This is a genomic window from Desulfofustis glycolicus DSM 9705, assembly GCF_900130015.1.
In the GTDB taxonomy this organism is placed as follows: Bacteria; Desulfobacterota; Desulfobulbia; order Desulfobulbales; family Desulfocapsaceae; genus Desulfofustis; species Desulfofustis glycolicus.
Window position 1 is genome coordinate 57672 of the sequence record NZ_FQXS01000015.1, and the last position, 57671, is coordinate 115342.

54 protein-coding genes and 1 tRNA gene (1 of these 55 only partly in view) are annotated in these 57671 nt (G+C 56.7%); 41 read left to right on the forward strand and 14 right to left on the reverse strand.

Going from position 1 to position 57671, the window contains the following annotated elements:
- The 4 genes from BUC26_RS12775 to ung all read left to right on the forward strand — a co-directional run.
- Positions 1-686: the 3' portion of a glutamate-5-semialdehyde dehydrogenase gene (locus tag BUC26_RS12775; protein ID WP_073376607.1), read on the forward strand. It extends 580 nt beyond the left edge of the window; 686 of the gene's 1266 nt are visible here — the last part of the coding sequence; its start codon lies beyond the left edge, outside the window; the stop codon is at positions 684-686.
- Positions 686-1336, forward strand: a complete 651-nt coding sequence (gene nadD / locus BUC26_RS12780) for a nicotinate-nucleotide adenylyltransferase (protein ID WP_073376609.1) — start codon at positions 686-688, stop codon at positions 1334-1336. Before BUC26_RS12775 ends, nadD begins: the two co-directional genes overlap by 1 nt.
- A 175-nt stretch (positions 1337-1511) precedes the next feature.
- Positions 1512-2729, forward strand: coding sequence for a chemotaxis protein CheB (locus BUC26_RS12785; RefSeq protein WP_073376610.1), 1218 nt, complete (start codon positions 1512-1514; stop codon positions 2727-2729).
- 42 nt (positions 2730-2771) lie between these two features.
- Positions 2772-3464: a uracil-DNA glycosylase gene (gene ung / locus BUC26_RS12790; RefSeq protein ID WP_244155851.1), complete on the forward strand. Its 693-nt coding sequence runs from the start codon at positions 2772-2774 to the stop codon at positions 3462-3464.
- Between the two features lie 16 nt (positions 3465-3480).
- Here ung and BUC26_RS12795 read toward each other — a convergent pair whose 3' ends face one another.
- The 5 genes from BUC26_RS12795 to BUC26_RS12815 all read right to left on the reverse strand — a co-directional run bounded on the left by BUC26_RS12795 (position 3481) and on the right by BUC26_RS12815 (position 10039).
- Positions 3481-3930 carry a CBS domain-containing protein gene (locus BUC26_RS12795; protein ID WP_073376613.1) on the reverse strand — a complete coding sequence of 150 codons (450 nt, stop codon included), beginning with the start codon at positions 3928-3930 and terminating at the stop codon, positions 3481-3483.
- Positions 3927-5534 carry an NAD(P)H-hydrate dehydratase gene (locus BUC26_RS12800; protein ID WP_073376615.1) on the reverse strand — a complete coding sequence of 536 codons (1608 nt, stop codon included), beginning with the start codon at positions 5532-5534 and terminating at the stop codon, positions 3927-3929. The genes BUC26_RS12795 and BUC26_RS12800 overlap by 4 nt, the downstream gene beginning before the upstream one ends.
- Positions 5535-5566: 32 nt before the next feature.
- Positions 5567-7033, reverse strand: a complete 1467-nt coding sequence (locus tag BUC26_RS12805; RefSeq protein ID WP_073376617.1) for an LptF/LptG family permease — start codon at positions 7031-7033, stop codon at positions 5567-5569.
- Between the two features lie 78 nt (positions 7034-7111).
- The gene (locus BUC26_RS12810) at positions 7112-8488 is read right to left on the reverse strand and encodes a M23 family metallopeptidase (RefSeq protein WP_073376618.1); all 1377 of its coding nucleotides are present in this window, start codon (positions 8486-8488) and stop codon (positions 7112-7114) included.
- 24 nt (positions 8489-8512) lie between these two features.
- Positions 8513-10039 (reverse strand): Rne/Rng family ribonuclease, encoded by a 1527-nt coding sequence (locus tag BUC26_RS12815; RefSeq protein WP_073376620.1) that lies wholly within the window; start codon positions 10037-10039, stop codon positions 8513-8515.
- A gap of 245 nt (positions 10040-10284) precedes the next feature.
- On the opposite strand from BUC26_RS12815, the gene BUC26_RS12820 reads away from it, so the two are divergent.
- From BUC26_RS12820 to BUC26_RS12835, 4 genes are all read left to right on the forward strand, one after another.
- A complete protein-coding gene (locus BUC26_RS12820) occupies positions 10285-11169 on the forward strand; it encodes a glycosyltransferase family 2 protein (protein ID WP_073376622.1) in 885 nt (294 codons plus the stop codon).
- On the forward strand, positions 11166-12287 hold the full coding sequence (locus tag BUC26_RS12825) for an SPL family radical SAM protein (protein ID WP_073376624.1): 1122 nt from the start codon (positions 11166-11168) through the stop codon (positions 12285-12287). Before BUC26_RS12820 ends, BUC26_RS12825 begins: the two co-directional genes overlap by 4 nt.
- Positions 12288-12417: 130 nt before the next feature.
- Positions 12418-12846, forward strand: a complete 429-nt coding sequence (locus tag BUC26_RS12830; RefSeq protein WP_073376626.1) for a single-stranded DNA-binding protein — start codon at positions 12418-12420, stop codon at positions 12844-12846.
- A 228-nt stretch (positions 12847-13074) separates the two neighbouring features.
- Complete coding sequence (locus tag BUC26_RS12835; protein WP_073376628.1) at positions 13075-14013, forward strand: DnaJ C-terminal domain-containing protein; 939 nt, start codon at positions 13075-13077, stop codon at positions 14011-14013.
- Between the two features lie 450 nt (positions 14014-14463).
- Here the strand turns inward: BUC26_RS12835 and BUC26_RS12845 are convergent, their stop codons facing one another.
- Positions 14464-15009, reverse strand: a complete 546-nt coding sequence (locus BUC26_RS12845) for a 3-isopropylmalate dehydratase small subunit (RefSeq protein WP_073376631.1) — start codon at positions 15007-15009, stop codon at positions 14464-14466.
- Complete coding sequence (locus BUC26_RS12850; protein WP_073376633.1) at positions 15006-16307, reverse strand: 3-isopropylmalate dehydratase large subunit; 1302 nt, start codon at positions 16305-16307, stop codon at positions 15006-15008. Before BUC26_RS12850 ends, BUC26_RS12845 begins: the two co-directional genes overlap by 4 nt.
- A gap of 321 nt (positions 16308-16628) precedes the next feature.
- Between BUC26_RS12850 and BUC26_RS12855 the strand changes: the two genes are divergently transcribed.
- The 18 genes from BUC26_RS12855 (at position 16629) to ndk (ending at position 35114) form a co-directional block, all read left to right on the forward strand.
- Positions 16629-18443, forward strand: coding sequence for an extracellular solute-binding protein (locus tag BUC26_RS12855; protein WP_073376635.1), 1815 nt, complete (start codon positions 16629-16631; stop codon positions 18441-18443).
- A 229-nt stretch (positions 18444-18672) separates the two neighbouring features.
- Complete coding sequence (locus BUC26_RS12860) at positions 18673-18888, forward strand: cold-shock protein (RefSeq protein ID WP_073376637.1); 216 nt, start codon at positions 18673-18675, stop codon at positions 18886-18888.
- A 143-nt stretch (positions 18889-19031) separates the two neighbouring features.
- Positions 19032-19529, forward strand: coding sequence for a tRNA (adenosine(37)-N6)-threonylcarbamoyltransferase complex ATPase subunit type 1 TsaE (gene tsaE, locus BUC26_RS12865; protein WP_143166003.1), 498 nt, complete (start codon positions 19032-19034; stop codon positions 19527-19529).
- 22 nt (positions 19530-19551) lie between these two features.
- Entirely contained in the window at positions 19552-20754 is a 1203-nt protein-coding gene (locus BUC26_RS12870; RefSeq protein ID WP_073376641.1) for an EAL and HDOD domain-containing protein, read from the forward strand.
- Between the two features lie 225 nt (positions 20755-20979).
- On the forward strand, positions 20980-22731 hold the full coding sequence (locus BUC26_RS12875; protein ID WP_073376642.1) for a YcaO-like family protein: 1752 nt from the start codon (positions 20980-20982) through the stop codon (positions 22729-22731).
- Positions 22728-23528 (forward strand): tetratricopeptide repeat protein, encoded by an 801-nt coding sequence (locus BUC26_RS12880; RefSeq protein WP_073376644.1) that lies wholly within the window; start codon positions 22728-22730, stop codon positions 23526-23528. The genes BUC26_RS12875 and BUC26_RS12880 overlap by 4 nt, the downstream gene beginning before the upstream one ends.
- A gap of 58 nt (positions 23529-23586) precedes the next feature.
- Positions 23587-24573, forward strand: a complete 987-nt coding sequence (locus BUC26_RS12885) for a cobalt-precorrin 5A hydrolase (protein WP_084540643.1) — start codon at positions 23587-23589, stop codon at positions 24571-24573.
- Positions 24531-25307, forward strand: coding sequence for a precorrin-3B C(17)-methyltransferase (gene cobJ / locus BUC26_RS12890; protein ID WP_073376646.1), 777 nt, complete (start codon positions 24531-24533; stop codon positions 25305-25307). The genes BUC26_RS12885 and cobJ overlap by 43 nt, the downstream gene beginning before the upstream one ends.
- A 5-nt stretch (positions 25308-25312) precedes the next feature.
- Positions 25313-25903, forward strand: a complete 591-nt coding sequence (locus tag BUC26_RS12895; RefSeq protein ID WP_073376648.1) for a histidine phosphatase family protein — start codon at positions 25313-25315, stop codon at positions 25901-25903.
- Positions 25896-26450, forward strand: a complete 555-nt coding sequence (cobU, locus tag BUC26_RS12900; protein WP_073376649.1) for a bifunctional adenosylcobinamide kinase/adenosylcobinamide-phosphate guanylyltransferase — start codon at positions 25896-25898, stop codon at positions 26448-26450. Before BUC26_RS12895 ends, cobU begins: the two co-directional genes overlap by 8 nt.
- Positions 26447-27511 carry a nicotinate-nucleotide--dimethylbenzimidazole phosphoribosyltransferase gene (cobT, locus tag BUC26_RS12905; protein ID WP_073376651.1) on the forward strand — a complete coding sequence of 355 codons (1065 nt, stop codon included), beginning with the start codon at positions 26447-26449 and terminating at the stop codon, positions 27509-27511. Before cobU ends, cobT begins: the two co-directional genes overlap by 4 nt.
- 2 nt (positions 27512-27513) lie before the next feature.
- A complete protein-coding gene (cobS, locus tag BUC26_RS12910) occupies positions 27514-28302 on the forward strand; it encodes an adenosylcobinamide-GDP ribazoletransferase (protein WP_161949851.1) in 789 nt (262 codons plus the stop codon).
- A gap of 13 nt (positions 28303-28315) precedes the next feature.
- Complete coding sequence (locus BUC26_RS12915; RefSeq protein ID WP_073376653.1) at positions 28316-30925, forward strand: cobyric acid synthase; 2610 nt, start codon at positions 28316-28318, stop codon at positions 30923-30925.
- 6 nt (positions 30926-30931) lie between these two features.
- Positions 30932-31939 (forward strand): adenosylcobinamide-phosphate synthase CbiB, encoded by a 1008-nt coding sequence (cbiB, locus tag BUC26_RS12920; protein WP_073376655.1) that lies wholly within the window; start codon positions 30932-30934, stop codon positions 31937-31939.
- A 1-nt stretch (position 31940) separates the two neighbouring features.
- On the forward strand, positions 31941-33323 hold the full coding sequence (locus BUC26_RS12925) for a cobyrinic acid a,c-diamide synthase CobB (RefSeq protein ID WP_073376657.1): 1383 nt from the start codon (positions 31941-31943) through the stop codon (positions 33321-33323).
- The gene (locus tag BUC26_RS12930) at positions 33320-33970 is read left to right on the forward strand and encodes a precorrin-8X methylmutase (RefSeq protein ID WP_073376730.1); all 651 of its coding nucleotides are present in this window, start codon (positions 33320-33322) and stop codon (positions 33968-33970) included. The genes BUC26_RS12925 and BUC26_RS12930 overlap by 4 nt, the downstream gene beginning before the upstream one ends.
- On the forward strand, positions 33970-34485 hold the full coding sequence (locus BUC26_RS12935; protein WP_073376659.1) for a hypothetical protein: 516 nt from the start codon (positions 33970-33972) through the stop codon (positions 34483-34485). The genes BUC26_RS12930 and BUC26_RS12935 overlap by 1 nt, the downstream gene beginning before the upstream one ends.
- 206 nt (positions 34486-34691) lie before the next feature.
- On the forward strand, positions 34692-35114 hold the full coding sequence (gene ndk, locus BUC26_RS12940) for a nucleoside-diphosphate kinase (RefSeq protein ID WP_073376661.1): 423 nt from the start codon (positions 34692-34694) through the stop codon (positions 35112-35114).
- A gap of 74 nt (positions 35115-35188) precedes the next feature.
- On the opposite strand, the gene xseA is transcribed toward ndk, so the two are convergent.
- The gene (xseA, locus tag BUC26_RS12945; RefSeq protein ID WP_073376662.1) at positions 35189-36568 is read right to left on the reverse strand and encodes an exodeoxyribonuclease VII large subunit; all 1380 of its coding nucleotides are present in this window, start codon (positions 36566-36568) and stop codon (positions 35189-35191) included.
- A gap of 142 nt (positions 36569-36710) precedes the next feature.
- On the opposite strand from xseA, the gene BUC26_RS12950 reads away from it, so the two are divergent.
- The 4 genes from BUC26_RS12950 to BUC26_RS12965 are packed head-to-tail and all read left to right on the forward strand — an operon-like array spanning position 36711 to position 39895.
- Complete coding sequence (locus BUC26_RS12950; protein ID WP_073376664.1) at positions 36711-37403, forward strand: tetratricopeptide repeat protein; 693 nt, start codon at positions 36711-36713, stop codon at positions 37401-37403.
- Entirely contained in the window at positions 37400-38260 is an 861-nt protein-coding gene (panC, locus tag BUC26_RS12955) for a pantoate--beta-alanine ligase (RefSeq protein WP_073376665.1), read from the forward strand. The genes BUC26_RS12950 and panC overlap by 4 nt, the downstream gene beginning before the upstream one ends.
- A gap of 39 nt (positions 38261-38299) precedes the next feature.
- Complete coding sequence (gene panD / locus BUC26_RS12960) at positions 38300-38662, forward strand: aspartate 1-decarboxylase (protein ID WP_073376667.1); 363 nt, start codon at positions 38300-38302, stop codon at positions 38660-38662.
- Between the two features lie 30 nt (positions 38663-38692).
- The gene (locus BUC26_RS12965) at positions 38693-39895 is read left to right on the forward strand and encodes a DegT/DnrJ/EryC1/StrS family aminotransferase (RefSeq protein ID WP_073376669.1); all 1203 of its coding nucleotides are present in this window, start codon (positions 38693-38695) and stop codon (positions 39893-39895) included.
- 58 nt (positions 39896-39953) lie between these two features.
- Here BUC26_RS12965 and BUC26_RS12970 read toward each other — a convergent pair whose 3' ends face one another.
- Positions 39954-40316, reverse strand: coding sequence for a cell wall hydrolase (locus BUC26_RS12970; RefSeq protein ID WP_073376671.1), 363 nt, complete (start codon positions 40314-40316; stop codon positions 39954-39956).
- A 430-nt stretch (positions 40317-40746) separates the two neighbouring features.
- Here BUC26_RS12970 and BUC26_RS12975 point away from each other — a divergent pair, with 430 nt between their 5' ends.
- From BUC26_RS12975 to BUC26_RS13000, 6 genes are all read left to right on the forward strand, one after another.
- Positions 40747-41403: a lactate utilization protein gene (locus tag BUC26_RS12975; protein ID WP_073376673.1), complete on the forward strand. Its 657-nt coding sequence runs from the start codon at positions 40747-40749 to the stop codon at positions 41401-41403.
- A 206-nt stretch (positions 41404-41609) separates the two neighbouring features.
- Positions 41610-42389, forward strand: a complete 780-nt coding sequence (locus BUC26_RS12980; protein ID WP_161949852.1) for a GntR family transcriptional regulator — start codon at positions 41610-41612, stop codon at positions 42387-42389.
- Between the two features lie 22 nt (positions 42390-42411).
- Positions 42412-43212: a succinate dehydrogenase, hydrophobic membrane anchor protein gene (gene sdhD, locus BUC26_RS12985; RefSeq protein WP_073376677.1), complete on the forward strand. Its 801-nt coding sequence runs from the start codon at positions 42412-42414 to the stop codon at positions 43210-43212.
- Positions 43213-43225: 13 nt separating this feature from the next.
- Positions 43226-45022 (forward strand): FAD-binding protein, encoded by a 1797-nt coding sequence (locus BUC26_RS12990; protein WP_073376679.1) that lies wholly within the window; start codon positions 43226-43228, stop codon positions 45020-45022.
- Between the two features lie 50 nt (positions 45023-45072).
- On the forward strand, positions 45073-45792 hold the full coding sequence (locus tag BUC26_RS12995) for a succinate dehydrogenase/fumarate reductase iron-sulfur subunit (protein WP_073376681.1): 720 nt from the start codon (positions 45073-45075) through the stop codon (positions 45790-45792).
- A gap of 58 nt (positions 45793-45850) precedes the next feature.
- Positions 45851-47248, forward strand: a complete 1398-nt coding sequence (locus BUC26_RS13000) for an MmgE/PrpD family protein (RefSeq protein WP_073376682.1) — start codon at positions 45851-45853, stop codon at positions 47246-47248.
- An 11-nt stretch (positions 47249-47259) separates the two neighbouring features.
- On the opposite strand, the gene BUC26_RS13005 is transcribed toward BUC26_RS13000, so the two are convergent.
- From BUC26_RS13005 to pheA, 5 genes are all read right to left on the reverse strand, one after another.
- Positions 47260-48441 (reverse strand): iron-containing alcohol dehydrogenase, encoded by a 1182-nt coding sequence (locus tag BUC26_RS13005; RefSeq protein ID WP_073376684.1) that lies wholly within the window; start codon positions 48439-48441, stop codon positions 47260-47262.
- Entirely contained in the window at positions 48441-49328 is an 888-nt protein-coding gene (gene rsmA, locus BUC26_RS13010) for a 16S rRNA (adenine(1518)-N(6)/adenine(1519)-N(6))-dimethyltransferase RsmA (protein ID WP_073376685.1), read from the reverse strand. Before rsmA ends, BUC26_RS13005 begins: the two co-directional genes overlap by 1 nt.
- A 153-nt stretch (positions 49329-49481) precedes the next feature.
- The gene (locus BUC26_RS13015) at positions 49482-49982 is read right to left on the reverse strand and encodes a DUF2062 domain-containing protein (RefSeq protein WP_073376687.1); all 501 of its coding nucleotides are present in this window, start codon (positions 49980-49982) and stop codon (positions 49482-49484) included.
- Positions 49979-51004: a tRNA (adenosine(37)-N6)-threonylcarbamoyltransferase complex transferase subunit TsaD gene (gene tsaD, locus BUC26_RS13020; RefSeq protein WP_073376689.1), complete on the reverse strand. Its 1026-nt coding sequence runs from the start codon at positions 51002-51004 to the stop codon at positions 49979-49981. Before tsaD ends, BUC26_RS13015 begins: the two co-directional genes overlap by 4 nt.
- A gap of 75 nt (positions 51005-51079) precedes the next feature.
- Positions 51080-52177, reverse strand: coding sequence for a prephenate dehydratase (gene pheA / locus BUC26_RS13025; protein ID WP_073376691.1), 1098 nt, complete (start codon positions 52175-52177; stop codon positions 51080-51082).
- A gap of 217 nt (positions 52178-52394) precedes the next feature.
- On the opposite strand from pheA, the gene BUC26_RS13030 reads away from it, so the two are divergent.
- From BUC26_RS13030 to BUC26_RS13050, 5 genes are all read left to right on the forward strand, one after another.
- A complete protein-coding gene (locus BUC26_RS13030; protein WP_073376692.1) occupies positions 52395-53567 on the forward strand; it encodes a homocysteine biosynthesis protein in 1173 nt (390 codons plus the stop codon).
- Between the two features lie 5 nt (positions 53568-53572).
- On the forward strand, positions 53573-54367 hold the full coding sequence (gene larE, locus BUC26_RS13035; protein WP_073376694.1) for an ATP-dependent sacrificial sulfur transferase LarE: 795 nt from the start codon (positions 53573-53575) through the stop codon (positions 54365-54367).
- Positions 54368-54625: 258 nt separating this feature from the next.
- On the forward strand, positions 54626-54916 hold the full coding sequence (locus BUC26_RS13040; protein ID WP_279626298.1) for an HU family DNA-binding protein: 291 nt from the start codon (positions 54626-54628) through the stop codon (positions 54914-54916).
- A gap of 70 nt (positions 54917-54986) precedes the next feature.
- Positions 54987-55063: transfer RNA gene (locus BUC26_RS13045), tRNA-Pro, on the forward strand.
- Positions 55064-55847: 784 nt separating this feature from the next.
- Positions 55848-57470 carry an amidohydrolase gene (locus tag BUC26_RS13050; protein ID WP_084540646.1) on the forward strand — a complete coding sequence of 541 codons (1623 nt, stop codon included), beginning with the start codon at positions 55848-55850 and terminating at the stop codon, positions 57468-57470.
- The last annotated feature ends 201 nt before the right edge of the window (positions 57471-57671 follow it).

The following is a 57671-nucleotide window of genomic DNA, read 5'->3' on the forward strand; positions in this document are numbered from 1 at the left end:
CGCTGCTGGGGCAGGAAGACACGGTCGACCTGATTATACCGCGAGGCGGTGAAACGCTCATCCGCTTCGTTACGCAACATTCACGAATTCCAGTGTTGAAGCACTACAAAGGGGTATGTCATATCTTTGTCGATCGGGACGCCGATCTCGACAAAGCGACACCGATCATCGTCAACAGTAAAGTACAGCGTCCCGGTGTCTGTAATGCTCTCGAAGGACTGTTGGTGCATCGCTCCGTTGCCGAGCGTTATCTGCCGGTAATCTGCGCGGAACTAGCGGCGGCCGGTGTACGCTTACTGGGGTGCGCGAAAACGGTCGCGCTTTGTCCTCAGGCCATGTTGACGCAAGACGATCAGTGGGGCAGCGAATTTCTTGATCTGCAACTGTGCATCAAGGTTGTTGAATCGGCGGCTGAGGCGATGGATTATATTGCCCGGTACGGCTCAAAGCATACCGAATCAATCATCACCGAAAATTACAGCACTGCCCAATTGTTTGTCAGCAGCGTTGACGCCTCAGCCGTGATGGTCAATGCCTCGACTCGGTTCAATGACGGCGGTCAGCTCGGACTCGGTGCCGAAATCGGTATCAGTACCACGAAATTGCATGCTTACGGACCGATGGGACTGGAGGAGCTGACAACACGCAAATTCGTCGTCTACGGCTCCGGGCAGGTTCGCTCCTGATGCACACCACCGGGCTGCTCGGGGGAACGTTCGACCCTGTTCATAACGGGCATCTGCAGCTTGCTCAAGCGGTACTGGCCCGCTCTGCTGTGGATCAGGTCCTGTTTATCCCCGCGGCGTCTCCGCCGCACAAGACGGACAGCGCGCTCTGCCCCATCGAGCACCGGCTGGAAATGGTTCGTCGGGCAATCAGCCCGCTGCCGCGGTGTGCCATTTCAAAGCAGGAGGCGTTTCCCGGACGACCCTCCTATACCATCGATACACTGCTGAGTCTCCGCGCCGACAGCCATGGGGAGACGACGTATGTGTTTATTATCGGCGGCGATGCCTTCCTCGAGATAGAGACCTGGCATCGCTGGTCGGAACTGCTCGCTTCAACCGATTTCATTGTTGCTGTCCGTCGCGGTTCGTCGCTCGAAGAGCTCATAGATGTGCTCGATTACCACGGTTTTTGTCCGCAGCCGGAGACGGAGCCGGGGCACTATCGCGGCCGGGAGGGCAACAGCGTGCGGGTGCTGACCGCGCCGATCGATGATATCTCGTCCACCGACATCAGGTGCCGGATAGCCGAAAACAAGCCTTGGCAGCACCTGGTGCCGCTGCCTGTCGCCGAATATATAGACGAACAACGGCTTTATCGGCAGGACTGAACCAGGAATCGAGCAATGAATCACTGCCGGGCGGTGACCGAGATGATGAGGTTTGACAGGCTATCCGAATTCGTCTTTGCATTCGGTCTTTGCATTATCGACGAATGGGTTTATGATGACCTGTCCAAACGTATATTTTTCGAAAAGAACAGGCATTATTGACAAAAATTGGGTCATGGCAGGCAAGACGAAGATCATCTCAGCCCACAAACCGATCAGGTTGCTGATCGTCGATGATTCGCTGGTATTCAGGAGGATACTGCGCGACGTGTTTGACAAGACCAACAGCGTAAAAATCATTGGTGAGGCAACCAACGGTATTGAAGCGCTGGATATGGTGCTCAAACTGGACCCGGATGTTATCATCATGGATATGGAAATGCCGCTGATGGACGGTATGACGTCTCTGCAGCACCTGATGATCCACAAGCCGACACCGACCATCATGTTTTCCAGCCTGACCCAGGAGGGAACGGCGCGCAGTTTCGATGCGATCAAAAACGGCGCGGTTGACTTCGTCTGCAAAGACTCCTTTTTCCATAACCAGGATCTGGTCGGCTTTCAAAAGCATATCGTGCACCGCATCATTTACGCATCCCGGGTACAGGTGCGCTCGGTTGAACCGGTATTTGCCTCCAAGGACGATATCCCCCCCACCGTTGCTAAAGCGAGTGACATTATCTTCTGCGAGGAATGTGGAACACGAAACACCATCGATGAAGAACAGCGGCGAGAGCAGGTCGAATTGCGTTGCCGACAATGCGGGGATGTACTCGAGGTCAACCTGATCAATAAATACCGGCGCATCACCTGTCTTTCAGTGATTGGCGCAGGCCAGGGCGGCTACAGCAACCTGCTGCGGATCATCCCGAACATCTCCGAGGATATCGGCGGTGCCATTATTGTCGTACTCTACGCAGAAGGCAGTCATATCGACGCCTTTACCGATTATCTCGATGCGGTCAGCAACATCAGAGTCGTCCGCATGGTTGATGGCCTGAACGTGGAAGGAGGAACGTGTTATGTCGCCGCCGCGGTCGATCATTTCTATCTGAAACCATACAGCGCTCACTATACGATTCGGCAAACCAAGGCCAAACCCGGTTACGGGCCGATCGATCTGGTAATGCATTCGGCTGCTCCGATTTTTAAAAACCGGGTGGCTGGGGTGATTCTGTCCGGCAGTGAGCTCGACGGGGAGAAAGGAATCAACGCCATCAAGAAAAACAGCGGCTTGTCCGTTGTCTTGAATTCGGCCAGTTGCCTGTGCAAGGAAATGGGCGAAAATATCCTGCGGAAATGTATGGTGGATAGAATTTATGACGAGAAGGACGTCACCGGCTGCCTCGCGCAGCTGCATGAGGCGGCCAACGGAGAGGCCACTACCGCCTGAGACGATTCGGCGATAGGGGACACGGGCACACGGAAGTGATTGTTGCCAGGAACCATCGAGGGAGAACAGAGCGTGCTCTGGGAAGAACAGGTGCCGCTCCTGCGGCAGGGACTTCATCGAGAACTGATTCATAAAGCCTACGGGGCGTCACCGCGGCAAACGGTCTACCCGCCGCGTGAACTGGTGTTCAACGCGATGCGGATCACTCCGTTCGAACAGGTTCGCGTCGTCATCATCGGACAGGATCCCTATATCAACGAGCATCGGGAACTCGGGCCGGAGGCGCATGGGCTCTGCTTTTCCGTTCGCGAAGGAATTCCGGCGCCGCCATCATTGAAAAACATCTTCAAAGAAATAGATGACAGCCTGCACGGCGGCAGGCAGCGACGGGTCAGTACCGACTTGACCAGGTGGGCCCGGCAGGGGGTGTTGTTACTCAATGCCAGCCTGACAGTTGCGGCCGGCAAATCGAATTCTCATGCTTCCCTTGGTTGGCAGGTTGTCACCGATGACATCATAAAGACAGTTTCCAACAAGCGCGAACACGTAGTGTTCATGCTCTGGGGGGCCTTTGCACAGAAAAAGGCGGAGTTGATCGATCTCACTAGACATCTGGTACTCAAGACCAGCCATCCCTCGCCGCTATCCGCCCACAAGGGTTTTCTCGGTTCCGGCGTCTTCCTCAAATGCAACCGTTATCTGAAGAAGAACAGCTATCCGGAAATCGACTGGTAGCAGCGGAGCGGTGTCTTCAGAGCACTGTTCTGATAATGTCTCTCTTGCCGACGATGCCTACCATGCGTCCGGATTCGCTGAGAACCGGCAAGGTGTGAATCTTCTTTTCGGTCATCAGCGTGGCAATTTCATCGAGTGGTGTATCCGGTGAAATGGAAATTACCGGTGAACTGAAGATATCCCCGACAGTGGCTCCGGCGATCTTTTTCAATTCCCGCTCCATTTTTTCAGGAGAGTCGAGGAAAAAGAATGAATCGAGAATGGTAATGACCGGCGGTACGCTGAGTCGCTTGTTCTGGAAAATCAAGTCACTTTCGGTAACTATGCCGATAACTTTGTCCTGGTCGTCGACTACTGGAACACCGCTGATATTGTTTTCGGTGAAGATTTGCGCGATCTCCCTGACCGGGGTGTCCGTTCGAACGGTAATGACCGTGGAGGTCATGATATCCTGGGCTTGTTTCATGATAGATGATCGAGTAGTTGTTTGAGGCATCTTGGCAGGTTGCAGGCAAGGTCCGAAGCAGTGAAGCCGTGCCCGTTTTCTGAGTATAGTCCGTCGCCGGCCATCCCATGCAGGTAGACACCGGCAGCTGCGGCAATGGTCGGAGACAATCCCTGACAGAGTAATGACCCGATAATACCGCTCAGTACATCGCCCATGCCGCCGGCGGCCATGCCGGGATTGCCCGAGGTGTTGATCAGCACCTGTTCGTTATCGGTGACGATCAGGGTGCCCGCTCCTTTTAAAATAACGACGAGTTCCCGGCCCTTTTTCTTGAATCGATGATAGCAGAGCTTGCCGGCATCCAGCCGGTTTTCCTGCACCTCGGTGGCATTTCTGCCGATGAGACGGGCCATCTCGCCCGGATGGGGAGTCAAGATCCGGGGACCGGCCGGTGTCCTCAACTGATCGACATGACGTGCCAGGATATTGAGGGCGTCGGCATCGACGACCATTGGTTGCTTGACACTATGGTAGAGGTAGAGAACGAGTTCGGCGGTACGCGTGTCGGTACCGAGCCCCGGACCGATTACCACGGCTGTTTTGTCGTCGAGGTGTTTGAGAATGGTGGCCAGGTCGGAGACATTGAGGACTGAAGACGAGGTCGGGAGCGGTACCGTCATCGCTTCGATCAAGCTGGTCTCTAAAATCGTGTTGAGGTCGTAAGGGACGCACAGACTGACCAGGCCGCAGCCGCTCCGTTGTGCGCCTCGGGCGGCAAGGATGGCGGCGCCGGTCTTGCCCGCCGATCCGGCCAGGATCAGCAGATGACCGTAGCTGCCCTTGTGGGTATTGGCCTGCCTTTTCAGGCCGCGCAGCCAGTCAGCTGCAGTCTCGGCGGTAATCAGGGAGGTGGCAATGGTGTTCTTGGCGATCACCTCCGGCGGGATACCGATATCGATGACATGGAGGCTGCCGGTAACGGCGGAACTGCCTTGCATCACCTGGCCGGGTTTGGCGCAACCGAAGGTAGCGGTCATAGTTGCGGTGACGCACCTGCCGAAGATCTTACCGGTATCGGAATCGAGGCCGGACGGCGTGTCGACGGCCACCACCGGGGTGTGCTTGGCAAAGCTGCGACCGTTTATCAGGTCGATGGTGTCGGCAAAGTGGCCGGAGATGTCCCTGGTCAGCCCGGTGCCGAAGATGGCGTCGATGATTGCACAGCACGGCTTGCCGCGGGATTCGATCTGTTTGAATAAAACCGGAATGGTCTTGACCCGGGTTGCCGAGTCGATGACGTGAAAGGGCAGCTTGAGTTTTTGTACGACGGCCAGGTTGACGGCGGCATCGCCGGTCAACGAGTCAGGGCTGACCAGAAAGAAAAAAACCGGTTCGCAGCCTCGCTGGTGCAGATGCCTGCCGATGACCAGGCCGTCGCCGCCATTGTTGCCGGGGCCGATAAAGATCAGCGCGAAGGTGCCGGACAGAGTACCGAAATGCTCTTCAATCAGACGAACGGTTCCGGTTCCGGCATTTTCCATGAGGACAACTCCGGGAATACCGAATTCTTCGATTGCGCACCGATCGATCGCTCTCATTTCCTCGGAGCCGGGAAGTTTCATGGTCAGATTCCTCCTTTGCACAGAAATAGCGATCAGCTTTGTTGCTGATCGTCGGTATCGGGGGCGGGCATCAATGTTTGGCAGAAACGACAGGGTTCAAAGCCCGCTTGTTGGGCCACCTTAACATCTTTAAATTCAATTGAACAATTTTTGCAATAATAATAGTCACATTCCGGAAAATGAAAGACCCTGCTTTTAACATTGCCACGGAGTTTGGTCTTTTTTGGTACAGACGTACTGTCGTGTCCGACCTGTGCAGCTTCGCCGGAGCCGTGCGCGCGCGACGACGGACGTACCAGCTCAAAGAACTGATGCGCAAGGTATGTTGAGGCGTTGCCGATGGATTCGAAGAAACGTCGGACGGGGCCGGGAATGAGCGGCTGTTCATGGGCAACCCGGTAGATGGAGAACAGGGCGAGCAGACTAAAGACGACGTTGGGAATCCACATGACCAGCGGGATGGATGCCGTGCTATCGACGGAAATAGTGCGGGACATGGAAAACATCAGATAGTAGACGATATATAACGCCAAGCCGAAGGGTATGCCGATAGCCCGTCGGCCCGGCCCGGCTTGCAGGCCAAGCGGCATGCCAAGCAGGCACAGGAAAAAGCAGCCCACCGGCAGGACGAGGCGTTTGTGAAGTTCGGTCAGATAAGATCGTCCCCGCTCGGAATCCAGGCCGACGACGTCGGCCTGCTCGCGTAATTGCGTCATGTTCATGGTGCCGCGTGTCTGGGTGCCGGGTGGCCGGGCGTGCGGTTGAACCGGAATATTGATCACATAGGTAGTAAAAGAGACTGTCTGAGCGTTGGTTTCTTCCGGAATATGCATACTTCCCTCACGGAGAACGAGGGTCACCAGCATGCGATCCATGTTTGATACCATGGAACCGGATCGGGCCATGGTAATGGCGGGAATGGTCCGGTCACGCATGTCTGAAACCCAGACATTGTGCCATTGGCCGGTCTGCTGATCGATTGAGTCGATATAGACGACCAGATCACCGAGGGCTTCCGTAAAGGCACGTTCTTTGATGCCTTTGTCAATTTTCTCCTTGGCCAGTTGATACATCATCTGTTGCATTGCCGAGTCACCGGCCGGAATCAGCTTGATGGAGAAATATGAGGTGATCAGGGCAACGCTGAGCGAGACCATGATGAGCGGCGGCAGGACGTGATAAAGGCCGATGCCGCTCGCCTTGAAAGCAAGGATCTCCGAGTCGTTGGCCAGCCTTGAGAAACCGATGGTTACGCCGAGCATGGCTGCCATCGGAATCGAGTAGAGGAACATGTTCGGGAAGAGATAGGAAAACAACCTGACGAAATCGGCAAAACCGATTTCGAGTTCGAGGACCACGTCGAGAAACGGAATCAGTTTGACGAGAAAGAAAACGCCGTTCATGATTACGAAGCTGGCGAAAAACGGGGCCAGCATCTCGGTTGCCAGATAGCTGTAGTAGAGAAGCGGCAGCCGGTGTTTTCGCGATGATTCCGACATTGCAGGTTATCGATCGCTTCGGGAGATGGTCATGGCGGGAGAAGCTGTCTGTCGCGGTTTAGGCGGATTGGTGGCGATCTATTGGAACCGTGCGTCCTGCAATGGGCCTTCGATGTTGACATCTATCCAGTGTTGGTCCCACCATTCGACGGGGGTCACGAAGATGCCGTTGACCAGCATTGAAAAGTGCAGGTGGTCGCCGCCGGCCATGCCGCTGGTGCCGGTTCGGCCGATGGGCGTCTCCGCCTCGACGGTGTCGCCTTCGGAGACGTTGATTTGGCTGAGGTGCGAGTAGAGGCTGAACAGTCCCTGGCCGTGGTCAAGCAGCACCATATTGCCGTAAATGCCGAGATAATCGGCGTGAACGACGATGCCGGTGGCCGCCGCTCGGACCTCCGCCTGCCTGGTAGACGCAATGTCGATGCCGAGGTGGACCTGCTTATCGATGGCCTCCCCGTTATAAAAGTAGGTGCGATGGTCGGCATAGCCGGCGCGCGGGCTGCCCGGCATCCTGGCAAAATGACCCTGCCACAGTCGCTTACCCTGGGGGTTCTTGCAAAAACTTGAAATCATTTGATTGTTTTGTTTTCGAACGGTGGTATTGATGAAGAGATATTGCTCAAGCAGGCTGCCCGTCATTTCCGGATAGTAGCGTTGAAATTCCGGAATCTTGGTTTCCAGGAACCGATCATCGACGGTGATTCGGTCCTGCTTGAAGGAGACGGCTTTAAAGGTGGTGGAAAACGGCAGACTTGCTTGATTGCCGGCCGGATCCTTCGCAACGATTTGGGCTCCGGAAATAGTCTCGGCATCGTAGGGCAAGGCGAAGAGCGCGACGTAGATATCGTCGCGGCCGTCGTTGGAGAGGAAGCCGGGATGGAAGCTATCGTTGATCAGAACGCCACTTGCGGCACTGCTATCGTCGACGCGATAGATGATGAGACCGGAACCGCCTGGACTGACATAGCGGTCGCTGTAGAGGATGCCCATCTTCGGTGCGGTTGTATCGATGATCAGCTCGCGGGTGATGGTCACTGTGTTGCCACGGAAAAAACCGCGACAGGAGTAGTCGACGGCAGTCACGGTCAGCGTGGCGGGGCCGTCTGCAAATCCCTGCTGTGCCGGTTGGACGTCGATATCCACCTGCTTTTCGGCAACTCCGATCATTCCGGTGTAACCGAGGCGGGGATAGGAATCGCTGAGCAATTCTTTTTCCACCGCTCCCTGGCTGAGTGTTGCCCGGAGCCGGCGCAAACCGCTTTCATCGTCTTGAGCCCCGATACCGATCGTGCCTGAGGTACCGAGATATGAAGCGGGTGCCTTGATAGTGACTGTCGGCGAGCCGCCTTCAAAAAAAAGCAGGAAACCGGCAACCAGCGCTCCGCCGAAGATGAGCAGCAGGATGAGCAGCAGTGTTGCCGATGTCGATTTTCGTCTTGAGCTGAGCGTCGTCATATGATGTCCCCAGAAAGACAGCGACTAGCGCTGCCAGATAATCTCGTATTTTTCGATATGCAGCTCTTTGGCCGGAGCAATTATCAGCCGCTTGCCGGTATCCGCCTCCAATTGGTTAACGGTCGGCTCCTCTTCTTTGAGCAGCATGTCGGCAATGCGCGGATGAACCCGCACGGTAACGGTGGAGCCGCCGGTATGGCCGGAAGTCCTGCTGATTTTACGAAAGATTTCGTAACAGATGGTACGGCGCGACTTCAGGACGCCCTCGCCGCCGCAATAGTGACAGGGCTCGCACATCATCTGGTTGAGGTTTTCGCTGTGCCGTTTCCTGGTCATTTGCACCAGGCCGAATTCCGACAATTTAAGGATGTTGATGCGGCTCTTGTCTTTTTTTACCGCTTCGCGGAAAAAATTGAACAATTCATCGCGATGGTGTTCGCCCTCCATGTCGATGAAATCGATGATGATGATGCCGCCGATATTGCGCAGGCGCAACTGGTAGGCGATTTCCTTGGCCGCTTCCATATTGGTCTTGAAGATCGTTTCATGCAGGTCGTCCTTACCGACGAAGCGGCCGGTATTGACATCAATGACAGCGAGCGCCTCGGTATTTTCGATGATGATGTAACCGCCGGAACGGAGCCACACCTTCTTCTCCAGGGCCTTGCTGATCTCCGCATCGATGCCGTAGGCTTCAAACAGCGGCAGGTCGCCGCGGTACAGGGAAATCTTACTTTTCAGCTGGGGCGTGAAGGTGTTGACAAACTGCATCAATTTTTCATAGGACTTCTCGTTGTCGATAATCAGGTAATCGACATCGCTGGTAAACAGATCGCGGACCGAGCGCAGGGTGATGTCGAGGTCTTCGTAGAGCAGACCGGGAACGGTGGCCTTGGGCCGCTGGTCCTGAATCTCCTCCCAGAGCAGCATCAGGAATTCCATGTCCGCCTCGAGATCCTCGCGGGAGGCACGTTCGGCCACGGTTCGGGCGATAAAACCGACACTTTTCGGTCGCAGATCTTCGATCAACTCGCGCATGGCGGTGCGTGTCGGTTCGTCTTCGATTTTGCGGGAAATACCGATATGATCGGTCTGCGGAATAAAGACCAGATTGCGGCCGGGCAGGGTGATCTGACAGGTGAGCCGGGCGCCTTTGGTGCCGATTGGATCCTTGCTCACCTGGACTATGACTTCCTGTCCTTCCTTGAGCAGATCTTCGATGTTGTGGGTCGGGCTGTCGCGACGTTCGGAGCGGACCGGTTCGGCGACGTCGGGAAGTCCCGACGGTTCGAGTTCCGCGGTACGTTGTTCGAGCTCCGATTGCGGTATGAAGACATCGTCAACATAAAGGAATCCGGTTCGTTCAAGGCCGATATCGACGAAGGCTGCCTGCATGCCGGGCAATACGCGAACAACCCGGCCGAGGTAGATATTGCCCATCAGGCCTTTTTCGGTCGGCCGCTGGAGGTGGAATTCGGTCAGATTGCCGTTTTCCACGAGCGCGATTCTAACTTCGTATCTTCTTGAATTTATGAGGATTTCTGTCGTCATTGATAGAGGCTGTCAACATCAGGTGAACCTGGAGGAGGAGACCACTTCCAGCCGGGAGAGTGGGCTAACAGATTGCGTTCGGCAACGGTACGCTTCAACGGGTAGATCGTTGTTATGGGAACCTTATGGGTTTCCTTATGTCTACCATGAGCAGTGGTTACCTGTTATATTCTGTAACAAAACGGTTACTATACAATATTTTGCAGAAGATGTGCACCTTCTCTTGCGCCTTGATTAAAAAAAGAATGAAACAAAGCGACAGTGACAAGATTTCGGTCATCATCCCGACCTATAACCGCGCCGAGCTGCTCGTCGGAGCCGTTCGTTCGGTGTTGACACAGACCCTGGAGCCGGCGGAGATCCTGGTGATTGACGACGGTTCGACGGACGACTCCGAGGATCGGGTCGCCGCACTGGTGCGAGAAGGGGCGCGCTGCCTTCGTTATCTGTGCCAACCCCATCGAGGACCGGCAGCGGCGCGTAATTTCGGTCTCGCCAATTGCTCTTTTGACATGCTGGCCTTTCTCGATTCCGATGATCGCTGGGAGCCGCGCAAGCTTGAGCTGCAGGCGCGGGCCATGCGGTCGTCCCCGAACACGTTGGTATCGCATACCCGGGAATCGTGGTATCGCCGTGGGCAGTTCCTCAACCAGAAGAAACGACATCGGCCGCCGCACGGCGCCATCTTCGAGCAGTGTTTGCCGCTCTGCTGTGTCGGCATGTCCACGGTGATGGCCCGCAGGGCGCTGTTCGAGCAGTTCGGTGTGTTCGACGAAACGCTCATTTGTTGCGAGGACTATGATTTCTGGTTGCGGGTGGCGGTCAGTCAGTCTTTTTTGCTGGTCGAACAGCCACTGACCATCAAACACGGTGGTCGGCCCGACCAGGTCTCGGTCAGATATCGGCAAGGTATGGACCGTTTTCGCATCCAGGCTCTGGCCAAACAACTTGTAAATCCGCAGATGAGCACGTCTCAGCGGCTGCACCTCGGCCACGAATTAGTCAAAAAATGCAGAATTTACGGTCGGGGGTGCGGCAAACACGATAAACCTGAAGAAGAACGCCATTACCTGAGACTTGCCGACTGGGGGGCAGCGTTGGCCGGATTGAGCGGACAGGAGGGAGTATGAAGAGCAGTGCAAGCGGCGGCGACCCGAGCGTCTTTCTCCAACAGCTGGCCATCGAGCGCAGCGTTGCCGACCACCCGTATACCCGGGAAATTGCCGAACGAGCCGCACTGCCGGTGCGCATCGTCGGTGAGAAAGAATTGGCAACGCTTATCGCCGGCGACTATCCTGATAATCTGCAGGCCGGCAAGCGAACCCTGTTGCTCTGTCGAAATCCCACCACTTTTCTTAAACCCTGCCCGTCGACCAGAGAGTATCGCTGCTGCAGCTACCAGGTGATCAACATCGGTACCGGCTGCCCGATGGATTGCGTCTATTGCATCCTGCAGGCCTATCTCAACACACCGTATCTGACGTTCTTCGTCAATACCGAAGACCTGCTGGCAGAACTTGCCGCGACCTGCGCTCTGGTCGATCGATCCGTGCTGCGCATCGGCACCGGTGAGTTTACCGATTCGATGGCCTTGGACCGGATTACCGGCTTGAGCCGGCGGCTCGTTTCTTTTTTTGCCGGCCAGAACCGTGTTGTTCTTGAATTGAAGAGTAAAGCGGCGTATGTCGATTACCTGGCAGATTGTGATCATAATGGCAGGACCATTATGGCCTGGTCGTTGAACGCCCCGGCCATCGCCGTCCGTGAAGAGCTGCGAACCGCCTCCCTTGATGAACGATTACGGGCTGCCGCGCGCTGCGCCTCCTGGGGCTATCCGCTGGCCTTTCATTTCGATCCGATTATCGATCATCCCGGCTGGCGACAGGGGTACCGGCAGGTTATCGATGATCTGTTTGCGGCGGTGCCGGCCGCGGCGATCAAGTGGATTTCTCTCGGCGCCTTCCGGTTTATCCCGAAACTGAAACAGATCGGCATCAGCCGTTTTCCCAGGTCAGAGATTTATCACCACGAGTTCGTTCCGGGACTCGACGGCAAGCAACGTTACTTCCGGACGCTCAGAGTGGAGATGTACCAGGAAATATACGCCCACCTTCAGCGTTATTGTGACCCGCGAACTTGCATCTATTTCTGTATGGAAAGCGATGAAATCTGGCGTGCCGTGATGGGCTTTTGCCCGGCCGAACGGGGCGGTTTGCCGGCCATGCTCGACCGAACGATTGACCGGTAGCCGAGAACAGCAAGGCGCTGCCCGACGTCCGCGGTCGTTTGCTGCCCGACAAGAATGATCTTGTTCTTTCCGTCAACTATCGTATAGTTTGCAGGCACAAACGACCACGACCACCAAAGGAGGAGGATTAATGATTAACAAGGCGATAATTATAGGTAATCTTGGCGCTGACCCGGAAATGAGATTTACTCAGAGCGGTGCCCCGGTCGCCACCTTCAACGTTGCCACAACCGAGCGCTGGAAAGATCAAAGTGGTGCCCAGCAGGAATCGACGGAATGGCACCGAATTGTTGCCTGGCGGAAACTTGCTGAAATATGTGGCGAGTATCTGCACAAAGGCTCCAAGGTGTACATCGAAGGGAAAATCCAGACCAGAAAATGGCAGGACCAGAACGGCAATGACCGCTGGACCACCGAAATCGTCGCCCGTGAGATGAAGATGCTCGACCGACGCGAAGGCGGCGGGGACAGCTACGGCGGTGGCGGTGGCAGCCAGGAGCAGAACTATCCGGAGCCATCACCCGGTTACGGCGGCATGGGAGAGGACGTTCCCTTTTAAGGCGCTGTGGTGATACCGCTTTGCGGGATCCGGAGGTCGGCGGATTGATGGCGGCATCCACGTTGGCATCGGTTACCGTTAAAAAAACGGGTGAAAGGAAGGCGCGGAAGCCGGGGAAAATGTCGAGGACGCTTGACTGGCGGGTCGTCCGTCCCTATTGTGGTGCCATCAAGAGAGTCGGACATATCGTCCGATTGAGCCAATGTTGCCATGTGATCAACCTGCCGTATGGACTATTATGAAACCCTCGGTGTGCCGAAATCGGCAACCGCCGAACAAATCAAAAAAACGTATCGAAAACTTGCTCTGAAGTACCATCCCGACAAGAACAACGGGAACAAGGACTCGGAAAATAAATTCAAGCAAATCAGCGAAGCGTACGCGGTCCTTTCCGACACCGAGAAGCGCCGGCAATACGATACATACGGGTCCGCCGGCTTCCATCAGCGTTACACGCAAGAGGATATTTTTCGAAACTTCGACATCAACGATATCCTCCGGCAATTCGGTTTCGGCTCCCAGAGTTTTAATCAAAGCAGCTTTCGTGCAGGCAACGGTGGCCCGTCTTCTGGTTTCAATTCCTTTTTCGCTGGCGGCTTCTCCGGTCAAGGCGGCGGCTGTGGCGGCGGCTGCGGTCAACCGGTCAAGGGTCCGGATATTACTTATCAACTCGTTGTCAGCCTGGAAGACGTGCTCAACGGTGCGGAAAAGCAGATAACGCTGCGCACTAATGGCCGGTCGGAAAACGTTTCGGTCAAGGTTCCCCGTGGTATCGAGGAAGGCAAGAAACTGCGATTGAAGGGTAAGGGCGGCCCGAGCCCGACGGGAGGAGCAGCGGGGGATCTGTATCTGAAGATTCAGATGGAACCCCATGCCAGTTACGAGCGCAACGGCGACGACCTGATCTACTATAAAAAAATACCCTACAGTCACGCCTGTCTCGGGGCCAGTATCGAGGTGGAAAGTCTCGATGGCAAAACGTTCAAGATTACCGTTCCGTGCGGAACCAACGGAGATGCGCGTCTGCGGATAAAAGGGCAGGGGCTGCCGAGTGGGCCGATCGGCGAGCGCGGTGATCTCTATGTCAAAGTCGGCGTCGAGGTGCCCAAAGAGTTGACCGAAGAACAGCGGGTAACCATCGAATCTTTAAAAGAGATGGGACTGTAGTTGTAATCTATGGGACGAACGTCCCGTTCGTTTTCATTCGGGCTTGATTTTCCGGTCTGCCGGGCCACCGCGAGGAAGCTTGCGGGGCAGCCAACCAGTCCGCGAGAACGATTACCTATATCCCCCCATGTCGGAACCTCACAACGAACAATGAAAATCGGCTCATATTCGGAAGGGCTGGTCAGTTCTGTCTCCGGCTGCTGCGCTGAAGCCTGATCGGCTGGCCTACGAGGCCGGCAGACAGGCCATCCGTGGCCTGACCGCCGGCTGCGGACGTCCTGTTCGCAGCCCTCCGGGCCTGATTCTGCGGCCCGCCGGGCCTCTGCGATGTAGCCTCCGGCAGAACCGACAAGCCCGGGGAACTGATCTGCATATGAAAACATCCGCCTACGTGTGGCGTAGGGCAAGTGGTTGGTAGATCGGAAAACCAGATACCTCCTTCCCTCTTTGTTAATAGCGGCTGTCGGCGTAGGCCAGCCAACCGCCGGCGGCGATTAGTTCCCTGTCGAACTCGTTGAGTGTGAACGGGAACGTTCGGAGGTCGCTGCCGGATCCCTGCTGCCCATTGGGGCCGATTTCAACCACGCTCCGGGACAGATCGACCTGGACGGCCAACGGAGCGGGCAGAGCGAAGATGTCGGCTATCGCCGCCGCGTCCAGCTCAATGGCCAGAATGCCGCAATTGAACATGTTTTGCCGAAAGATCCGGGCAAAACTCTCGGCGATGACGACCGAGATATCATTTACCTCAAGTACCCAGACCGCATGCTCGCGGGAGGAACCGCAGCCGAAATTTTTACGGCTGATAAGGACAGTCGCCTGCTGCAGCTCCGGAGTGTTCCTGTCGAATTTTTTGCCGTCGATGAGCAGATCCTCGAGTAAATGAGGCTGCAGCGCAGTTTTCGAGCTTTCAGTAAGATATCGTGCCGGAATAATTTCGTCGGTATTGATATTGTCGCGATCGAGACGAAACGCCGGTCCGCCAAAACGAGTCATCGTGTCACCTCAGAAGAAAGATAGGGGCGCGGGTCGACAATGCTGCCGGCTACCGCGGTTGCGGCCGCGGTCAGCGGGCTCATCAGGTGGACCATGCCGCCTTTACCCATACGGCCGTTGAAGTTGCGATTGGTGGTCGAGGCGCAGACTTCTCCTTCGGCCAGCACACCGGCGCTCATTCCCAGGCAGGCGCCGCAACTCGGGTTCATCACGCAAAAACCGCTGTCGAGAAAGATCGCCAACAGGCCTTCATCCAGCGCTTGCCGGTAGATATCTGTCGTGGCCGGCACGACGATGCCGCGCAGCTTTTCGGCGATGTGCCTCCCCTTGAGAATGGCGGCGGCATCCCGCAGATCCTCGATCCTGCCGTTGGTACAGGAGCCGATATAAACCTGATCGACGACCGTTTCGTGAAAAGCCGCCGCGGTTTTTACCTGGTCGGGTCTAAAACCGAAGGTGACCTGTGGTTCAAGATCGCTGACATCGATGTCGATGACGGACTCATAGACGGCGTCACTGTCGGAGTGCCAGCGACTAAACTCGGCGACTGCGTCGTCGAGGCCGCCGTACTGATCGGCAATGAACGGCCAGAGAAATTGTGCCGTGATTCGGTCGGGCTGACAGATACCGCAGGTGGCACCGGCCTCGATGGCCATGTTGCACAAGGTCATCCTGGACGACATGGACATGGCCTCGACGACGGGTCCGGTAAATTCGATTATCCGGTCCGTGGCTCCGTTGACACTCAGTCGGCCAATCACCGCGAGTATTACGTCCTTGGCGACGACGCCCGGCGTCAACGTTCCGGTGAGGTTAATTTTTATGCTCTGCGGCCGGCGAAAGGAGCAAACGCCTTTGTAGATGCCGACCTCGAGATCGGTGGTGCCGACACCGGCGGCAAAGGCACCAAAGGCACCGTGGGTGCAGGTATGTGAGTCGCCCATGATGACGGTGTTGCCGGGTCTGATGAAGCCTTTCTCCGGAAAAATTGCATGACAGACACCGTTGGCGCCGATATCAAAGAAGTCTTTGATCCGGTGGCGTCGGGCCCAGTCGCGCAGGATCTTGGCCTGCAGCGCGGTGTTGCTGTCTTTCGGGGGAGAGACGTGATCGATGACCGCCTTGATGCGATCGGGATTAAAGACCTGGTCCTTGCCCTTGTCGATCAGGTCCATGATGGCGATCGGAGTGGTAATCTCGTGACAGAGGACAACGTCAAGGTCGAGGACCATGGAATCTTCGCTGAGCTGATCGCGAAGATGGGCAGCGAAGATCTTTTCGGTGATTGTTTTTCCCATAGCAGCTCCGTGTATAAAGTGGCGGAAAGCTCTTGTAGTGCCTGCGGCATCATTTTGTGATCGAGATTAGGGCGAGTCGTGATGTCTCACCCGGCGATCGGGACTAGATAACTTACCTCAATCGTGGTATCGTTGCCACAGTTCTTTGGGGTAGCAGTTAACTGCATGGAATTGTATAACAACCACCCATAGCTTGGGGCACAGCGAACCATGGAAATCGTCATCCTGGTTCTCCGTCCAGCCGGGCCTTCGCGATGCAGCCTCTGGCAGAACCGCCCAGCCCAGGGAAAGTACTTTCATAAAAACAAGCGCGGGTAGAACATGTTCAGATTGTTTTGGGCCGTATTCGCCTTCATGATAGGCAGCCTTTGCGTGCACCCGGTTTCGGCTGATCACGGGTTGAGCATCGACGGTGCGTTGAAATATGGGCCGTCGTTTTCCCGGTTCGACTATGTGTCCGTCAATGCGGTCAAAGGGGGAGAGTTGGTGATTCATCAGATCGGCAGTTTTGACAAGATGAATCCGTTCACTCTGAAAGGGTCCGCTCCCGGGCTGCTCGAGACGCTGGTCTATGAACCGCTGAGCCAGGCCAGCCTGGACGAGCCGTTCAGCCAATACGGTCTGCTGGCCGCCGACATCGAGGTTGCCGACGACCGTTTGTCGATGACCGTCACGCTCGATGAGGCAGCCAGGTTTTCCGATGGCATCCCGGTCTCGGCCGCAGATGTGAAGTTCACCGTAGAGACCTTGAAAAGCGCGGCGGTACACCCTTTTTATCCCTATTATTATGCTGATATCGAACGGGCAGAGGTCATCGATGCACACCGGGTACGCATCTATTTTAAGAAATGGAACCGCGAGTTGCCGTTGATTGCCGGACAGATTCCGATTCTGCCCAAGCACGTGTTTGACGAGCAGGAATTCGGCAGCAGGGAATTGCGCATACCGACCGGTTCCGGACCGTACGTCGTCGAATCTTTCAGCCAGGGGAAATCCGTGGTCTATCGCAGAAATCCCGATTACTGGGCGATTGATCATCCGGTTCGGCGCTATATGTATAATTTCGACCGAATCGTCATCAAGTATTACAAAGATCAGACGGTTGCTATGGAGGCCTTTAAAGCCGGCGAATTCGATGTCATGGCCGTCAACATCGCCAAGCACTGGGCCCGGGATCTGCGCGGGGCTAAGATCGACGACGGGCGGATTGTCAAGAAAGCGTTTCCGCACGGGAACAATGCGGGCATGCAGGGATTCGTGATGAACTCCCGGCGCCCGCAGTTTGCCGACCCGGTTGTTCGGCGGGCACTCGGTCTGGCGTTTGATTTCCAGTGGACCAACCGGGCTCTTTTTTATGGTCAGTATGTCCGGAACAACTCGTATTTCAGCAATTCTTACCTGGCGGCATCCGGCCTGCCTTCAGAGCGGGAATTGCAATTGCTCGAGCCGTATCGTAACCTGCTTCCCCCGGAGGTATTCGATCAGCCGCTTACCGCGCCACGTACCGACGGGCCGGGCGGGATTCGGAAAAATCTCCAGCAAGCGGCACGGCTTCTCAAAGAGCGCGGTTGGACACTGAAAGACGGGATTCTGCATAACGACCAGGGGATTGCGCTATCTTTTGAGATTATCCTCGTGTCGCCGAGCTTTGAGCGGGTGATGGCCGGGTATGTGCAAAACCTGCGCAAGATCGGTGTTGACGCCCGCTATCGGACTATTGATCCGGCCTTGTATACCGAGCGGATCAATAATTTCGACTTCGATATGTGCGTCTTTGTCTTCGGCCAATCGCAGTCGCCCGGCAACGAACAGCGCAATTACTGGCATTCCGAGGCGGCAGATCGAAAGGGTTCACGCAATATCGCCGGCATCAAGGACCCGGTCGTCGATATGCTGGTCGAGCAAATTATCTATGCCGAAAATCGTGACGAGTTGATCGCCGCCTGCCACGCCCTTGACCGGGTTCTCTGGTATGGCTATTACCTGGTGCCGAACTGGTATTTGAACACCCATCGCCTGGCCTATCACAACAAGTTCAACCTACCGGAAACGTTGCCAGTCTACTATGACTACATATCATTTTTACTCACCTGGTGGAGCCGCGACCCTTCGTTTTTACAAATGAAACAAGAATAGACAATAAGAACGATTCACGCTTTTCTGGTCAGTATCAATTCTCTTTTGTCGCTAACTTGTTGTTCTGAGGTTAAAAATTTTTATTTTTTCCTTGACGCTCAGATAAGCTGTTGATACAGTGCTGTTGGATGCTCCAGATCTCTGCGAGTGTCAATAATTTCAAGGGGCTGAGGCCCCATGTTCGACCTGACGGGAAATCAGCCCCGTCGCATCGCCGGGAGGAAATCGTATGTCGGATCGTGTCAAGGGAAAAGTCAAGTGGTTTAATGCAAGCAAAGGGTACGGATTTCTTGAGAGGCCGGATGGAGAGGCCGATGTTTTCGTGCATTTCAGTGCCATTCAAGGAGACGGATTTCGCACCCTTGAAGAAGGGGAACCGGTTGAATTCTCGGTAGCTCAGACAGACAAAGGGTTGCAGGCGGAAAATGTTGTCAAGGTGAGCTGATAAGATCGGGAATAATAGGTCGTAGACCCCGAGACGTTGCAGAACGTTTCGGGGTTTTTTTATTCACTGTAATCGTCTATATTCATGGTTCCCTCAAAGCTGGAATCGTTGTTGAACAAGTTGAGTGCGAAGGAGTCATCGAGGTGTCCAATTCGGGAAAAATCATCTTGACCTCGCCGGTGCAGACTGGCCGCTTCGGCAGGTTGCTCGGTGCCCTTTGTGAGCCGGGCGATGTAATCGGTCTGGGCGGCGATCTCGGTGCCGGCAAGACGGCCCTGACCCAGGCGATCGCCGCCGGTGCAGGCGTCGATCCAGCCGAATATGTGAACAGCCCGTCTTTTGCCTTGCTTCATGAGTACCACGGACGGATCCCGTTCTATCACATGGATTTTTATCGTCTGCACGGCGCCGATGATGTTGTCGCACTGGGACTTGACGAATATCTCTATCGCTCCGGTATTGCTGTCGTCGAATGGTATGAACGGGCCGAATCGGTGTTCCCCGATAGCACACTCTTCGTCGATCTTGATATTGTCGATGCCGGACGCCGGTTCGCACGTCTTCGCAGTGGCGCGCTTTCCTGGAAACAGCGGATCGAACAGCTGACCGACCGTCTGGCCGGTACACCAGATAAGCCCTGAGACGGAGCAGCGGAAGACCAGCATGGACGTTTTTGTCGCCCGGCAGCCGATTTTTACCAGGAAGAAAAAGCTGTTCGGCTATGAGCTGCTCTTCCGTTCGGGCATGAACAATGCGTTTCCTGAGCTGGACGGCGATGTCGCCACCTCCAATCTGCTGTCATCCTCTTTTTTTTCAGTTGGTATCGACCGGATTGCCGGTGGCCGGAAGTCGTTTATCAACTTCACCGAAGCGCTCCTGCTCCGGGGAACACCCGCCCTGTTTCCGCAGGAGATGATCATGGTGGAGATCCTGGAAGATATCAGACCAAGCGCCGAGATAATCCGTGCCTGCCGTTCGCTGAAAAGCCAGGGCTACACCCTGGCCCTTGATGACTTCACCTTTGACGATTCTTTTGCCGAGTTGCTGCCGTTGATCGACATCGTTAAAATCGATTTTCGTCAGACGCCGCAAGCCGAAATCCGCTCTCTGTTGGACCACCTGCGACCGTTTTCATGCCGGCTGCTTGCCGAGAAAATTGAATCGTATGCCGAGTTCAACCGGGCCCGGGACACCGGCTTCGATTTGTTTCAAGGCTATTTTTTTTCCCGTCCGGAGGTGCTGAAAAACAAGGACATTCCGCAGAACAAGCTGACCATGCTGCGGCTGATTTCCGAGATCAACCGCAGTGAATTCGATGTTTCCGCGCTGGAAAAATTGATCAGCCGGGACGTTGCCGTTTCCTACAAACTACTCAAGTATCTCAACTCAGCCTATTTTTCCCGCCTGGCCCCGCTCAAGTCGATCCGGCAGGCGATTGCCTTTCTCGGCGAGCGCGGTGTCAAGTTGTTCGTCTCTCTGGTTGCCACCAGCCAGTTGGCCGAGGACAAGCCGGACGAATTGGTGCGAATGTCGATCATCAGGGCCCGGTTTCTCGAACAGCTCGGACCGAAACTGGGGCTTGACGGTGGCGAGCTGTTCCTGCTCGGCCTGTTTTCCCTGATCGATGCCATGCTCGATAATACCATGGACGATTTGGTCGGCCGCTTGCCAGTCAGTGAGGCGATCCGGCGGGCCCTTGTCGAGCGTAGCGGCCCGTTGGCCGCACCGTTAAGCCTTATCGAGAGTTGCGAGCGGGCCGATTGGTCGGCGGTGGATCGCTGGCGGCAGCAGCTACAGGTGGACGAGGAGCGGTTATCGGTCATGCAGCTTGATGCGATCGACTGGGCGGACAGTTATGAAACCTGATGGTGACAGGGACACGCGGTGTCCAGCGGACCGGGGATGAAAATCCGATGACATTGATGGTGTTTCACGGTACTTTGTGCGGCGAACAAACGGTCCGCCCCGAACCGCGGAGACGGGTTGGGCGCCGTTACGAGCCGACAGGCCACGCGCTGCTGCTCTGGGCCTGCCGGATTCCGCCGTCGCCGTTTGTCGAACGGCGAGCTCCAGTCACGAACCGAGAAGGCCATGAGAACGGACAGCATTATCTTTAACGATTGTTTCAAGACATTTACCCGGGACCAGGACAAAGCTTTGTCGCCGGAACAGACCGTCGCCCAGTTTTTCCAGAAAATCAAGCAATTCGAAATCGATATAGTCAGTGAAGTCAAACGTATCGATAACGGCCGGTTGGATATACCGGTCTATTTCAGCGTCTGCACCGATGAAGCCCGGGCCTTGACCGGGACCAGGAAACAGATGGGTAAAGGAGCGTCGCCGATGCAGGCCAAGGCATCTGCCTGCATGGAACTGGCCGAGCGCTTTTCTTTCTTTTCGTTTGTCAACGACGAAACGAACTTTATCCGTGGAGACTATCGGCAGGTTCGTGATCTGGGATATCAGGTGCTTGATCCCAGCTGGCTGCTCAAGTCGGTCAGGGACGAGCACCTCAATGCCGAGGAGTTGTTGGAGTTGCTGTCGGGTATCCCGTTGCGCTGGACCATGGCCACCCGGGTGGCGGACGGCGAAACGCTGCTCATCCCCTTTTCCTGGTTCTATGCAATCAACGAATTTAACGGCCCATCGGCCGGCAACACCATCGAGGAGGCAGCCCTGCAGGGGCTTTGCGAAGTAGTTGAGCGCCATGTCTGCTCACTGATCAACCAGCATCGGCTGGTGACGCCGCTCATCGACTTGGAGTCGGTCACCGACCCGGTTGCCAAAGAATTGCTCGATAAATTCAAGCGCTGTAACATTGATCTCTATTGTGCCGATTTCAGTCTCGATACCGGTATCAGTACGGTCGGCGCTCTGGCCATCGATCGGTCGAGTTTTCCGGAGCGCAGCGAGATCGTCTATACAGCCGGCACCACGCCCCACCCGGAAAAGGCTCTGATCCGTGCAATTACCGAGGTTGCGCAGCTTGCCGGCGACTTCAATACCGGAGCCAATTATGTCGCCTCGGGGTTGCCCAAGCCATTGTCCATGGACGAGGTCCGGTATCTAACCGAATCGCCGCAACGGACGACCGTTGGCAGGATGGCGGATCTGTCCGACGATAACATGCGCGTTGAGATCGAGCGGTGCCTTGATGTCTTGAAAGAGATCGGTCTGGAGGTTTTCATGATCGACGTCAGTCAACCGCGACTCGATATTCCAGCCCTCTATACGATTATTCCCGGGGCGCAGTTTCGGGAACGATCGGTTCGCCGAGATGCCGGGCTCTTTGCCGCCAAGTTGCTCAACGAACTGGTCGATGACGCAGAGCTGGTCACCGCAAAACTCGACCGGATGGAAGCGCTGTTGCCCGAAGCCTACTATCTCTGGTTCTATCGAGGCGTCGCCGCCTACAACCAGAAGGAGCCGGAGCGGGCACTGGCGTGTTTTCAGCAGGCACTTACTTTGCAGCCGGAGCAGGAAGACCTGCCGTATATCCTGTCCTATCAAGGACAGGCACTCAAAGACCTGCAGCGCTACGACGACGCCATCAAGGCCTTGCAACGCGGTTGCAGGGAAGATGATGAACGGCCGGATATCCACAACCTGCTCGGTTTCTGCTACTTCAAAAAGCAGGACTTCCAAACGGCAATCAGCCATTTTGAGCGGGCCGTGCAGCTCAATCCGGCGTCGGCTATGGATTACGCCAATCTTGGCGTCAACCATCGTCGACTTGGCCATCGTGACGAGGCGCTGCAGGCGTTCACCGTGGCGCTGACGCTTGATTCCGGGATCGAGTTCGCCCGCAGCCAACTTGAAGAGATGCTCGGAGAGGGGCCGTGACCGCGGCGGGCCGCTGCTGCGCTTTTTTGACCGCGGCCGGGCTGGCCGGTCTGCTGCTGGCGGTTCTCTGCGGTACTGTTGTCGCGGTCGAGCAACAGCCGGCAGAGCGGCGCGCCCAGCTTTTAAAGAATGAAGCGAAGCGTTTTTATTGGGGAAACGGAGGCAGGCAGGATTATCGGAGGGCTCTTGAGCTCTACGAGCAAGCCGCAGCCCTCGGTGATGCCGAAGCGAGTTATATCGCCGGCGGGATGTATTATACCGCAAAGGGGACGACGAGGAATCTGGCCAAGGCCTTTACCTACCTTGATTTTGCGGCACGGCAAGGTGAGAGTTCCCCGGCTTCCCAGCGGGCGCTGGCCGAGTTTTACCTGCTCGGCAGTGTTGTCCCGCAAAATTTCGGAAAAGCGGCCGACTGGTATGAGCAGGCGGCTGTCAACGGGGATACGGATGCGCAGATAGAACTCGGCTTTCTGCATTTCGTTGGGCGCGGCGTCGAGCAGGATTTCACCAGGGCCTATGAACTCTTTCGTCAGGCCGCTTTTCAGAATAGCGGGGTTGCCCAATACAACCTGGGCATCATCTGGTATACCGGTAACGGCGTCGAGCAGAGCGATTTGACCAAGGCTTACGCCTGGTTCAGCATCGCCGCCGGCAACGGCTTTCGTGACGGCGTTCAGGCTCGGGACTACCTGGCTACGGTACTCAGCGAAGCGGAGATCGCCCGCGGCCAGGACGAAGCGTCACGGCTTTTCCGGGAAATCCGGTCCGGGCAAACTGCAACCGGTCAGACGCCATGATCAAGGATCAGAGATGCCGCTTGCCCGGCGCCGAAGCGATAGATAGCGTGAACCGTCGATGATGAGAATCGCTCTGCTCGCAGTCACCGACCGGGGACGACGTCTTGCCGAAACGATCAGTCGGGAGATGGGCGATGGTGATCTGCTGACCACGGAAGACGGGGTCAGAAAGGCCATCGAAGCAGCCTGGCGCTATTATGACGGGCTGATCTGCATCATGGCTACCGGTATCGTGGTCCGCTGTATTGCCGGTCTTTGCCGCGACAAGATCAGCGACCCGTGTGTGGTCGTCGTCGATGAGCAGGGGCAGTTTGCCATATCGCTGCTCTCCGGCCATATCGGTGGCGGCAACGATCTGGCACGGCAGGTGGCGAACGCCTGCGGTGGCCAGGCGGTCATTACCACCGCTTCCGATGTGAGCGGCCATACCGCAGTCGATCTCTGGGCCGTCGAGCAGCAGTGCCGCATCGTCAACCCGGAGCAGTTGGCCGCAGTTACCGCCCGCCTGCTCAATCGCGGGTTCATCCGTGTTTTCCAGGATGAGCGGTATGTTGACCGGCTGCCCGATGATTTTCGTGATTGCGTCGCCAGCGAGGATGCCGACCTGATCATTTCCCGGCAACCGTCGGTTTGCGGCTCCTCGCTCCAGCTGCTGCCGTGCCGCCGCTTTATCGGCTTCGGTTGCCGGAAGGGGGTCGCGGAAGAAGACTTTGCTCGGGCGGTAACCGATCTACAGCAGCGCTTCGGTCTCGATCCGCGCAGTGTCGCCGGTGTCGCCAGTATCGATATCAAGGCGCAAGAAGCCGGATTGCTGCAGATTGCCAGGCGTTATCGGTGGCCGATCCGTTTTTTTTCCGCGGAGCAGCTCAATCGCATCGTCTCTCCTTCGGTGTCGGCGAAGGTCTATGAGAAAACCGGAGCACACAGTGTTTGCGAAGCGGCGGCCATGCTTGCCGCCGGATCCATTGAAAAACCAGGTACATTGATCATCAACAAAGTGAAATGGAAAACAATAACGGCAGCAGTGGCTCAGCGGGTAGATTGAGCGTTGTCGGTACCGGTCCCGGGTCGCTGGCCTATCTCACCCCGGCGGCGCGGGATACCCTGCGGGACGCCGATGTGGTGATCGGCTACCGGACCTATCTCGATCTGCTCGGCGAGGTCATCGCCGACAAAGATATCGTCTCCTCGACAATGATGCAGGAGGTGGATCGAGTCAGGAGCGCGCTGGTGTTGGCCGAAGGCGGCAAGAAGGTAGCCCTCGTTTCCGGCGGCGATCCGGGTGTTTACGCGATGGCCGGTTTAGTCTACGAGATGGCCGCCGAGCTCGACAGTCGTGTCGATATCAGAGTCATTGCCGGTATCGCCGCCCTCAACGGCTGTGCCGAGCGTCTCGGTGCGCCGCTGATGCACGATTTCGCGTCAATCAGTCTGTCCGATCTGCTGACACCGTGGGAGATGATAGAACAGCGTCTGCAGGCTGCCGCCGGTGCTGATTTTGTCATTGTCCTCTACAACCCGAGATCAAAAAAACGCAGCCACCAGTTAACTCGCGCCCTCGACATCATCGGCGAGCACCGGAGTCCGGACACGCCGGTCGGGATCGTCACGGCGGCTACCCGGCAGCGGGAACGGGTCGTCGTTACCAGCCTCGAAGCCTTTGATGTGGAGTTGGTCGATATGCAGACCACGGTCATTGTCGGTAATTCGCACACCTTTGTCTGGCGTGGCAAGATGATTACACCACGCGGCTATCGTTCAAAGTATCGACTGGATTGAAAACCATGCACATCTATCTTGTTCGGCACGGTCGCACCACTGCTCCTGACGCCTATAACGGCAGCACCGATATCGCCTTGTCTCCGGAGGGGATGCAGCAAGCCCGGTACTCGTCGTCGCTGCTCAAGGCTATTGCCTTCGATGCCTGTTATTGTAGCCCGCTGCAGCGCTGCCGCGATACCCTCGATCTGCTCGGTGTGCCTGTTACGGCAGCGATTGAAGATGAATTACGGGAGATCGATTTCGGCCGGTGGGAAGGACTGACCCTGGCTCAAATAGCCGAGCGTGACCAGCTCAACCTGGATCGCTGGCAGCGGGAGCGGGGGCGATTTTCCTTTCCCGGCGGTGAAGGAATTGAGACCTTCAGCCGGCGGGTCGCCGACTGGTTCGATCGGCTCGCCTGCCGCGACCATCAGCGGGTCCTTGTTGTTACTCATGCCGGCGTTATCCGGCGGGCGCTCTGCCATCTCCTCGGGTTCGGGCACGATCACGTCTATACCTTCGGAATCAGGGAAGCAGGTATTACCCTGGTTCACCGCCGGCCTGATTTCTGCGTTCTCGAGTTCCTCAATCGGGGTGGAGAGCGCGATGGCTGAGATTATTCTGGTGGTCGGCGGCACGCGCAGCGGTAAGAGCGATTATGCCCAGCGGCGCGGCGAAGCGATCACCGGTCGCCGCTGTTTCATGGCGACCTGCAGGGAAGCCGATGCGGAAATGAGCCGGCGGGTGGCTCGTCACCGGGCCGCCCGCGACCCGCAGGACTGGACGACCGTCGAAGAACCGTTGCGGCTCGCCGCAGCCCTGGAGGATCACCCGGACTATGACGTCTATCTGATTGATTGCTTGACGCTCTGGCTCGGCAATCTCCTGGACCACAGGCCGCACGCTTCCCCCGACGACCTGGAAGCCGATGTTATGGAGCTGATCGACGATTTGCTGCAACGACTGCGGGTGAGCGGCGGCAGCGTCATCCTGGTCAGCAGCGAAGTCGGTATGGGTATCGTGCCGGAAAACCGGCTCGCCCGTCTCTACCGCGACCTGCTCGGCCGTTGTAATCAACGGATTGCCGGGCTGGCCGATGAGGTGGTGCTCGTCAGTTGCGGCTTACCACTCTGGCTCAAAACAAGCAAAGGAGAAGTATGAAGCTGTTGGAAAAAACCTGTCGGGACATTTTCCCGCAGGATAGCGAAATGCGTGCGGCGGCCAAAGCCCGGCTCGACCAGTTGGCACTGCCGCACTGGGCCCTCGGTGATCTGATGGACCTGGCCATCGAACTGGCCGGCATGACCCGGTCGATGTCTCCGTCGTTCAAGCGGAAAGCCGTGGTAACCATGGCCGGCGACCACGGCGTGGTCGCCGAAGGGGTCAGCAAGTTTCCCCAGGAAGTGACGCCGCAGATGGTCGCCAATTTCGTTAACGGCGGCGCCGGGATCAACGCGTTGGCTCGACAGGTTGGCGCCGAGGTGCTGGTGGTCGATATGGGTGTAAACAGCGATTTGAGCGCTCTCAGTGCGGCCGGCAAGATCATCGATAAGAAGGTAGGCCCGGGAACCAACAATATCGCCCGGGGACCGGCGATGAGCATTGCCGCTGCCCGGCGCGCCGTCGAGGCCGGTATAGAAGTGGCCCAATCGTTGCGGGAGTACGACCTGCTCGGTACCGGAGACATGGGGATCGGCAACACCACGCCCAGCTCGGCGATCGCTGCGGTGCTGACGGGCCGGCCGGTTGAAGAGGTCACCGGCCGTGGAACCGGCCTCAACGACGAGCAATATCGCCGGAAAATCAACGTTCTCGAGCAGATTCTTCAGGTCAATCGCCCGGATCCGAGCAACGGACTCGAGGTACTTGCCGCGATCGGCGGCTTTGAAATCGGCGGTATTGCCGGACTGATTATCGGCGCCGCGGCGCAGCGACAGCCGGTCCTGGTCGACGGCTTGATCTCCACGGCCGGCGCTCTGATCGCCTACCGGATCGAGCCGTTCGTTCGCGACTATATCATCTGTGCCCACCGTTCGGTCGAACCGGGCCATAAATACATGCAGGAGATGCTGGGCTGGCCCCGCCCGCTACTCGACCTGAATCTGCGACTGGGTGAGGGGACCGGGGCAGCGCTGGCCATGAATATCGTCGAAGCGGCCCGGGCGGTGCTGGTCGACATCGCCACCTTTGCCGAGGCGGCGGTCGCCCAGGCGGACAAATAACCGTGCCCTCTCAGCACCGGGAAAGCAGCGCCCGTCGGGCCGTCGCGCACCCCGTCAGGTCATTGCTGACGGCTCTGGGTTTTCTCAGTATCATTCCGATCACCACCCGCGACGGTGACGAGCGGGGTGAGTTTGCTGCCGCATTGTTTTATTTCCCGCTCGTCGGCCTGCTGCTCGGCGGACTGGCCGCCGTCTTTTTCCTGGTGCTGCAGCCGATCCTGCCGCCGCTGGTGGTCGGTGCGCTGCTGGCAGTCCTGCTCAGTCTGTTGTCCGGCTTCATTCACCTCGACGGATTGGCCGATAGCGCCGATGGCTTCTTCAGCGGCACGCCCCGCGAGCGCTGTCTGGAAATCATGCGAGACAGCCGGATCGGGGTCATGGGCAGTGCGGCGATCTGCTCGCTGTTGGTGATCAAAGTTGCGGCACTGGCTTCGATCGATGGCGGGCAGATGATTGTTGCCCTGCTGGTAGCGGCCACCGGTGGCCGGGTCGGCATCGTCTGTATGATGGCCCTGTTACCCTATGCCCGCAGCGGCTCGGGACTTGGTCTGCTCTTCTACGGCGGCGCCACCCGGCAGGCGGCGGTCGTGTCGATTCTGCTGCTGGCAGTGCTCGTGCTGGTGTCGGCCGGCCACAGGTTCATGCCGATTTTCACTGCGGCGGCCGCACTGCTGTTGCTGCTGGCGGCACTGTGCCGGAAAAAAATCGGCGGCGCTACCGGGGATACCCTGGGAGCGACCTGCGAGATGATGGAAGCGACGATATTGATCGTCTTCTCGATGACTCTCTGATGATGCGCACCCGATGAAAACAGCAGATAAAAATGGCCGGTCGGCCGACTGCACGCCACTCAGCCGGCAGGAACACGGCGGCAATATCTACAAACTGCTGCGGGAGATAAGCGACACCGCAGAACTGCTTGATTTCAGCGCCAACATCAATCCGCTCGGCCCGCCGGCCTGGTTGCGTTCCCAGGTCAATCGTCAGTTGGCGATGATTGCGCACTACCCGGATCCCGAGTGCCGGGAATTGATCCGGACAATTGGCGATCGTTACCGGGTCGACGAACGCCTGGTGGTAGCGGCCAACGGCACAACGGAACTGCTCCACCTGCTGCCGCATATCATCGAGCCGCGGCCGGTGATCATTCCGGTGCCGTCATATATCGATTACCAGCGGGTGTTCACCGGCACCGGGTTTGCGGTACAGACGGTAACGCTTGACGAGTCCGACGGTTTTGCCATTACCGGAGAGCGGCTTGCCGGTTGGCTGCACGGCGGAGAAATCGTGATCTTCGGTAACCCGGCTAACCCGGCCGGCTCACTGCTGGCCGATACGGAGATTCGCGCGGCGGCCGAGGCTTTTCCCGACACGCTGTTTGTCGTCGATGAGGCGTTTCACGATTTTACCGCCGACTTTCAGACCGTTGGCGGCAGCACCGACAATATCATCACGCTCAACTCGCTGACCAAGTTCTTCGCACTGCCCGGGCTGCGCGTCGGCTTCGGTATCCTGCCCGAGCGCTACGCCGAACGGATGCGGCAGTCATTGCCGCCGTGGTCGGTCAATACCCTCGCCCAGAGCGTTGCCGCCGAGGCACTGCGCGACGACGATTACTGCCGGTCGACCCGGAGCACTTGCCGACGGCTGCGCGAGGAACTAGCCGGCAGGCTGGCGCGGATCAGCGGTCTTAAGGTATACGACTCGGCGGCCAATTATCTGCTGCTGCGCTGTACCGCCGGGCCGGATGGCGAAGAGCTCTATGCCCGGCTATTGGCACGGGGCATCGTGATCAGGCGGTGCAGCAACTATCAGGGTCTCGATCGCACCTATCTGCGCGTCGCCGTGCGAACCGGAGAAGAAAATCGGCAGCTGATCGAGGCGCTGCAGGATGCTTTCGAATCGCCGGTAAGGACCGCTTCGTCACGACCAACCAGGCGGGCGCGGGCCTTGATGTTCCAGGGCACCTCCTCCAACGCTGGCAAGTCGATCATGGCTGCAGCGTTCTGCCGCATCCTGCTGCAGGAAGGTCTGCGGGTGGCGCCGTTCAAGGCCCAGAATATGTCGCTGAACTCCCATGTAACCCGTGACGGCGGCGAGATGGGGCGGGCCCAGGTGGTTCAGGCGATGGCGGCCCGGGTCGATCCGGACTGGCGGATGAATCCGGTCCTGCTGAAACCCAACAGCGACACCGGTAGTCAGGTGATTATCAACGGCCGGCCGGTCGGCACGATGAATGTCAGGGCATATCACCAGTACAAAGAGCAGGCATGGGCCGCCGCACGGCAGAGCTATCACGAATTGGCTGCCGACTACGATGTGATCGTGCTGGAAGGGGCCGGCTCTCCTGGCGAGGTCAACCTCAAGCGTCACGATTTTGTCAACATGAAAATGGCCCGGGAGGCCCGCTCGCCGGTCCTGCTGGTCGGCGACATCGATCGGGGCGGTGTCTACGCGTCGTTTGCCGGCATCATGGATGTACTCGAAGAGTGGGAACGACGGTTGATCGCCGGCTTTATCGTCAACAAGTTCCGCGGCGATCAGTCGCTGCTCGATGAAGCCCATCGCTTTATCGAGCGTCATACCGGCCGCCCGGTGTACGGGGTGGTTCCCTACATCTCCGGGATGGCGATCCCGCAGGAGGATTCGGTGGCCTTGCGCGAGGGCTGTTACGGCAGGCAGACAGCGACGGCCGACCAGGTGGATATCGCGGTCGTCGATTTACCCCATATCTCCAATTATACCGATATCGATGGATTGCACGGCGAGCCCGACGTCGTCATCCGGTTCGTCTCTCAGGCTGCTGACCTCGGTCGACCGGACGCGGTGATTCTGCCCGGATCGAAAAATGTCGCCGGCGATCTGGTTGCGTTGGCCCGGGCGGGTTTTGTCGAAGCGCTGCATGGATACGTCGCGGCCGGCGGCACGTTGGTCGGCATCTGCGGCGGCTACCAGATGCTCGGCGAAACAATCAGGGATCCGCACCGGCTAGAGACGAATAATGAGGCCGTTGCCGGACTCGGCCTGCTTGCCGGTACCTCCGTGCTGCAGTCCGGCAAGATCCTGCGCCGGCGGACCGGCACCCATCTCCTCTCAAATCTGCCGGTTTCCGGCTATGAGATTCACCACGGGGTGACTGAAAATCATCTCACACCGGTGCTCTCATTTCCGGACGGATCGACATGCGGCGGCAGCGACGATACGGGCCGGATCTGGGGCGTCTATCTGCACGGGCTGTTCGACGAGGATTTGTTTCGCCGCTGGTTTGTCGATCGGCTGCGGCTCGCCAAAGGATTACCGGCTATGAACCAGGTACTTGCCTCGTACGATCTGGACAAGAATCTCGACGAGCTGGCGGCAACGGTGCGGGCCTGTTTTTCGCTGGAACACATCTATCGATTGATCGGTCTGTGACGGCTTATGGCGGTCTTGTTCATCTCTCTTGCCGCAGTGCTGGCGATCGATCTGCTGATCGGCGATCCCCGCTGGCGCTATCACCCGGTTCGGTTGCTCGGCATGCTCTGTGAACGGGCTGAGCGACTGGCTCGCCGGGCCGAGCGATGGTTGCCGGTCCGGCTCTGCGGCGCGCTCGCCTGGGGCATGGTGAGCGGTGTCAGTTTGGCGGTAGCACTGACGCTGTTGCTGCTTGTCAGCCGGCTGCAGCCACTCGCCGGTATGGTGTTCGCCGCTGCCGTTCTCTTTTTCAGTATTGCCGCCGGTGATTTGATCCGTCATGCCCGGCAGGTCAGCCGTTACCTGCTCGGGGGCCATCTCGTTCAGGCCCGGCAGGCGGTGGCGATGATGGTCGGTCGGGACACCGATGCCCTTGACGCAAGTGGGATCGCCCGGGCCTGCATCGAATCGGTGGCCGAAAACCTGGTCGACGGCGTCACCGCGCCGATTTTCTGGGCCCTTGTCGCGGCGCTTGCCGGCGCCGGTTTCGGTCTTGAACCGTACGGTGCAGCGGTGCTTGGTGCTGTCGGCTATAAGGCGATCAACACCATGGACTCGATGTGGGGTTACAAAAATGATCGCTACCGGGAATTCGGCTGGTGTGGCGCCCGGGCGGACGACATGGCTACGTTTCTGCCGGCCAGGATCAGCGGCCTGATCGTCATCGGCGCCGCCGTCCTGCTCGGCTACGACGGCCGGCAGTCGGCCCGCGTCTTCCGGCGCGACCGTCTGCAGAGTTCGAGCCCGAACAGCGGTCAGACCGAAGCGGCAGCGGCCGGCGCCTTGGGCGTCCAGCTGGGTGGGACGGCCAGCTATTTCGGCACCGAGCAACCCAAGCCGCTGATCGGCGGTGGCCTGAGACCGCCGGAAGCGGGCGATATCGAGCGCTGCAATCGCCTGTTAATCGCCGCCGCAATCCTGTTTACGGCGACTATGATGATAACGATCGGCACGCTTGGTGCGGTGGCAGGGTAATATGGCTCAGGCTTGTTTTATCATTGGCGCAACGCACAGCGGCGCCGGCAAAACGACGCTGACGCTGGGAATCATGGCAGCCCTGGTGCGGCGCGGTTACCGTGTACAGCCGTTCAAATGCGGGCCGGATTTTATCGATCCGACGCTGCACGAAACGGTCACTGGACGCGTCTCCTACACGCTGGATCTGCACATGATGGGCGCCGACGCCTGCCGCGACCTTTTTTTTGAGCGGGCCGAAACCGCAGATATCTGTGTGCTCGAGGGGGTCATGGGACTGTTCGACGGCGGCTCCGCCAGCACCGCAGCGTTGGCCAAGGTGCTGCAGGTACCGGTCTTTCTAATCGTTGATGCCCAGTCGAGTGCGGAGAGCAATGGTGCGCAGCTGAAAGGCTTTGAGGAGTTCGATGCAGAGCTGACCATCGGCGGGGTGATTTTTAATCGGATCGGCTCACCGCGCCATCGTCAGTTGATCGAGCAGACGGTAAGGCAGCACTGCCGGACAAAGATCGTTGGCTGGGTGATGCGCGATCATGCTTTCACCATTGCCGAGCGGCATCTCGGGCTGCACATGGGCAGCGAGCACCCCCTCGCCGATGACGATCGCCGCCGGCTGGAGCAGACCATCGAGGAGCATCTCGATCTGCCCGCTATGCTGGAGCTGGCTGTCCCGCCGCGCCGACCAGAGCGGTCCCGCGGCCGGAAGGGTCGACCTCCGGTCGGAGCCAGGCCGACCATGCGTATCGGTGTGGCCGAAGACGAGGCATTCTGCTTCTATTACCGGCAGAATTTCGAACTGCTGATCGCGGCCGGTTTCGACATCGTTCGCTTCAGTCCGCTTCATGACCGGCACCTTCCAGAAGGGGTGGCCCTGCTCTATTTCGGCGGCGGTTACCCGGAACTGCACGCTGCGGCGCTCAGTGCCAACGAGGAGATGCGTTCGGCGGTGCGCGAGCGTTTCGCAGCCGGACTGCCGATCTACGGTGAGTGCGGCGGTTTCATGTATCTCTGCCGGCAACTGGTCGATCAGTCCGGGCAGCTGCACCAAATGACCGATATCTTCCCCTTCCGGACAACCATGGGGACGCGGCTGCGGCGGCTCGGTTATCGAACCGTCGAGTTGCAGCAAGATTGCCTTCTCGGGCGTAGCGGGGACCGTCTGTTCGGTCATGAATTTCATTATTCGGACCTCGACGCCGGCCAGTCGGTCGATGAAACACCTCCCATCGTGACCTGCTATCGCCTTGATAATAATTCTTCGGAAGGCTATAGTATCGGATCGGCTCTGGGGAGCTATGTTCATTTGCATTTTGCCAATACCCCGAAGGTGTTGATTCATCTTCGACGACAACTTGAACGGGACCAACCATGCGCGGTGGAATGATTAGAGACGTTGCTCCTGAAGATATCGAACGTCTCAGTTTCGCGATGATCGAAGAAGAGTTTTTTGACCAGACCGGTCTTCACCCGGAGTCATTCGATAGGCACACGTTCCGGATCATCAGGCGCGTTATCCATGCCAGCGGCGATTTCAGTTTCGCCCGGTCCCTGGTCTTTCACGAGCGGGCGATCCCCGCCGGTATCGCGGCGATCCGGCAGGGGAGGGCGATCGTCATCGATGTTTCGATGGGAGCGGCCGGCATTAACCGCGGCCTGGTAGAACGGTTTGGCGGCAGGGTAATCTGTCGGATCGGCGATCCGGGCATTGCCGAAGAGGCCCGGCGCAACGGCCAGACCAGGAGTGAAACGGCCCTACGGCGGACGATGGCCGACGATCCCGGCATCATTACCGTCGGTAACGCACCGACCGCACTGCTCACGGTGATGAAGATGGTCGAGCGGCGCCAGCTCCGTCCGGAGCTGGTCGTCGGCGTGCCGGTAGGTTTCGTCAACGCCGCCGAAGCCAAAGCGCTTTTACGGCAACAGGACTATCCATTTATTACCAATACGGGGCGCACCGGCGGCAGTTCGATAGCCGTGGCGATCGTTAATGCGCTGCTGCACATTGCCGAAATCAGAGAGGAAAACTGATGCACAAGGTTCGTTTGTTGTGCCTGGTAATTGTCTTTTTCCCCCTTTTTGGCCAATTGATAGGTGCCGCCGGTGTCTCCGCCAACGGCCAGCGCAGCGAGCTCGAGCAACAGCAACGTGGCCGCAGCAACGTGCTCGAGATCGGCCCTGAAGTTCTCGAGCAATTAAGTGAACAGGAGCGCCAGTGGTATCGACGGTTCCAGGAAGGGGTACTGTTTTTTGACGGTTGGTCGGAGATTTCCGAGGAGCTACTGGCCATCTTCCCCGAAGAAGAATGGCCGACCCGTCAAGTGATGATGCAACGGCTTGGGGTGAAAATCGGCACGGAATGGGCCAAGAATAACGAGACGCGGAAAATCGATACGGATATGATTCAGCATTGGGGTGATCTGTTGCGCGGCGCATTTCGCCATGGTACCGAGGAAACCCTCACCGCGCTGCACAGGATAGAAGCGGAAGTCGATTCCATCCTGCTGGCCAGCGATCGATTCTCGATCACCGCCCGTGAGCCTTGACAATACGCCGGGGTAATGCTACAGAAGCGCCACCGGCAGAATCTACCGCCGGTGGGGCAGGGTATCACTCCGTCCCGCTAACTATCAGTTTCGGATCTGAACCTCGTCGCGCTGGAGTTTGACGAGCAGTCTCCGGCAGAGACGATCAGTCCGAAAGCACAGTTTCTTGTACTTATCTCATCGCTGAAAAGAAAGGGGAACCGGCCATGGAACGAACATTTGCCATTATTAAACCAGATGCCTTTGCTGCCGGTCATGCCGGCTCAATCCTGACGAGAATTTATCAGGAAGGATTTCGCGTCGTCGGCATAAAAAAGCTGTTTTTGAGTAAGATCGAAGCGGAAGGCTTTTATGCGGTTCATCGGGAGCGCCCCTTCTTCGGGGAATTGACTGACTTCATGAGCAGCGGGCCGTGCCTGGTCATGGTCCTGGAGGCTGAGAACGGTATCAAAAAATGGCGGGAGTTGATGGGCGCCACCAATCCTGCCGAAGCGGCGTCAGGCACCCTGCGGCGCGAGTTTGGCTCGTCGGTTGGCGAAAACGCCACCCACGGATCCGATGCTCCTGAAACCGCTGCCTTCGAGATCGGTTATTTCTTTTCCGGTCTGGAGTTGTTGACCAACTCCTGAACGATCCTCGCCACAGTGCTGCGACAGGGCCGGGCCTGTTCGGTCCGGCCTGCCGGCAGCACTTGTCTCCCCCGTCAGTCGCCGGTATCGAGAGCCGCCTTCGGAGAAGCGGGAGACGGGTGTGTCGCGGTGACCCGTGCCTCGAGCCGGCCCCGATGCAGCGTGATGGCGATATGTTCCTCTACGGTAACTTGTTGTTCGTCGGTGATCAGGCGGCTGTCGTGATTTCGGGTCGGCATGGTGGAGACGATCGAATAGCCGCGGGCCATTGTAGCCAGCGGGCTGAGCGAATCGAGCACGGCGGCGGCCCGCTGCAACTGATGGCGTTTTTTGTCGATGGTTTGTCGGCCGCAGATGGTCACCATCTCGCGGAGCCGGCTGACCCGGCTCTGATAGGCGTCGATGGCGTGGATCGGCGAATTATGCCGCAACCGACCGGTCAATTCGTCGGTGCGTTGCCGGGCTCGTTCCAGGCGACGGGACATGTTTTCAATCAACCGTGACGCCGCCCGGTCGAGCCGCAACGTCGGTTGACTGAACGCGGCATCGAATGTCGACAGGAAGTGGTTGAGACGATCAAGCCGGCTCCCGATCGAGTCGATGCGCCAGGTAAGACTCCGCTGCAGGCGTGCGCAAAGAGACGCTACCCGCTCGCTCAGGACACCGTTGTCGATGACCAGCAGTTCAGCTGCCCCGGTCGGCGTTGCCCCGCGGAGGTCGCTGCAGAAATCGGCAATGGTAAAATCGGTTTCATGACCGATGCCGGTAACGATCGGGATTCGCGCCCGGTGCATCGCCCAGGCTACCTCCTCCTCGTTGAAGGCCCACAAGTCTTCAATGGAGCCGCCGCCGCGACAGAGCACGATGACATCGGGGTGCAGCTCATGGGCACGGTCGATGGCACCGCTGATATCCTGGGCCGCTCCTTCGCCCTGGACGCGAACCGGGATGATCTGGACCTGGAGCGACGCCCTGCGCTTACGGCAAACGGTAAGGAAATCATGAACCGCAGCCCCGGTCGGCGACGTTATCAGCACGATTTTTTCGATGAAGCGAGGAATCGATCGTTTGGTGGCTGCATCGAACAGGCCCTGTTCTTTAAGGCGCTGTTTCAAACGTTCGAAGGCGATCTGCAGGTGCCCGGTTCCATGGAAGTCGATCGTGTCAACGATAATCTGGTATTCGCCGCGCGGTTCGTAAACCGTAATCCGGCCGTCGCAGATGACCTGCTGGCCGTCGCACGGATCCCGGGACAGAAACGACTGCTGATTTTTGAACAAAACCGCCCTGATCTGACACTGCGCATCCTTAAGCAGAAAATAATAATGACCGGAGAACGGGCGCCGCAGACCGGAAATCTCTCCGGCCACACGGACAAATCGGTACCTGCCTTCCAGCAGCTGGGAGATGTCTTTGGTCAGTTCACTGACGGTTTTGACGTCCTTGACAATCATTGCGGATGCTCTGGTCAGAGGATTTGGCCGGGAATTTTCCAGCGTTTACCGATGGACACCCGGATGCATTTGTACTATAAATGACAGCCTGAAATTTACCCGGAAAATGTGATATCGGCAATTGATCGATGCGGAGACCGTCATGGCCAAAGAAGATGTGTTTGTAAAACCGTATGTCGACGAGCGCGACAAAAACAATCTCGAAGGGTTGCTGGAACAATTCAATCTGCCGCCGGCATGGATCGCTTTTGTCAAACGGCATACGCGCACTATCCAGATAGTTGCGGCGCTTATCGTCGTCGGTGTGGTCGCCGGCTCATGGTACGGTTCATATCGGCAAAACAGAATCGAAGAGGCCTCCGCGGCACTTGCCGAGGCCGTCGAACACAACGGCCAGGAACTGATTGGAGCGCTGACGGCCGTTGAAGAATCCTACAGCGGCACCGATGCCGCACTCTGGGCAAAGATCTCCCGAGCCCATGAACAGGCGAGCAGCGGCGACGTCGAGCGGGCCCGACAGACCTATATCGAGGTACGTGAAGAAATCGGTGGCTCGTCGCCGTTGCGACCGCTGCTGACTTATGGCATTGCGCTGACCAGCGAGGTACTGGCCGATTTCGACCGGGCGCGGGCCGCCTATGAAACGCTGAAAACCACCGAGGGTTTTGCCGATATCGGCTATCTCGGCCTCGGTCGGGTTTATGAGTTGTCCGGCCAGAGCGAACAGGCTGTGCAGGTCTACGAGCAATATCTGACGAATGCTGCCGGACAGGGCGGCAGCGGCCAGCGTGGTCTGGTCGAAGAGAAGATTGCCAGCCTCAAGGCGACGCTGTGATCGTCGAATCGTCAATCCGGAAAACCAGGGAGATGATCGGCCGATGGCGGCGCCAGGGCGACCGGGTCGGCCTGGTACCGACCATGGGCTTTTACCATGCCGGTCATTGCGCCTTGATGGACAAGGCGCGAGAGTTGGCCGACCGGGTGGTGGTCAGTCTCTTTGTCAATCCGACGCAATTCGGTCCCAGTGAAGATTTCACCGTTTACCCGCGCGATCTTGACGGGGATTGCGACAAGGCCAGGGCCAGGGGGGTCGATCTACTCTTTTGTCCGGAAGTTGACGCGATATACGGGCCCGAAGACCAGACGATCGTTGAAGTCGGACCCCTCAGCCAGGGACTCTGCGGCGCCGGTAGACCTGGACATTTTCGCGGTGTGACCACCGTTGTGACTAAGTTGTTCAATATCCTCGATCCCGATTACGCGGTTTTTGGTGAAAAGGATTTCCAGCAACTGGCCGTCGTCAAACGGCTGGTGGCCGACCTGCACTTGCCGGTGCAGATTGTCGGTCATCCAACCGTTCGGGAAGAAGACGGCCTGGCCATGAGTTCACGAAATGTTTATCTGTCTGAGGACGAGCGGCGTGCGGCACTGGTTCTCTATCGGGCCCTCCTGACCGTCCAGCAGGAGGCGCAGCGGGCCGGATTCGAGATACCGGCGGCCGAGTTGCGTGAGATCGGCCGGAAGATGATTGCGGCGGAACCGTTGTGCAGCGTTGAATATTTCACCATTATCGAAGAAGTATCGTTGCAGGAACGCGATCGGGTGGATTCCGGATGCCGCGTTATCGGCGCCATGCAGGTCGGCAGCAGGGTGCGGCTGATCGACAACCTGGCACTAATGACGCTCAGTTGACCGGCCCCCACTGATAAAAAGACGAGTGAGATGAGAATTATGCAGGAGTTTATGCTCAAAGCCAAGCTGCATCGGGCCACCATAACCCATGCAGAACTATCTTATGAAGGCAGTCTGTCCATCGATCAGGAGTTGATGGCGGCCGTCGGGCTGCGTGAGTTCGAACGGATCCATATTTACAATATCAACAATGGCGAGCGGTTTGAAACCTACGCCATAAAGGCGCCCGGCGGCAGCGGCACGGTCGGGTTGAACGGCGCGGCAGCCAGGAAGGGGATGGTCGGCGATCTGATAATCATCGTCAGCTACTGCCTGGTCGACGCGGCCGATCTGGCGAACTATCGACCGCAGATCGCCTTGCTCGGATCGAATAATCGTATCAAAGAGATGATCGCCGGGTAACCGGTCGATGAGAGCAGAGGAGAGAAGAGAATGCCTGGTTTCGAAGTGTTGGGAAAGGAAGAGCGGCAGCAGATCATGGAGGTTCTGGACACCGGTGTCTTGTTTCGTTATGAATTTGCTGAACAGCGACGGGGCATCTACAAGGTTCGAGAATTCGAACAGGCGTTTGCGGCCTATACCGGAGCCGCCTGCGCTCAGGCGGTAACGTCGGGTACCGCGGCCCTGAAAGTGGCGCTCAGGGCCCTCGGCATCGGCCCGGGTGATGAAGTGATTACCCAGGGATTCACCTTCGTCGCCACCTGGGAGGCGATTCTCGAGGTTGGGGCCATTCCGGTCTTTGCCGAAATCGATCAGACCCTGGCCATGGATCCCGGCGACCTGAAAAAGAAGATCACCGACCGGACGGCCTGCATCATTCCGGTGCACATGCTCGGCGGTGCTGCCGATATCGACCGTATCACCGCCATTGGTGCAGAAGCGGGCGTTCCGGTGCTGGAAGACACGGCACAGGCGGCCGGTGGTCGAGTTGGCGGCCGTCATCTGGGAACATTCGGCAGATGCGGCACCTTCTCCTTTGATCCTGTCAAGACGCTGACCACCGGAGAAGGAGGTATGATCATCACCGATGACGAGGAGTTGTGGCGGGCCATGTCCGAGTATCACGACCATGGCCACGATCATCTGCCCAATGCCGGTGGCAGGGGCGGGGAGGGGCGTCACTTTCTCGGTGATAATTACCGGATGATGGAATTGCAGGGTGCCATCGGACTTGCTCAGTTGGCCAAGCTCGATGCAATGATCGAATCCCAGCGAGCACATAAGAGTCGCTTGCAGGAGGCTGCTGCCGTGCTGCCGGGAGTCGAATTTCGCAAACATCCCGATGCAGCCGGTGATTCCGCTACCTTCTTCGCTTTTATTCTGCAAGATGAAGAGCAGCAGCGGCGCGTCAATACCGTTCTTTGCGAGCAGGGTGTCGGAGCAATCTCTTTTGCCGATAACAGCTGGCACTTCTACCCGCGCTGGGAGCACTTGTTGGCCGGTTCTTCGCGGGTTGCGAGCGGTTGGCCGTTTGCCGAGCCGGGCGGCCGTAAACGGGTGGTCTACGATCCCGATGCGCTGCCTGCGTCGGTCGAATTGATGAAGCGGACGCTGGTCTACCCGGTTTCCATCAAAATGCCGGAGAGCCGTCTGGCGCAGATTGCCACGGCTTTGCAAATGGCGGCTGACGCGTAAGCTGTTTGCCGACAGGAAGCGGCCGGTTGAAGCGATTCGCCGGCCGTTTTTATTTCGTTTATTTGTAGAACTTGTGGGAACCGAACTGGGCGATGTAGGTATAGTCGGAAACCCAATCGGGAGTAATCGAGTCGAGGTGGTAATGGGTTGCGCCGGCCGTAAAGTCCGGTGTTTGCAAGGCAATCAGAACGGAGCGCAGGCTGCGCAGAAAGGCGTCAGGGTCCTCGGGCAGATATGATTGCTTCTGAAAGGTCCAGCTGAACTGATACGGCTGCCGTACTACCTCCTGAATTGGCAGGTGCTGTTCAAGCGCCCGGTTCAGCGTCACATGAACGATTGCCACCTGACCTATCTGCGGTTCGGATCGGGCTTCGTGATAGACGTTGAGGGTCAGCCATAGCAGGCCTTCGAGTAGGGTCATAGTGCATCCTCCCCGGAACTGATTACGATGTTCATTGCGTGTGTTAGCGATCGACTTGATTCGCCTTACCCGGCTCCTTCGAGTCGGTGGTGGATGAGAGAGGATACGTTCTTGTTAGCAGGTCTTTGATCATCTGTTCTTGTCGAGGAGCGTAAGCCCCCGCTCTACACGGTTGACGAAAATATAATGGCGATCGGACCACAGTCAAGCAAAAACCGGACGCCTTGCTGCGGCCTGATCCGGCGCCGGGGCTCATCCGTTTTTGCGGGGGCGGAAAAACTTTAATGACTCCGTTACTTTGGTAGGCGGGCGCGGCTCGCATCGGCACTGACTTCTGTTGCCCCTTTTTGCAGCATTCATTCGTTCTGCTGCATTATCGACTGCTCCACTGATCGTGGATAGGACTATCTCTCTTTATGGAGGAACCGAGATGGAGGTATGGCACGAGCACTTTTGGCAGCTCCGGTTGGAGCATTGTCGTGAGGCCTTGACAAGAAACAATTTTCGCGTCGTCATTGCCAATTCCTGCAGCGAAGCTCGAGCGATATTCAACGAAACAATTCTTCCTACGCTTTCCGTGCAGACGGTGTCATGGGCCGATTCGATGAGTCTCGAGGCGACCGGCATCCTTACCGATGCGAAAAATCTGCCGGGAGTCACGGTTATCGAGACCTTTGCCGAAGGCGTGCCGCGGGAGGAACTACTCGAGCGACGCCGGCAGGCGCTGCTCGTTGATCTTTTTTTGACCGGTAGCAACGGTGTTACCGAGGCGGGGCAGCTCGTCAACCTGGACATGGTCGGCAATCGGGTCGGAGCGATAACCTTCGGTCCGCGTGCGGTGGTTCTGGTTATTGGCCGAAACAAAGTAGTTGCCGATGTGGACGAAGCACGCCGGCGCATCAAGAGGATTGCCGCACCGCTCAACGCCCTGCGTCATGATGGTTGGAAAATGCCGTGTCGAAAAACATCATTTTGTCACGATTGCCGAAGTCCGGATCGAATTTGCAACACCTGGACCATCACCGAAAAGTCTTATCCAAAGGGTAGGATTTCCATCATTCTCGTTAACGAAGATCTCGGTTTATAAGCACTTGTGGTAAACCGGTGTTGCGGCCGGTTCCCGAGAGAACGAATTTCCTTGCCCTTTGGAATAGAGCGCGGTAAATTGTCGACAATTGCAGTATCGACAATAATACAACCACCGGTGGCTCGTTTTTTTGTTGCGTGAAACCGCCTTCAGGCAGCTACGATATGGCGCTGAACAGGCACGCCGGGTGGGAGGAACGTTTTCTGATGGCACTGACGCAGGCAGGAGACAATGAGGGGGGGCGAAAACCGGTTGGACTTGGTGCCCAGGTCGCCGAAATGCTGACCACGGCGATCCTGGAGGGGCAGTTCAAGGGTGGAGATCAGCTTGTCGAACAGGACCTGCAGCATCATTTCGGAGTCAGCCGGTCGCCGCTCCGCGAAGCCTTCAGAGAGCTTGAAAAAAACGGCCTTGTCGACATTTTGCCGCGACGCGGCACTTTTGTCAAACGTATCAGCCGCACCGACATCCAGCAGCATTTTCCGGTGCGGGCCGTCCTTGAAGGGCTTGCGGCCCGGCTTGCGGCCCTCGCCATGAAGCAGGATACACTGGCCGCCCTGGCCGACACCCTGGATATGATGAAAACCGCGGTGGCAGGAGGAGATACCAGAGCCTACTACCGTCATCACCTGATCTTTCACGAACACTTCATCAAAGCTTCGGGCAACGAGTTGCTCATCGCAACGCTGCGGACGCTGCGGATGCAGAATCTGTGGCATCGCTTTTCCTACCAGTACTACCAGGAGAGCCTGGAAAACAGTTGCCAGGTCCATCAGCAGATTTACGATATGTTTGCCGATCCGCATGCCGATGTCGATGAGATCGGCCGATTGGTAGAGGATCATATCAATATCGCCCTGGATCGGTTTCTCGACTATTTGAGCAAGTGCGAGCGGCCCGGCGGTCGTGGACTGACGCCGGTTGAACGGGATAAAGCGGCGGGCAAGAAACGACGGGAAAACAGCAAACAACGGGACCATCAATGAGATTTGCGAGCGGAGCGTTATCATGACATCTTCCACGGCTGAACGATATCCACTGGTCAGGTACTTTTTCCATCTGCATCGAATCAAAGGCTGGCCTTACGTTGTTTCCTGGGCGCACCGGATCAGTGGGGTGTTGCTGGCCGGCTATCTGCTCTTTCATGTTACGACACTGGCCAGCCTGCGCAATCCTGCCGCTTTTGAAAACAAGATGCAGACGTTCGCGGCACTCTTTCCCATTTATGTTGAGTGGTTGCTGGCTGTTCCGGTTATCTTTCACGCGCTCAACGGAGGCCGATTACTGCTCTACGAAGTTTTTGGCAACCGCAGGGATCGCCTCGTGCTCAATTGGGTCATGGTGCTGTCCGGTTGTTACCTGCTGCTTCTCGGTATCTTCATGGCCCTGGGCAACCAGCAGGTTTCACCCGTCTTCTTCTGGAGTTATCTGGCTTTGAGCAGTGTCCTGTTTACCTATATGACTATCACCAGGCTACGCATCTCCGGCGCGTCCAAGGGTTGGAAACTGCAACGCATCAGTGCGGCATTTTTGTTGCTGATGATCCCGGCGCACATGCTCTTCATGCACCTCGATCCGGCACTCGGTAGAGATGCTCAGGTGATCATCGCCCGGATGAACAATGGTTTTATTAAACTCGTCGATCTGCTGCTGCTGATCGGCGTCATGTTTCACGCCGCCTACGGTGTTCGAGGTATCTTTCTCGATTATTTGGCCTCCCCGCGGGCCAGGACAGTGTGTACCGGTGTTATCGTCCTTGTCAGTCTGTATTTCACCTGGCAAGGCGTTCAAATGATCGTTTCGATCTGACGGAGGAGAACAGATGACTGCTGCTCTGCATATAGCCGCAACCCTGCGGTGCGACGTGTTAATCATCGGTGCCGGTGGCGCCGCGTTGCGCTGTGCCGCCGAAGTCCTCGAACAGATGCCGGGTGCGTCGGTCTATGCACTGACCAAGGTATCTCATCCCCAGAAGTCGCATACTTCCACCGCCCAGGGTGGGTTGGCCGCCGTCGACCCGAGGGATCCGCTGGATTCAACACTGTTTCACATGTTCGATACCTGGAAAGGTTCCGATTGCACCGCCGACCAGAACGTCGTGAAACTGATCTGCGAGTCCGCCTGGGAGCAGATCCTCTGGCTGGAAAATCGAGGCATGCATTTTTCCCGCGATCGGGAAGGACGGTTGAGCAAGCGGACATTTGGCGGACACACCAGAAATTTTGGTGAGGCTTCGGTTTATCGTGCGGTATTTGAGGCCGATCGTACCGGCAAAGGCATCATGGATACCAGCTGGGGAGAAACCCTGAAAAACGGTATCCGCTTTTTCAACCAGTGTATTGCCGTCGAGTTGTTGATCAAGGATCGCCGGTGCGGTGGTTGTATTGCCTTCAAGCAGAAAGACGGCCAATTCGTCAAAATCCTGGCCAAGGCCACGGTGATCGCCACCGGCGGCAGCGGCCAGGTTTTTCGGGTCACCACCAATTGCCGGCAGAACACCGGTGACGGCTTGGCGCTCGCCTTGCAGGCGGGCCTGCCGATCATGGACCCCGAGGCGGTGCAGTTCCACCCGACCGGCATTGTCGGCCCGGGGATTCTGGCCAGCGAGACGCTACGTTCGGTTGGCGGCATCCTTCGCAACCGCGATCTTGAGCCATTCATGGTCAACTATGCCCCGAAGATGAAAGAACTGGCTCCACGTGATCTGGTCGCTCGAGCTATCGAATCGGAGATCCGTGAGGGGCGGGGCATCGTCAATCCCGATCATAATATTCCCCATGTCTGGATTGATCTGCGCCATCTCTCCGATGACGTACATGAAAAACAGATCCCCGAAGTTTCATCCTTTTTCAAACGCTATGTCAACCTTGATACGAAAAAGGATCTGTGCCCGGTGCGGCCGAGCAACCATTACCACATGGGGGGCATTCCGACCAATGCCTTCGGGGAAGTGCAGGATGGCGACCAACAGATTATCGGCGGGCTCTACGCGGTCGGCGAGTGCGCAGCTGCCAGTTTCCACGGCTTCAATCGTCTTGGGACCAACTCCATCCTGGAATTGATTACCATGGGCAAGCTGGTGGCTGAGCGGTTAATTCCATATATCAAAGAGGAGTACGGCAAGCATCAGGATATCGCCGGCGACCGTTTCGCCGCCAGGTTTTCTACCTATATGGAGGCGACGGGCAGCGAAAGCGTTGGTCTGATCAGGAACGCGATGCGCACCATGATGACCGAAAAAGTCAGTGTCTTTCGAACTGAAAAGACCATGAACGAGGCCATCGAAGACCTTGCCGAATCCTACGAGCGAGCCCATCGGGCGCCGTTGGCGTGCCGGGATCTGGCCATGAATCAGGAGTTGCTGAACCGCTGGGAACTCGACAACCTGCTGATGGTCGCCATGGCCATCAGCCAGGCCGCGCTGCATCGAAAAGAATCGCGCGGTGCCCATTTTCGTGATGATTACCCGGAACGAAAGGATGAGTTCAACTACCATACGCTGGCCTCAATGGTGTCATTCCCGACGGTCGAGATCGGCCGGCGGGAAATCGACATGAGCCTGTTTGCTGCCGGCGGTGAACATCATGAAAAATTCGACTACATCGAGCGGAAATATTGATCTCATTTTCTTTCGTTACGCTCAACCCATTGCCCTGACCGGTGACATCGATGAAAACAAGCTACGACCTGACGCTGAACATACGACGCTACGACCCCTATCAGAATCGGACCTGGGTGCAGACCTACCAACTCGAAGCCGGCCGGATCATGCGTTTTGTCGATCTGTTTCGTAAAATAAACGATGAACAGGATGCCACCCTGGCCTGGGGATCATCATGCGAGCACGGGCAATGCGGCAGCTGTTCGGTGCGCATTAACGGCAAACCGATGCTAGCTTGCGAGCTGCTTGTCGAAAATGCGGTTAATGAATTTGGCTCCACGACGTTTTTCATTGAACCGCTTCCGGTGGCGTCGGTAGTCCGTGATCTGGTAATCGATACCGATCAGGCCTACGCCCGAATCGATCAGGTTAAGCCCTATATCATTTCGCCCCGCCAGCCTGCCGCCGACGGGGAAGCGCACCAGATCAGCCCTGAGGAACTGGACCGCTACGTCGATGCGACGCGCTGTATCAACTGTTTTTGCTGTTCTGCGGCCTGTATCGCCAGCCATGACACCTTTCTCGGTCCCAATGCAATGCTGGCCGCCATCGTCCGGGTCATGGATCCTCGTGAGGATGAAAAACAGCAGCGGCTGGAGACGATTTACAGCGAAAATGGCGTGTATCGCTGCCATTCGTCGCAGGCTTGTTCGTTTGTCTGTCCAAAAGAAATCGATGTCGCCCATTTTATGGCCTTGGCCAAACAGGGGGCGATAACGTCCTCATAACGGGCGATATTGTTTACCAGCAGAGTTGCACACCACCGTTCAGCAGGAGGAGAGTGTCATGGAACTGACCAGAGAGATTGTTCGTCGCTGTCAGCAGATTACCTGTAGCAAACTCGATGAAGCGGTCAGAGATCGGGTTGCCTACCTGCTCCTCGATTACCTGGGTGTTGCTCTTCGCGGTACGCTCAGCGATTCCTCGCAGCCAATCCAACGTTTTCTACTGGGCCGTGCTGCCGGTCCGTCCGCTGTGCCGGTCTGTGGCACCGGGCTGCGTGCCGACGCCCCCTATGCCGCATTGGCCTTGGGTACTGCCGCCCATTCCCTGGAACTCGATGATGTGGTCAACGCCGCGTCTCTGCACCCTGCCGTGTCGGTGATGTCGGCTGCCCTGGCCGCCGGATACCTGGCCGAAAGTTCGGGAGCGAGGTTGATCGAGGCGATTGTCGCCGGTTACGAGGTAACCGTGAAACTGGGAATCGCCCTGGATCCTGCCGCCCACTACGCGCAAGGCTTTCATCCCACCGGTACCTGCGGCACCATGGGCGCCGCCATTGCCGCGGCCTGCATGCTCGGACTCGATGAGCAGCAGATGACCAACGCCCTCGGTATCGCCGGCAGTCAGGCGGCCGGGTCGATGGAATTTCTCGCCGACGGGAGCTTCACCAAGCGGCTGCATGCCGGTTGGTCGGCACATGCCGGTGTTATCGCCGCACTGCTGGCAGCCGAAGGATTTACCGGTCCGGCGAGCATCATCGAAGGAAAATTCGGTTTCCTGCACGCCTATTCACCGGCTTCCGACAGCAGCAAGGTCCTGGCCGGCTGGGCGCGCCCCTGGGAAGTGATGAATACCAGCATCAAGCCGCATGCTTGCTGCCGCTATAAACAGGGAGCTATCGACTGTATCCTGCAATTGGCCCGGGAGCAGCAGATCGGTCCGGATGATGTGGAACGGATCGAGGTGGCCATCCTGCAGGCCGGTTTCGCTCTGGTGGCCGACCCCCCGGAGCTCAAAGCCAATCCGCAGAGCGTCGTGGATGCGCAATTCTCGATGCCGTTCGGAGCAGCGGTGGCGCTCTGCAACGGCAACGCTTTTCTCAATCAGTATTGCCTGGAAAATGTTAACTCAGAGGAAGTTCGGGCGCTCATGAAGCGGGTACACTGCGTTCGTGACGAAACTATCGAGAAGGATTTTCCGCGGAAATGGCCGGCAAGCGTTGCCATCGTCACCACGGACGGCCGGACCTGCCGGTGCCGGCTCGATCATCCCAAAGGAGACCCGGAGAATCCGCTGACGTGGGACGAGATTATCGTAAAATTCAACAGTCTTGCCGGCGATGTTGTCGATTCGCAGCGCTGCGAAGCAATCGTTGCCCGGGTGCGCGCCATAGAAGCGTGCCCATCCGTCAGGGAATTGCTGTCCGGACTGTGCGTACCTCCGGTGTCTGAAGGTGTTTGAAGCGCCGCGTTTCAGCTCGATGCGTTGGAAAAACAGCAACGATAGGCACCATTGACGACTTCGTCCGTCATCTCAGACAGACGCCAGATGCGTGCCTGCTCCCGGCAATGAGCGATTAGCTCCGGCAACCGGTCCTCGTTGATCCCCCATGATGCCAGTGAACACGAGCAGCCGATGGCGGAGAAAAAGACCTCGAATTCCTCGATGGTCATGGCCGCTGCTTTATCATCGTTGTTTTCTTCAAGTCCCCATACCGCTCGACCAAAGGTTGCCAGACGCCGGTGCACTATCGGACCGCGAAACCTGAGCCAGCCGGGCAACAGTGCCGCTAAACCGGCGCCATGGGCAATATCCTGCCGGACCGACAGGGCGTGTTCGAGCAGGTGCAGCTCCATCGCAATACGACCGACCCCGGCGGTGGTGATGCCCGACAATGCCAGCGACGCCGCCCAGAGCATGGTTGCCCGGTCATCATAGGAATGGGGCTCGGTCTGTAATCGCCGGCAGGCAGCCATCGTCGTCCGGCAGATACCTTCGAGAAAATTTCGTTGCAGCGGTGCCTCGTCGATTGCCCCGGTCAGGTAGATCTCTAGACAATGGGCGATGATGTCGACCGCTCCCCAGGCGGTTTGTTGCGGCAGCACCGAAAATGTCAGCGACGGATCGACAAGGCTGACCCGCGGCAGCAACAACCGGTGGGCAAAACCGAATTTTCGCTGCTTACCGTCGTGAGTCAGGACCATGCCGCCGTTCATATCCGAGCCGGAACCGGCGATGGTTGGAATGCAAATCAGCGGCAGACTGCGACGGATGCTTTTCTTGCCGGTGAAGCACTTCCAGATATCGTGATCGACGCAGGCACCGGCAGCTATCGCCTTGGCGGAATCGATTACCGAACCGCCGCCCACCGCCAGCACTGCGCTGCACGCGTTGTTCCGGGCCGTATCGATGCCCCGATGAACGTGGTTGAGCAGCGGGTTGGGTTGCACAGAACCGTGTTCGACAAAGCGGAGGCCACCGTCCGTCAGGATCGTACAGAGTTGTTGGTACAGTCCGGATGCCTTGCTTGACCGGCAGCCATGGACGAGCAGGACCGGTCCGTCGCTCCATGGATTCAGCTCAGCTGTCAGTGCGGCCAGAGCCCGGCGACCGAAAATGACCTTGACCGGTTGATGAAAGACGAAATCCTGCATCAGCGGGCCCCGTCGTCCAGGGCGGCGGCGAGGATCCGAAACTGCTCGATGCTGAGCGCTTCCCCGCGCACGGTCAGCGGCAGGCCGAGGGAGTCGATGGCCCGGGAAAAGCGGCTTCGTGCATCTTCCCTGTTCGTCAAGCTCCGGTCCGCTGCTGTTTTTCCGCCTCCTGCTGCCGCCAGTAGGTTGTTTAGCAGCGTTTTGCGTCGATTGGCAAAGGCTGCGCGAACGAGATGCTGTATGGTGTGAAACAGGTGGTTGTCCGGCTGGGGCTGAAAAAAACTGATGCGAATCACCTCTGAGTCGATTTTCGGCCGCGGATGAAACTGGTTACGATCCAGGGTCATCAGCCGTTGTACTCGGGCGCAACAGCCAAGCAGCACCGTCGGTATGCCGTAGGATTTGGTGTTCGGCACGGCACGGAGTCGATCCGCCACTTCTTTTTGCAGCATGACCACGACCTGGTCGACAGATTCACGCAGCTCGATCAGGCGAAAGATAAACGGGTTGGAAATCGAATAGGGCAGATTGGCGATGATTTTCAACCGCTCGTTGGACGGTCCCTGCAATACGGACAGGTCAAGGCGGAGGATATCGCCATGGAGCAGTGTTACGTTTGCCGGTAAAAGCTGGTGTTTTTCGTGATAGCGGACCAGACCTTGGTCGATCTCGATGCCGGTGACCGCAGCCACCGCGGCTGCCAGAGGAATGGTCAGGGCGCCGAGGCCGACCCCGACTTCGATGACCCGGTCGTTGGCAGCAAAGCCGGCGGCGGCGACAATCGCCTCGGCGGTACTGGGATGGATCAGAAAATTCTGGCCGAGCCGCTTTGACGGGGCGAGTCGGTGGTCGGCCAGCGTGGTCTTTACCGAGGCAGGTCGGCTCACCGTCTCGTTCCGTCGCAGATGAGAGTTGGATACAAAACGGTAGTTCCGGGCAGCTCGGCTCTCCCTGCGGCCGGTTCTCTGCCGTACAGTCGTCCGTAATTGCCGGTCGTGGCGAAGATGTTCATTGTTCGTTGAGACTCCCGTTCATGGAGGTTAGTGAAGAAGGTGCTTATCGTAACGTCTGCGCTGATAGCGCAGAACGAGGCGGTAAAACAGGTAGTAGCTCGACAGGCCAAACGGTAGGGCGAGCAGGATGCCACCGCTCAGCATGACGGCCGCCGCTTCGGTGCTCATTTCGCCAAGGATGTTGAACCGGGTGGCCAGCGAGGCGTCGGAGAAGACAACGGTTGCTGCCGACTTGATTCTTTGCCAGTCTACTTCGTAGGGGGTGACCAGGTTGCCGATGCGAAGCGCCAAAAAGTAGAGGGGCAGCGAGGTCAGCGGGTTGCAGATTAGCCAGCTGGTGAGCAGACCTGACAGAAAGGAGGCTCTGGCCAGCAGGCAGAGGATGAAAATAATCGCGGTGTGCAGGGGGATGGTCGGCGTCATGCCGACAAAAATCCCGATCGCTGCACCCAGTGCAATGGCATGGGGATTGCCCCTGATGCGCAGGATTTTTAAATAAAAAAAGCGAGTCGTCCGGACGAGGTTCATCGGAAGGTTTGGCTAACCTGGCCGAGTTGTGATCGGCTGAACACATCATCCGACCAGCTTCCCGGTCCCTTCTGCTGCAGCCATTTCCTGCCGGCAAAAGCGATCATCGCCGCGTTATCGGTGCAATGCTGCACCGCCGGCAGATACAGCTGCAGGCCTGCGGCTCGGCAGCGATCGGTCAGGATCGTGCGTAATGCGGTATTGGCCGAGACACCGCCGCCCAGAACCAAAGAGGAAACAGCCAACTGCTTGGCGGCAAGAAGGGATTTGCTGACCAGAACATCTACCACCGCCTGCTCGAATGAGGCGCAGAGGTCGGCGAGCAATCGATCGTCCCGGTGGTCACCGATCTGCCGGTATTGGTTAAGAACGGCGGTTTTCAGGCCACTGAAGCTGAAATCGAGCGACCCTTCCTCGAGCCAGGCCCGGGGTAGCACGAATCGCTCAGCGTCTCCCTGCCGTGCGTAACGCGAGATTGCCGGGCCGCCGGGATAGCCGATACCGAGCAGACGAGCGACCTTGTCGAAGGCCTCCCCGGCCGCGTCGTCTCGGGTGCGCCCGAGCAGTGTAAAAGTGAAGAAATCGTCGACTCTGAACAACGCGGTGGTGCCGCCGGAGACGATCAGTGCGAGATACGGAAAGCAGGGCTTGACCGGTTCGAGGAAAGCGGAGAGCAGGTGGCCGGCCATATGATCGACACCGACAAACGGTCGACCGGTGGTAAAGGCGAGGGCCTTGGCGTAGGAGAAACCGACCAGCAATGAACCGATCAGTCCCGGCCCCTGGGTGGCGGCGATCAGGTCAATGTCGCGCAGGTCAAGCGCCGCCCTTCGCAATGCCTCGTCGACGACAACGGTGATGGCTTCCATGTGACGCCGTGAGGCCAACTCCGGTACCACGCCGCCAAAACGGGCATGGATAGTATCCTGGCCGGATACCACGTTGGCACGAATGGTGTCGTCATCATCGAGAACGGCGGCGGCGGTGTCATCGCAGGAGCTTTCAATACCGAGCGTAATCATCTGTCTTTATCGGGGGCCCGGCCGAGTGCGGTGCACCGTCGAGCCCGGCCAGGATTAATTCGGGGACGACCGCGCTTACAGATCGGTAGTCGTTTCGCCGCCGGTCGGATACGATCCGAGCCATTCGAAATACGAGCATTTGTTGCGGATTCGTTCGCATCCTTTTCTGATCCGTTCTTCCTCCATGTGTCCCATCATATCGAGAAAAAAGACGTATTGCCAGTTCTTGCCTTTGATCGGTCGCGATTCGATTTTGGCCAGGTTGATACCTTCCTCGGAGAGCACGGTGAGGATCTTGTTCAGGGCGCCGGGTCGATCGATGGTACCGATCAAAAGGGACGTTCTATCGGCGCCGGTATACTCCGGCGATTTCGTGCCGATCACCAGAAACCGGGTGGTGTTGCCCTGGTAATCCTCGATCCCCTTGACGACCACCTGCAGTTCGTAGGTCTTGATCGCGAGCGACGAGGCGATGGCGCCAATATTGGGATTATTAGCGGCCATCTGGGCGGCGGCACTTGTTGAGAAGACCGGCAGGGTCGGGATGGACGGCAGATTTTTCTTGAGCCACTCACGGCATTGGGCGAGCGGCTGCGCGTGTGAGGCAACGGTCTGAATGTCTTCAATATTGCCCGATTTGCAGACCAGATTATGACTGATTTCCAGTCGTACTTCACCGCAAATTTTGACCCGGTACTTCATGAAGGAATCGAGGGTCGAGTAGACGGCGCCTTCGATGGAATTTTCTACCGGGACGATGCCGTAGGCGGTACGACCTTTCTCCACTTCGGCAAAGACCTCGTCGATCGACTCCATCGCTTTGAAATCAGCTGCCTGACCGAAGTATTTGACGCCGGCAAGATGGGTGAACGTGGCCTCGGGACCGAGATAGGCGACCAGAATTTTTTTCTGGGAAAGCCGGCAACTGGTAATGATCTCATGAAAGATGGAACGCAGCGCTGGTTCCGGAAAGACTCCTTTGTTCGCCTTGATCAGCCGGTTATAGATTTCCCGTTCCCGCAGAGGATCCCATTTGGCGCGTTTTTCCTCGTCTTTGAGACGGCCGATGGCCTTGGCGCAGTCGATCCGTTCCTTGAGCAGATCGAGAATGGTGTCGTCGATGGCATCTATTCGGGTTCTGATTTTATTGATTTCGAATGAATTGTCTGTCATGGTAGGGCGGCGGATGACATGGATTGTTAACGGCGGAACCGAAGCGGTAGCTGATGTGAGCACAAGTTCTCATTATGTAGGTAAAAGAAGAATGTATGTCAAGTATTAAAAGGGCGGTCAACGGGCGGCTCGGTTCCGGCAGAGGAAGTCGCCGTCGGGTCTGCAATAATTTTGAAATGGGATCTACATCCCGGGATGGGATCGGGTTGACAGGAAAATGACACGAAAAACGACAGAAAAAACCTACGCTGAAATCAACGCCAGGATCAAGGCCGGGAAGGCGGTGGTCGTGACCGCCGAGGAAATGGTCACTATTGTCAGGGAGGAAGGGGCCGAGGCGGCGGCACAGCGGATCGACGTAGTTACGACCGGCACGTTTGCTCCGATGTGTTCCTCGGGAGCATTTCTCAATTTCCGTCAATCGGTGCCGACTATCAAGGCCTCCCAGGTCTGGTTCAACAAGGTACCGGCTTACGGCGGCCTCGCTGCAGTCGATGCCTATCTCGGGGCGACTGAGCCATGCGAAGACGACCCGCTGAATAAGGTGTATCCCGGAGAGTTCAAATACGGCGGCGGCCACGTCATCGAAGATTTGCTCAAGGGCAAAACGATTTTGCTTGAGGCCAAGGCGTACGGTACCGACTGTTATGCCGCACGTAAAATGAAAAGAGAAGTCACGTTGGCCGATCTTCCCCATGCCCTGCTCTGTAATCCTCGTAACGGCTATCAAAATTACAATTGTGCGGTCAACCTGTCCGACAAAGTGGTCTATACCTATATGGGTATGCTCAAGCCGCACTGTCGTAATGCGACGTATTGCAGTGCCGGCGAGTTGAGCCCGTTGCTCAACGATCCCTTGTACCGGACCATCGGTATCGGTACCCGTATTTTTCTCGGCGGTGGCATCGGCTATGTGACCTGGCACGGAACCCAGCATAATCCGGGGGCGCCGCGAGGCGATAACGGGGTGCCGCGCCGGCCGGCCGGCACCTTGATGGTCCAGGGCGATCTGCACCAGATGCAGGCAGCCTGGCTGAAAGGGCTGTCGATTTTAGGCTATGGCTGTTCACTGGCGGTCGGACTCGGCATTCCGATTCCGATGCTCAATGCGGAAATCGCTGCGGCTACCGGTGTCAGTGACGAAGATATTTATACCCAGGTGGTCGATTACGGAAACGATTACACGAACAACATCGCCAGGACGTACGGAGAGGTCAGTTACGCGGAATTGAAGAGCGGTGCGATCGTCGTCAACGGCGTGACGGTGTCGACGGCACCGTTGTCAAGCGTCGTCAAGGCGCGGGAGATAGCCGAGATCCTGAAGGATTGGATCGGGCAGGGCCGGTTTCTGCTGCATGAACCGGCGCAATTGTTGCCGGGACCGCAGTGAGCGTGATGAGCAACCAGGTAACAAAGAAATATCAAGAGTTGCTCGATCTTCTCCGGACGCTGCCGAAGCTTGCCGTCGCCTATTCCGGCGGGGTCGACTCAACACTGCTCTGCCACGCCGCCAGCACTGCCAAGGGACCTGAACAGGTGCTCGTCCTGCTGGCGACATCGTGCCTGCTGTCCCGCCAGACGGTCTTAGCTGCCGAAGACGTCATCAACTCCTTTTTTCCGGCGACGACCAGGTTCCATCAGGTGGACATCGATCCTTTGGCCGACCGGGCTTTTGCCGCCAATGATCGGCAGCGTTGTTATCTCTGTAAATCACGGATCTACGACCGGCTGCTTGCGGAAATGTACCGACTTGGTTTTTCAACCTTGATCGACGGTACCAATCTCGACGATCTCAATCAGACCCGGCCGGGTCTGAGAGCCCTTCAAGAGCGGGGCATACGCATACCGCTGGTGGAAATCGGCTTCACCAAGGCCGATATTCGCGAGGCGGCGCGCCAGTCGGGGTTGCCCAATGCCGAGTTGCCGTCGAATTCCTGCCTGGCAACCCGGATTGCCACCGGCACCGCCATCAGCCGGGAGCGGCTCAGCGAAATCGAAAGGTGGGAAGAAGAAGTTCACAGCGCCGGTTTTCCGGGCTGCCGGGTTCGACCGCGTGGTGATCACGTCCATCTGGAGGTTCAGGAGGCCCACTGGAAGCGGTTGGCGGACCCCGCTATGCGCAGCAGAATAGCAGCGTATTTTCAGGCAATAGGATTTGCCACGGTGGCGGTCGACCTGGTAGGTCGCTGATAGTTTTGAGCAAAAACTTTGTATTCTTTACATTTTTCGTGATTTAATTCTTGATTAAGGGGAATGATTCAATTATGCTAATCCCGTTTCTCGCCGTAAAAGCCCGTAAATCAAGGGGTGTGGAGGATTGTAAAGGGCTTTTGTATTTGTGCAAAGTATGATTTTTTTCTTTTGACAATTGTTTTTTCTTTGATTAAAGCATCATACTCAAGGAGAAAGGGAACAGCGCAATCGTTGCTGTTACTCAGCTAAGAACGAATCAGCAGGGAGGAATTCATGAACAAAAAGGAACTGATTGAAAGTATCGCAGGAGCAGCCGAGATCAGCAAAGCCGCAGCAGAGAAAGCTCTGAACGCGGCCATGGCAGCCGTTGCCGACGCTTTGAAGAAAGGCGACAAAGTTACCTTGGTTGGATTCGGAACGTTCTCCGTTGCTAAACGGGATGCTCGTACCGGACGCAACCCGCAGACCGGCAAATCGATCAAAATTCCGGCTAAAAAGATCGCCAAGTTCAAAGCAGGCAGTAAACTGTCCGACGCCATTAACTGAGCAGACAGTAGGATATTCCTGGCAGGTTAAGAAAAGTTCCGTAAAGTTCTGGAATTCATTGAGCTGAAGTCGGGACGTGGCTCAGTCTGGTAGAGCACAGCGTTCGGGACGCTGGGGTCGGAGGTTCGAATCCTCTCGTCCCGACCATTTCAGAGGTATTGAAGAAAGCGGAATGTTTCACTAAGTTTCAACAGAGATTCACCAAGGATATCTCGAGTTTTATCGGCCCCGTCTCTGCACCGGCGACGGGGCCGTACCCACCATGATTCTCAGTCAGCAGCTCCAGCCTGCTCCCGCCGGGCGTTCCATCACTACATTAACCTTCCCCAACTAGTGTGCCCCACAAGGTTTCAAAGACCGAGAAAGAGATCTCATCTGGATTTCATGTCGTATTTGAGTGAAGCCTGAAAGGCCAACCTGGCAGTTATTCGCAAAACGTCCTGTCGCGATGCCCTTCGTCTCTCATTTCAGAAGTAAATTCGATTGAGCATGATGAGCCGGCTATGTCGTTTATTTTTGCTTTTGATGTTGTAAGGAGATGATATTCTATTTCAAAATTCCATCCTGACTTATTTCACATTTGTGGTGCCGGATAGTTGAAACCTTTGTAAAAACGTAAAGGTCTCGAATCTTTTATTTGTCGACGCTTGACGTTAAGTCAATGAAATTTCCTAACAAAGGGAGAGCTTCTTCGGATCCACTGCGGTCGCCGAAGAAAGTGATTCGAATATGTATTGACATTATTGTGGTATCTGATGTATCACTGAACTAAGTGAGTTCACCCGCTCACTTTTTCCTTTTGCTTCTGCGTTATCAGGCAGATACAGCGTGCCGGCGGGAGCAAAAATTTCACATATGGGAGGTTTGGCCGGAGTGGAGCACGGACAGATTATTTCCAATCTTCGTTGGCAAGTAACCAAAGAAAAAAGTCATGTCTTTAGGACAGGAAACTCCTGAACAGCGGACATTCATGAAAACAATATACGAAAACGGGATTATTGTGACGATGGATCCCAATCAACCGCAGGCACAATCTTTAGTTACAGAAGGCGATAAAATACTTGCGATTGGCAGTCAGCGTGACATGTTCGACTTGGCAGGACCTGGATGTAAGGTCGTAGACTTGCAACAGGGAGTCCTTTTCCCCGGTTTCAATGAAACTCATAATCATCTTTCTTGGTATGCAATTTTCAAAACACAGGCTTTTCTCGGCAACTGCAGAACTATTGCTGATATTGTTAAAGCGATTGCAAACCATTATGAAAATACCGATTCCGAGGTGCTTCGGGCTTATGGTTACGACGACACCGGTTTACTTGATGGAAGGGAAATAACGCGCCAAGACCTAGATCAGGCATGCAGCGATAAGCCGGTAGTCGTGATGCATGTTTCTGCTCATGTTGGTTTTCTTAACACGAAAGCACTTGAATTTTACAATATTACTTCAAATCGAAAGCCCCCTGCTGGTGGTACTATTCATTTTGATGAGCAAGGTCTTCCTACCGGACGGTTGGATGAACACGCTTGGTTTGAGATAGCCGCCAAATCACCAGTCCCAGGATCATCCGACTATAAAATATTGTTGAAAGCTGCTATCAAAGACTACAACTCACAGGGATTTACCGGAGTTCATGATGCCGGTCTTGGCCTTGAAGATGGGGCCGAAACAGTAATAAGTAGTTACAAAGAGCTCGAGGCGGAAAATGAGCTCAACTTGAAGGTCTTTATCTCTGCTATTTCTCATATTTTTGATAAATTACATGTCAGACCTCTTAAAAGTTTCACATCGATGTTAACAATTGGTGGGGTCAAGCTTTTTCTTGACGGGTCTATTCAGGTTGAGACTGCCGCTCTTAAAGAACCATACCTGAGAAGGCCGGATTGGAGAGGAGAATTTATCATGGATGGTGATGAGTTTTCCGAACTTGTGGAAAAATATCATTGTGCAGGACATCATATTTCAATTCACGGTAATGGTGACGCAGCTATCGAAAAAATTATCACGGCTGTGGAACAAGCCCAGAGGAAGTGCTCTCTTCCTTCTCGACATATGTTGATTCATTGTCAAACAGTTAGCAAAAAACAATTATTGAGGATGAGAGGGTGTGGAATGGTTCCCAGTTTTTTCGCAATGCATATCCATCACTGGGGAGATCGTCATGCTAATCTTTTTTTAGGTGAAGAACGAGCACATCGCATAAATCCTGTTGGTGAAGCGGAGGCCATGGGATTACCATTCACTCTCCATGTCGACACACCAGTCCGCCCTGTGCAAGCATTGCATTCTATACATACCGCGGTGAACCGAGTCACTTCTGCGGGGAAGCAGTTTGGAGGTCATTTATGCTGTACGCCATACTCTGCAGTTTGCGCTTATACGAGCATGGCAGCGTATTGCAGTCGGTCCGAACAGGTCAGGGGAACGCTTTCTCCAGGTAAATATGCAGATATGGTTTTGCTTAGTAAAGATATAACGAGCTGTCCCAAAGATACTATCAAGGATACCTCCGTGTGGATGACCATTTCTAATGGTAGATTAGTTTACGAATCTTAATAATTTTAAACAACAGAGGAATCTACAATCACGACATACAAACACACTATAACCACACATATAGAAGATCGTTATAAATGCACTCTAATCAGAATTATTAACTATCGAAGTGACAATTAATTTATTAGATGTACGATGCTAGTATCGCCAAGAAAAAAATTTAGAAATAATCGGTTCTTGTAAACAGTGATAAAATACTTT

Excerpts from the sequence above, each read along its gene's own strand:
- nadD (WP_073376609.1), top strand. The coding sequence starts at position 686 with ATGCACACCACCGGGCTGCTCGGGGGAACGTTCGACCCTGTTCATAAC.
- BUC26_RS12785 (WP_073376610.1), top strand. The coding sequence starts at position 1,512 with ATGGCAGGCAAGACGAAGATCATCTCAGCCCACAAACCGATCAGGTTG.
- BUC26_RS12795 (WP_073376613.1), bottom strand. The coding sequence starts at position 3,930 with ATGAAACAAGCCCAGGATATCATGACCTCCACGGTCATTACCGTTCGA.
- BUC26_RS12800 (WP_073376615.1), bottom strand. The coding sequence starts at position 5,534 with ATGAAACTTCCCGGCTCCGAGGAAATGAGAGCGATCGATCGGTGCGCA.
- BUC26_RS12805 (WP_073376617.1), bottom strand. The coding sequence starts at position 7,033 with ATGTCGGAATCATCGCGAAAACACCGGCTGCCGCTTCTCTACTACAGC.
- BUC26_RS12810 (WP_073376618.1), bottom strand. The coding sequence starts at position 8,488 with ATGACGACGCTCAGCTCAAGACGAAAATCGACATCGGCAACACTGCTG.
- BUC26_RS12815 (WP_073376620.1), bottom strand. The coding sequence starts at position 10,039 with ATGACGACAGAAATCCTCATAAATTCAAGAAGATACGAAGTTAGAATC.
- BUC26_RS12820 (WP_073376622.1), top strand. The coding sequence starts at position 10,285 with ATGAAACAAAGCGACAGTGACAAGATTTCGGTCATCATCCCGACCTAT.
- BUC26_RS12825 (WP_073376624.1), top strand. The coding sequence starts at position 11,166 with ATGAAGAGCAGTGCAAGCGGCGGCGACCCGAGCGTCTTTCTCCAACAG.
- BUC26_RS12830 (WP_073376626.1), top strand. The coding sequence starts at position 12,418 with ATGATTAACAAGGCGATAATTATAGGTAATCTTGGCGCTGACCCGGAA.
- BUC26_RS12835 (WP_073376628.1), top strand. The coding sequence starts at position 13,075 with ATGGACTATTATGAAACCCTCGGTGTGCCGAAATCGGCAACCGCCGAA.
- BUC26_RS12845 (WP_073376631.1), bottom strand. The coding sequence starts at position 15,009 with ATGACTCGTTTTGGCGGACCGGCGTTTCGTCTCGATCGCGACAATATC.
- BUC26_RS12850 (WP_073376633.1), bottom strand. The coding sequence starts at position 16,307 with ATGGGAAAAACAATCACCGAAAAGATCTTCGCTGCCCATCTTCGCGAT.
- BUC26_RS12855 (WP_073376635.1), top strand. The coding sequence starts at position 16,629 with ATGTTCAGATTGTTTTGGGCCGTATTCGCCTTCATGATAGGCAGCCTT.
- BUC26_RS12860 (WP_073376637.1), top strand. The coding sequence starts at position 18,673 with ATGTCGGATCGTGTCAAGGGAAAAGTCAAGTGGTTTAATGCAAGCAAA.
- BUC26_RS12870 (WP_073376641.1), top strand. The coding sequence starts at position 19,552 with ATGGACGTTTTTGTCGCCCGGCAGCCGATTTTTACCAGGAAGAAAAAG.
- BUC26_RS12875 (WP_073376642.1), top strand. The coding sequence starts at position 20,980 with ATGAGAACGGACAGCATTATCTTTAACGATTGTTTCAAGACATTTACC.
- BUC26_RS12885 (WP_084540643.1), top strand. The coding sequence starts at position 23,587 with ATGATGAGAATCGCTCTGCTCGCAGTCACCGACCGGGGACGACGTCTT.
- cobJ (WP_073376646.1), top strand. The coding sequence starts at position 24,531 with ATGGAAAACAATAACGGCAGCAGTGGCTCAGCGGGTAGATTGAGCGTT.
- BUC26_RS12895 (WP_073376648.1), top strand. The coding sequence starts at position 25,313 with ATGCACATCTATCTTGTTCGGCACGGTCGCACCACTGCTCCTGACGCC.
- cobU (WP_073376649.1), top strand. The coding sequence starts at position 25,896 with ATGGCTGAGATTATTCTGGTGGTCGGCGGCACGCGCAGCGGTAAGAGC.
- cobT (WP_073376651.1), top strand. The coding sequence starts at position 26,447 with ATGAAGCTGTTGGAAAAAACCTGTCGGGACATTTTCCCGCAGGATAGC.
- BUC26_RS12915 (WP_073376653.1), top strand. The coding sequence starts at position 28,316 with ATGAAAACAGCAGATAAAAATGGCCGGTCGGCCGACTGCACGCCACTC.
- cbiB (WP_073376655.1), top strand. The coding sequence starts at position 30,932 with ATGGCGGTCTTGTTCATCTCTCTTGCCGCAGTGCTGGCGATCGATCTG.
- BUC26_RS12925 (WP_073376657.1), top strand. The coding sequence starts at position 31,941 with ATGGCTCAGGCTTGTTTTATCATTGGCGCAACGCACAGCGGCGCCGGC.
- BUC26_RS12930 (WP_073376730.1), top strand. The coding sequence starts at position 33,320 with ATGATTAGAGACGTTGCTCCTGAAGATATCGAACGTCTCAGTTTCGCG.
- BUC26_RS12935 (WP_073376659.1), top strand. The coding sequence starts at position 33,970 with ATGCACAAGGTTCGTTTGTTGTGCCTGGTAATTGTCTTTTTCCCCCTT.
- ndk (WP_073376661.1), top strand. The coding sequence starts at position 34,692 with ATGGAACGAACATTTGCCATTATTAAACCAGATGCCTTTGCTGCCGGT.
- xseA (WP_073376662.1), bottom strand. The coding sequence starts at position 36,568 with ATGATTGTCAAGGACGTCAAAACCGTCAGTGAACTGACCAAAGACATC.
- BUC26_RS12950 (WP_073376664.1), top strand. The coding sequence starts at position 36,711 with ATGGCCAAAGAAGATGTGTTTGTAAAACCGTATGTCGACGAGCGCGAC.
- panD (WP_073376667.1), top strand. The coding sequence starts at position 38,300 with ATGCAGGAGTTTATGCTCAAAGCCAAGCTGCATCGGGCCACCATAACC.
- BUC26_RS12965 (WP_073376669.1), top strand. The coding sequence starts at position 38,693 with ATGCCTGGTTTCGAAGTGTTGGGAAAGGAAGAGCGGCAGCAGATCATG.
- BUC26_RS12970 (WP_073376671.1), bottom strand. The coding sequence starts at position 40,316 with ATGACCCTACTCGAAGGCCTGCTATGGCTGACCCTCAACGTCTATCAC.
- BUC26_RS12975 (WP_073376673.1), top strand. The coding sequence starts at position 40,747 with ATGGAGGTATGGCACGAGCACTTTTGGCAGCTCCGGTTGGAGCATTGT.
- BUC26_RS12980 (WP_161949852.1), top strand. The coding sequence starts at position 41,610 with ATGGCACTGACGCAGGCAGGAGACAATGAGGGGGGGCGAAAACCGGTT.
- sdhD (WP_073376677.1), top strand. The coding sequence starts at position 42,412 with ATGACATCTTCCACGGCTGAACGATATCCACTGGTCAGGTACTTTTTC.
- BUC26_RS12990 (WP_073376679.1), top strand. The coding sequence starts at position 43,226 with ATGACTGCTGCTCTGCATATAGCCGCAACCCTGCGGTGCGACGTGTTA.
- BUC26_RS12995 (WP_073376681.1), top strand. The coding sequence starts at position 45,073 with ATGAAAACAAGCTACGACCTGACGCTGAACATACGACGCTACGACCCC.
- BUC26_RS13000 (WP_073376682.1), top strand. The coding sequence starts at position 45,851 with ATGGAACTGACCAGAGAGATTGTTCGTCGCTGTCAGCAGATTACCTGT.
- BUC26_RS13005 (WP_073376684.1), bottom strand. The coding sequence starts at position 48,441 with ATGCAGGATTTCGTCTTTCATCAACCGGTCAAGGTCATTTTCGGTCGC.
- BUC26_RS13015 (WP_073376687.1), bottom strand. The coding sequence starts at position 49,982 with ATGAACCTCGTCCGGACGACTCGCTTTTTTTATTTAAAAATCCTGCGC.
- tsaD (WP_073376689.1), bottom strand. The coding sequence starts at position 51,004 with ATGATTACGCTCGGTATTGAAAGCTCCTGCGATGACACCGCCGCCGCC.
- pheA (WP_073376691.1), bottom strand. The coding sequence starts at position 52,177 with ATGACAGACAATTCATTCGAAATCAATAAAATCAGAACCCGAATAGAT.
- BUC26_RS13030 (WP_073376692.1), top strand. The coding sequence starts at position 52,395 with ATGACACGAAAAACGACAGAAAAAACCTACGCTGAAATCAACGCCAGG.
- larE (WP_073376694.1), top strand. The coding sequence starts at position 53,573 with ATGAGCAACCAGGTAACAAAGAAATATCAAGAGTTGCTCGATCTTCTC.
- BUC26_RS13050 (WP_084540646.1), top strand. The coding sequence starts at position 55,848 with ATGTCTTTAGGACAGGAAACTCCTGAACAGCGGACATTCATGAAAACA.